Origin of the sequence: Vibrio sp. Vb1127, assembly GCF_033338735.1 — a bacterium.
In the GTDB taxonomy this organism is placed as follows: Bacteria; Pseudomonadota; Gammaproteobacteria; order Enterobacterales; family Vibrionaceae; genus Vibrio; species Vibrio alginolyticus.
In genome coordinates this window covers 1-45,295 of record NZ_JAWOTF010000025.1, presented here as the reverse complement: position 1 = coordinate 45,295, position 45,295 = coordinate 1, and the positions used below count along the sequence as shown (strand labels likewise).

Here is a 45,295-nt window from a genome sequence, read left to right as displayed (position 1 = left end):
GGTTTAAAAAGTTTTCAACTTTAATGTCTTAGTTTCAAACTTTATTGTTTAGTTTCAATCTTTATTGTCTTACGACAGATATTTAGCCGCATAAACCGCCAATAAGCTTGCTGTAAAAGCAATCATTGCTGCATTCAGAGTTTGCCAATGAGACCAAACTTCTTGGACATATGACCAATTTCCACCACCATCAAACCATGGCTTTAATATCATCATCACGAAATACACCCCAATCAAAATACAACCAAAGGTAGAAAAGTATACTCTTACAAAAGTATCCAAGAGAGTTTTGGGAGACCCCATTCTTTTCTGTATTGAGCTAAGAAATTCAGTACTGATACCGATAACTTTGCGAAGATAATTGGCCCCATCACGAAGCTTCTCTACCCCAGATAGTTCTTTATCCATGTTGTACCACTCCTAGTAAACAATTTTTTAAAGCTTAAGGTTACCAAATTGTACTCGTTTCTATGCATAATGAGCGCGATACTCAACCACAGTCAACTAAGAGGTTCATAGTTTCGTGTCTATGCTCTAGATAGCCGATTAGGTTGAGGAGCTCTCGGAAGGAATTAGACCAAGCGTAAGTAGTAAGCTTACGCTTGTTAGAAGAGTTCTTAGTGAGGATTAGAGACGTTCTTGGTCAATGAGTTGCTCTAACGTATTTCAAATGTATTCCCGTAGGAGTGATATTGGTTAAATCTCGGCTATATACATACCCATACTTTTGTAAGAGATCAATTGAGTGATACGTCCAGCCAGCGGCAAAGGCTACACCAGCCAAGGCAAAATAAACACAGATTTTATTAGCTAGCTGCATTGCACTTTGAGAGTAAATTTCATTGATTTTTTTCCCGCACAACATAGCTTTTGGGGCCATAAAAAAAATACAACCTAACGCCCCTAATAATCCAATCGGCACCCACAGAGTTAGAACGGATAGCTGAACAGTGTCTGCTTTATTCAGTAGTTCAAGATAGTCTCTATAGACTACATAAGATGGATAGCCCCAACAAATTATCCCAAACAAAAGAACAAAGATACCAGCCAAACGTAATCTTGTTTTATGTGACATTCTCAAGCATCCTTACGACTTGATTAGAAACTTTGTATTCACCCCAAACAACCTCAATTAAGACATATGTTGCTGTAACAAATAGCGCACCAACCATTACGGGAGCTCCCAGAGCTGCCGTAGCAAATAACAGAACTTCACCAGCTGCTGTTTGCAACATGAATTTGAACATATCGGCACCTACATTGCCAAACCAATCCACTAAGTGATAGTCGTCTTTAAAAACTAAGTCGCTGGTGGCTAGACTAGCGGACACCACAAAGGTTAAGGCACCCGCACCTTTGAAGTTTGCAGTTCTAGATTGAGGACTAAAGCCTGCTTGCACCGACTTAAATGAATTTAGAGGGTACTTCTTACCATTCATATTAAGCCGAGTACCATTGACAAACGCATGCCGTAGCACTTTGCCATTCTCGTTTGTCCCTGAAAATGCGACAAATAATTTACCTCGGCTTTCTACCAAATCAGCTTTAACGCCTAGATCGCCAAACTGTTTAGCAATTGATATCGCATTAAACATAGGCTCTGTGTGATTGAACCAAGACTTAACGGTGTTAATGCTCAAGGCGATAGCAGCGACATCCTTACCAGACTCCAGCCAAACGTTATGTAATATTTTATGTGCATCCTCTAAATCTGTAATTAACACATGCTGGTGGTTTTTAGCCATTTCATCCCCAAGTGAACACTGTAATCCTATTGAGTCACTGAGAAGCTGAGGAGCATTCAATCCTAGAGAAGTAGGTCCTAACCCTGCTTTTTCTCTATCTCTAAGAACCCTCTCACGATTTTCCATCGCTTGCTGAAGGAGTTAATTCAGCTCTACGCTCTCGTTGCTGACGAGCGAAGAGCTCTTTTGTGGTTTCCGGCTTTCTTCTGGGGTAACAGGGGCAGATTCATATCTCATAGGATCATACTTACACTATAAAAATATGATTATATCAATATTTTCAATACGTTATCATTATCAACAATGCCGATCTACGCTTTAACTGCCAGAAAAGCCATTATGGCTAGTTAAATGTTCACATTGAAACCTAAATCACATCAACTTGAACTCAAGTAGAAAGCTTTTAAAGAATAGTTCCCAAATTGGTATGTAATTTATGATATCGATACTATTCATCTCAGACCACTGAGTTGCTTTAATGTGAACTGGAAACAGCATCAAAACTTTACTATTAAAACTAAGAGTCTATTGTAAGGCTTCCAGACCTTTTATTAACTTATAACTAGGTACTTATAAATAATGAAGATTCTCAGCTTTATAACCAAAATCTTTATAAGAGAAAATCAATTAAGTTCCCAAAAGTTTTCAGCTTCACGTGACTTGAATGAACTTGCATTCCGTGCCCAGCAAAACTATCGAGCTAATCCGGATAAGCTCGCAAATAGAAGAAATATAACAGCAATTGTGAACGCATTTCATGCACTCCATTCAAACTTAGCAGCTCAGCCTCACGACAATTATTTCTTTGGTAATTTAATCAAAGACCATAAAAATGGTTATACCAGCATGGATACAGCAGTCAGTTTAACTCTTGACCTTATCAATGAACCTAAAGCACTTTTCTCATCACAATGTGAATATTTTTCAAGGAACTTAGAAGTCATCCTAAGAGATTACTCATTCACAAGTCCACCTGAGAAAATTATATCCCCTTACCTAAACGAAATAAGTGATGTGGCATACGGAGGCATTTAACATCTCCCTAGGCTAACTATAAGCTAAATTGCTTGCATGTAGATGGTGTAGTCGGAACTATTCCCTCATCTCTAATTTCCCGACATAGTTCCTCTACACCTTTAACAAACGCCATGTACCACCCTGAGCCATTATTAAACAGTTTGCTAAGTGTAGTAATCGCTGTAAAACACAGATTCTGCGCCTTGGTGGGCTAAATGCCAGTTTTTCCAATGCTCCCTTTCGGCTTCAACTTGTTCTCTATCTACAACCCTAGGGAGCAACAACTCGATGCCTCCCCTTTCTTCATGGGATATTACGCAGTTATGGCAATTCTCGACTATCATTCGGTTAATTTTATGTGTTTGGTCTCGCGTAAGTTTTGTACCTCTTGGAATTGGAGGAGAAACTCCAACTTGTGTATACAGCAAATGCCTTGGTCCCAGTGGTAAAATGACCTCACTGTTTGGATTTGCCCAGCCACCATTAAAATCATAATTTTTGCTATCTTCATAATTTAACCGTACCACTGGATTGTCTGACGTATACCAACTCATCCCCTCAGCAGGAAGGAGTATGGTCCACTTGTTTCTATGTAGTTGATCAGCAACAGTGGTAAGGACATGTTTTATAGACCACAACCAAGAAGCTCTTCCAACCAAAGATGTAACTTTTACTACAAACTCACCCTTAGCATTGTCTATGATCTCCACTCTTAAGGGTAAGCTATCATGGTAACGAGCCTTCCCATCAGGCTTATAACCCGGAGGTATTTTTGATTTAACCTCTTTAAGGACATCTTTGACCACTTCATTAAGTGCCACTTCATTGAAACGCTCTAAATGCTCTAGGTAACGCTTTGGAGTCCGTAAGTCCTGAAGTGCAACGAAGTTAGCTAATTTCTTATAATCATTCCTTGTAAGCTTCTCATTGCGAGCTACTTTCTCAATCGACTTACTGGCAGGAAATTCATACTTAGAATCGAACCAATTTTCTAATATATCATCTGGGCTACCGTTTTGAGTGTTTACATACAAATATTTATGGTAACCGATCGCTGATGGATAGTAGTCCTTCCATAATGGCACATTCTCGTGTTGAACAACTTTCCTATAGTGGAATACCTTACCCTGCTCGTTGCACCAATTTTTTAGATACATCTCAGGTAAAAAGTGATTGTCTTTTTTTACACTCAATGAAGCCTCCATTTTCTCTTTTAACGCTGCATTATGGTGCTACAAAACCTTACCGTACCACCGGGCTTATACCTTACTACTCGAATCTATAGTGCAATTACAGTGTCTCTCCATGCTCATGAATCGTATACTCAAAAACCTATGGTTCACAGATGTGCACCAGGCCATCTAACCATCCCAATAGCTCATGCTCTTCCTTACATTGCACCAGTACATAGCTGGATATATAATTACTGTATATACATACAGCAGTCAGACGTGTTTTTAAAATGGGTGTTTTACAAATATTTGATCAGTCAATAAATTGCGGCATAACAGGCTTTGAAGACCCAACAAGCGGGAGTGTCCGTAAATCCCTGTCATTGTCAAAACAGCTAGTTCATCATCCTAGCGCAACCAAATTAACTGTTGCTCATCAAGATGTACCTTACTTCGGTATTTCAGATGGCGATTACCTGCTTGTTGACTCAAGCCTTCAACCTGAAGCAAACGACTGTATTTTGGTTGAATACCTTGGCGAAAACGCTCTTGTGTCATTTCAAGAGATACAAAAGCAAGAAGATATTGTAGTTCAAGGCGTTGTATCTGCTCGTTTTCATTGGTACAGAAAAGGCTATTCGATACCTATTCATAACTCATTGAAAGAGTTCGACCTTCATGAGTTATTAATACCTCCTGAGCAACAACATACATGTGTATTGATGCGTGCAAACGGTAAGTCTATGTTACCAATCATTGATAACGGAGATTTGCTACTCCTTAACCGCAGCCTCTCATTTAAAGAAGATCATCCCGTTATCATGGCTTTAAATGGTGAATTGGTATGTAAGAGGTTGAACAAAAGACTGAAAAAAGCATACAGCGACAACCCAAAGTTCAGATCTGTTTATCTATCATCAAGTGACGAAATTCGCATTTACGGCTGTGTCTCTATGGCTATCCGAATTTACCGGAGAGAACTTCGTGGCCGATAAATCATTCGCACTAATAGACGGAACAGGATTTTATGCGCACAGTAGTGCTCAATTTCATCCTGGTTTAAAAGGGAAACCAGTACTCGTGTCAGCAGGCCAAGGTATTAGTATTGCCGGAGCAAATATAAAGGAATTTGGGATACCCAAGTTCTCTCCTATTTGGGAAATCGACTCTAAAGTTGCCATGCATCATGGCGCAATATTTAAGTGTAATTTTAATACCTTAGGGCAGATATCTAGGAACTTTAAGCAATCACTTATAGATGTTTCCGAGGGGCTACCCATTTTTCATTACAGCGTCGATGAATCTTGGGTGGAGACTACGGAGCTACTGAAGAATGGCATTGACCTGGAACGCGAAGCTTGGCGTTGGCGTGAACACATTTGGAAAACAACGGGTGTTCCTACAGGAGTCGGGATTGGTCCTAGTTTAACTCTTTCAAAACTGGCTTCGTTTGCAGCCAAAAAACTTCAGGGTAGTAACGGTGTATTTGTCATTAGTAAAGACAATTTGATTCAGACATTAGAAAAGGTACCTGTTTCAGAGGTTTGGAACGTAGGCAGGAAGCTATCTAAACACTTTTCTCATATGGGCATTTATAGCGCGTTAGATTTAGCTCGCCAAGATCCTAAAAAAATGCAAAAAGCCTTTTCGATTTCCGTCGCCAACACGATCCATGAGTTAAATGCCACACCTGTCTACAATTGGAACGACACACGACCTAAGAAGCAACGAATTTGGTCCACCAGCTCATACCGGGACCGTTTACAATCAAGGGAGTCCATAATGTCGGAATTATCTCTTCACCTTGCAGAGGCATTTTTTAAATTACGAGCGCAAAAATCAGAAGCCCTGGCTATAACAGCATTTGTGTCCACATCCATACATGACGATCCTCAGGAGCAGTTTAAGGCTAGCCGGAGCATACACTTCAGTTACGGTGTATGCGATACCTCTGTAGGTCTAAAGACTTTGAGAGCTATTCAGGGTGACCTTATTCCTACTCAACCGACAAAAACGCGCATTTATAAGGTTGGAGTTGGCCTTACTAGTTTAATCGACGCAGAACACAAGCAAGCAGATCTATTTGAACCAGAGGTTAATAACCATAAATTAAGCAAAGCAATCGACTGCATTAATACGCGCTTTGGGAAAGGGACAATAGAATTTGGAGCACGTACAAAGCGGTACTCAGAGCGACCAGGGAATGTAAAGTTGCTAGAGCTGGAGAATTATTTCAGCGATTTTAATGAGCTACTTGAGGTTAAGTGTATTTGAATGTATTGGGTTGTGTGAATTAGTGAGAATGCAATCTGTCAGTTTGGTCTCCTGAGGGAGATAAAATCTGAAAAATCTGAAAAATCTGAAAAATCTGAAAAATCTGACAGATTGTTTATATTGCTATAGGAGAGGAATAAAGTTTCATACTAATTCCTACTACAAAGTCTGAGTCACGCTACAACTTAGTAATAAAGTATCATAATGGTTGTCTTGAGCATCCACAGATTGAGCGGTCCCATTTAAACACGTTTCTGGACAATTCCGAGTTACGAACAATAAAGCACTCTGACTTTTCGGATTGCTTTTGGTATTGCTACCATGTGGCCAGCCTAAATGTCGCTGGCCACATTCTCTTATCCACTACAGGTTGTAGTGAAAATCTTATGCTTTCCTTCAATGTGATCTTCATTAATGTAAAAAGCACCGCTAAACTCTATACGTCCATAATTATGGTTCGAAGAAAAAGAGCCACCAATCACACCTTTTTCACCTAACAAAGTCCAAACAACCTCCAAATCATTATCCTTTAGCATCTTCAAAAATGGTTCTTTTTTTACCAATAAATGTGCTTTTGTATCGTGTAGAGCTTCAGCAGCAAAACAAACAACATTGTTAGCCTCATCGATATAGCTACCTTCTTGAGAACCATGTTTTAAGTTCATATTGTCAAAAATTAGAGAGCTTGGTTTAAGAAAACTTAAAGTTTCAGCCTTTGATTGATCGAACTCTTCTTCCCAACGATAACCGATAGTAGTAACACCAACATCAGCAATCTTAGTCCCTGTCTTTTTGTCTGTAACTGTCACCCAGTCCGCGCCGCTATAGTAATCAGATTTAAAGAACTTAAAAGCCTCTGACCAGTAATACTCCCTATTAAACAACTGATATCTATCTGTACTTTCAGGCATCCATCGCCCTATATAATGTTGGCTTGCAGCCCAGTTTTTAAAATGTTCATATTCAGATGACTTAACTAAGTAACTTCTAAGATGACACCAAACCTCTTTCCGTGGGTGTCCCCAGTCTTCCTTACCTACTTCTTTAGGCTCTTTCCAAGACGGATAACTTTCCAGAACAAGCCAGTCAGCACCATTATTGTCTTTTACTTCAATCAACGCCTGCGGGTTATCCAACGTAGAAGTATCCTTTACCCAATTTTCAAAAGTACAATCCCACTGAAAAGATTCTTTACTAACCCACCACTTATCTTCAAGAGGTATGCATTTATCTCCTGTATTTTTAAGCAGAATTGTTGGATCTATATCCCTTTCATAGGGTTCCCAAGGGCCTAGGTAAGGAGACTCTTTTCGCTCATCGCCGTATCCCTCATAGCGGATGTAATTATCTGAAAGTCTTGCTATAAATTCATGAAATGAAATCCATTGGTATTTTTTACCTATTCGTTCTTGATGGGATTCATGCCGTCCCCTGCCTGTGCCAATGCTTTTATCAAAATCACCATGCTTATCAGGAGACCAACCTAGATCTATTACGCGATTAAAAATAAAACATTCAGCTAGCCTAAGATCAAAATGAGCATCTGTATCTAATAAATTGTTGTTATGATCAAGGTATGGTTCAATATCTCTTTCATAAATAGTTAAAGTGTTTTCTGGTAAAGCATTTTTAAAAACTAATTTATTCGAAAGTAGCTCTTCTTCTGTTTTTCTGCCTAAAGCGACTCCCATTCGGATTATAGTTTCACCTATAACCAAATCATCAGAGTCTTCAGCATAAATAATAGGGTCTAATGAACTAAATAACTCAAGCTGTTCTTCCGATAAGTCGCTCTTAAATTTTTTAAATATTTCTTTCCTATTTACAGGGGATTGGCCAAATCTACACCCAGACCAATCTGAATGATTAGAGTTAGTGCCTATGGTGTACCTAGAGAAGTCACCCCCCCCCATAACTGAGCTCCACAATTCCCGGTAGTCTTTCTGATCATAAAGACTTTTCAGCTCATCTTTAGTTGGTATGTCATCAGGCCATTCACTTTTGTATGGGGGCTTAGTTTTAGACAATTCAATCTTTTCTGTTATCAATCCAAGGTGTGAAACATACTCTATAATCTCTCTTGCGTAGTCTCTTAAGAGGATATGTGGATATACATCCTCTGTATCAAAGACCTTTGTATAAACTATTTCAGCTACAGCGCCTAGCTCATGATGATCCTTTGTTCGCAGTACACAACCTAAGGCAACAGCTAACACTCTCTCCCAAACATAAGGATCATCTACGGCATCAAATTTATCGATTATCCTAACCAATACTGGAATTCTATTTTCTAACAAGTTAACTAAAGCTTTAGTTGAACAATCCCTCAATTCTCGATTGGTTGAAGTGAAAAACCAACAAAGCGCAGTAGCAACTAACTCAATTGAATCATCAGATATGTAACTCTTATCAAAGTCATCCCAAGCCCAATCTATTAAATGCCTGAACGTAGAGTCTTCACTATACTTATATTTTAATTGAGTAGTCCAAAATGCATCTCTGTTTGGCAAGGAATGCTTAGATAACCAATAATGTAAGAAATTAGCATTAAATGGGTGTCCTTCAATACCTGAAATTGAAATCAGCATTTCTAAAAAGTCGCTAAATGTACGCCTAAACTGAAGCACGTTGTTATTTATAAACGGTTTTAGTTTTTCGAAATCTATCGCAGAAATTTCTCTCCAAACTAAACTATCAATAAAAGAATTTATTAAGTAATCATGCTCACTGAACTCTGGCAGTAACTCATAGAGTTCTTTTCCGTATTTTTCAGGCAATTGAATCGAAAGAGCCTCAACAATTCCTTGGTTGTAGTAAAAGTCATACTCTTCTTTAAAGTAACTTCTTAGACGGCCTCCCGCCTTAAACTCATCTTCAATATTTTCAACGCCGTCAAGTAAGTAGTTTACTGTTAAATGGTCATCAAACCTTTCAAAAGATATATATACTACCTCTTCAACAACGTTTTCGTCATTTCGAGTAATTCCTTTTGTTAACAACCCTTCATCTATTAATGCGTTAAGAAAAGTTTTATCGTTAACATAGTCTCGAACAACAGATTGGACGGCAACATGCGCATTTTTAAGAGGTATACTCTTAGCCCCTGAGCCCACCTTAAGCTTGATTAATTCATTTAATGCGTCATTAACCAATGGAAAGCTGGAATCGAAACTGTACTTTTTAGGTGATGCAAGCGACTTGTTGACACCAGTAATGAAAAAACTGAGAATTTTAGATATCCCATGAAAACCTACTGGAACTTTACTTAATCCACTTTTCTTAACTCCTTCGCATAGTAATTTCAAAAATAATGGGTTTTTGAACTCTGGGTTTAAGTTAGGAGAAGAGGGTCTCTCTATATTGTAATTGTCATAGAATAAATTAACAGCTTCCAGTTCAATGTTTTTAAATCCAATATGTTCATGAGTTTCAAAGTTATTTCGTGATACATTCTCATCAGAAATGGTAATATTTTTATACGTTGACCTAACTGACATTATTAAACCAAGCCAATCAAATTGTTTAATCTCATCAACAAAACTATTTATATTATCATCCCAAAACTTATTGCCATTCCCTTCATTGATCGCATCGATAAATATCAAAACTCTCTTATTATTTTTTTGAGCATATAAATTAAGCTTTTCTAGAAAATCATTGGATGTGGTATCGACCTGTAACCTTTTAAAAATTTGTACCCAAGGAGATTCATCAGAAGTGAGCTGTTGCCCTAATAAGAAAAGAGATGGAGAACCAGTTTTAATTCTTGTTTCAACAACATCTGCAAGTAAGTGAGACTTACCAATGCCAGCTTCCCCTTCAAGAAGTAAAAACGGATTGTTCGACAAGTTTACTGTTATGGAGTTTAAGAAAGTACTTAACTTGTTACACTCATAATCAAAATCCCTAAGTTCCCTTAAAATTGATGAGTATTTATCACTGTAATAATTAGACTCTCCGGCTGCTTTTGCTTCTTCACGCAGTTTCCACAGTACCGATTCAGATTCTGCTACTGCATTGTTGCAGGAAGTAATACTGTTACAAAGTTCATCTGTTGGTATTTTAGTTAATATAGAAAAATCAATTGCTTGGTATAAGGTTGTAATTTCAGTTAGAGATTTAGATATTACAGATTGCTGTGAGGATATTTCATCACACCTACAGAGCTTGTTTCCTTTAATCAGAAAGCTATCTATATGTGAAAAAAAGAGTTCTGAAAAATCTTGAGTTCTCCCAAGACCCTCAAAGATCTTTGCTATTTCTAACTTTAAGTTTAATTCAGGTGTGTATCGTCCACCTAAATCAGCTATTGCCTGTCTGTTTTTCTCATTTAACCAATCATCACTTAGGTGAAACGTGAGCTTCTCGTCTATAGAGCGTAATAGAAGTTTCATTTGAATCAGCTCTTCATTGATATCGAATATCTTTTCCTTATAACTTTCTTCGATATGGAGCTTTTTTAACGTTGTACACTTGTTTATTTTAAGCGCTAGAATCGCATAAAAACATTCAAGTTGTTTTTGAGTTGGAGGAAGCACACTAGGACAATCACTAAACTTATTCACTACCTCAGCTTTATCAGGAAACTCTTTAAACAAAGTATATTCGTTTAGCACGTCAAATAATTGCTTAGATTGATAGAACGGAACCTTGTCTGAATCTGTTGGATATTCAACTTCAAACTCTAAAGCGGTTTCCTCGATAAGCTGATAGAGCCTGTCTACATACCTTTCCTTAGGAAAAAGCTGCTTTCGAAACCAGCCATATCCCTCCTGAGATATAAATTGGTCTACAAACTTGACAGCAACGTAGTATGACGCCCCACCAATTGCCAATGTAATTGGTTCCATTTTTATCTACCCTTAAATGCTAACAAATTATACCGTCATCATAAAAAACGGACTATTTCAAAACGTACCTGTTCTGACTTTACAAAAGTAGAAATCTCAGTAGGCTACTGTTTTTAAGGTGAATAGACTAGCAATATGCTGATGTTTGCACAACTAGAGTAACTGTGAAACCATAGAATTTGGAACTTTAACTTCATCGACCCTAATCCAGATATCTCATAAATTATGTTATGCAAAATTGTGAAAAAGTGACATCAATGGACCAATTGCTCTAACTCATTTTGGGGCAAAACCGTCTTAGAACTATTACATACACAACGTGCCCACTACGAATGTGTTCACGGGTAAAAACACCATATGTATCGCTTCAACTAAACAGGTACCGTACACAAAGACCACAGCCAACACCGACCAACTTCTTGGATTTATATCCAACTTTTTGGCTCGATAAACAAAAAATTGTATCGGCGTATACTACTATCATCCTACCTGGCTGATTTTGCAGAAGAAAGTTCATGGCATGCTTACTGCTTATTGCCGTGATAACTAGTATTCACTTTAGGTATTTGTGTGTCCTATAAAGTTCTTCCACTGTCGGAAGTAATGTCTCATGAATTTGGATTGATAGAGGGCAACTTCCATAATATTTCGGAAGCGGATATCGCCTCTGCTATTCCTTCACATCTTACTTTTGAACAGCTAAAGCAGCATCTCTACGAAGGCAATCTCGTACTCGTGAGTGATACGCCTCAAACTCCCGCTCTACTTAGTTACAACGACCCAATAGGTCCTAAAACTTGGAGGCTGAACTCTGAGGTTATCCCAGCATTCTCTGATGATGCCGCTAATAATTTATTAGCAAAAACGAAAATCACCAGAACAACGGGAGGATACAGCTCTTGTCTAGGGGAAACCTCGACGCTCGAACGAGTTTACACGCCGCAGCCAATCGCAACCGAAAGTGAAGAGGAAATCACCAAGGAATTTGAGTACAGCTTCGAAGTTGGCTGCTCGGATGCCACCATAAAGAAAATGGTGCACAGTGACTTTGCTTTAGCGAAAACTGAAAAAGAGAACGCGTTAACTCGCTGGGAACAAACCAATACCGAGCAAGGCACCCGCTACACAGCGTTATGTGTATTTGATGAGCCAAAGCGTTTAAATATCCACATCGCTGATGACAATCTCGGGCTGACGCCACAGGAAGCCGTCACACTAAAAAAAGTCGGCAGCCATAAAGCTGAGGAAGGTTTTATACCTGTTGTCCCTGCAGTGCGATTGGGCGAACGTTTAGGTTTGCCTACTGAAGGCTATTACTACCACTTTAATGATGGTGAACTTGTCCAAGAATACAAAATTCTTGGGGAAGAAAAATGGGCGTTTTACGCTACGCAATCGACACAAGACAAGCTCAATGACGAGGGTGGTTTTACTAAAGACCAAAGCGCTATTTTGGTGTATTGGAAATTAGCCGATCAAATCATCGAAAATCAATACATCATTTATCTTGAGCGACAAATCACGCGTGAAGAGCTCGATAATCTCAGTGAAGATTGGCTGTGTGAAAACGGGATAAAGTTGGATATCCCCGCATTGTTTAATGCGGTCAAACAGCCGGAAGAAGCGCGCTCAGAAGGTAACAACGATGAGACGCAAGCGGAACAAACCGCAGCGACGCACACCGTAACGGTAGGGGAAGACTGGCAAAGCATCGCTGAACTATATGGTATGGGAGCTAAAGCCTTGCTCTTGCTTAACCCAGTGTTTGAGGCCGACCCTCTGTCACTTGCGGTAGGTGATGAAATTATTGTTGCTGAGAAACAGCAACAACAAGCACCGGACAAAAAGAATACCTTTCCGCCGCTGCGCCCACAAACTTACAACAACATCCGCAACAGTCATTATCAGCACAGTGATCCATTGCTCGGGTTGACCAAATATAGAGCCATTAACACTGCCGATTGCATAGAAGGCGATGTGGTAATCCTCAATTTAAAAGACGCCACAAGCTCGCTCGTGTTCGCTAAATCCTGCACCAGACCAGAGGGATGTATTGAAATTGGCGACCAACAAGAGTCAATAAGTAACTTTGGTCCTTGGTCATTCTTCTTTGCACAAGCCAATGCAAACCCAGCTGCTGTCATACCCGCCATTCAAGCGACACAAGCACAAATGGCTATGGGCAGTTCCGCAGCTGTCGCCGGTTCCCCAGAGCAAATGCAGCAAACCCAAACCGCAGCGATGCAGTTAGATAAACTGGCCGGCACATTGAAAGACAAAATCGTCGAGGGCTACCGCTGGCAGGTCGAAGGTATTGGCGCTTTGTTTGCCATGCAGCAAAGCTTATTTGGCGATAACACCCAATACACAGACCAAGATTTACGCCAAGTAACCACGGCGCAAAGCCGCGTTCGTGTCCACATTACCGAGCCCCAAGATGGCGAGTTTTATCCGCACGTACAGGGCTATCATGTAGATGACACACGAATCCCCATCAAATATGTGAAACAAGGGAACAATGGTCAGTTGTCCGTTGCGATTGAAGAGAACGGACCAACCATATATTGGACTCCAGAAGAAAACGGTGAAGCAAGTTGGCAAACTACCCCCGATCATAGTGATGGGTTTGAAAAAGACGATATACTGGTCACGCCAATCCACTCGGATAGCGATGCGAACGTCACCGTTACGCCTGCGCCTGAAGAGAAAGACTGGCGTGATGCGATCTTGGTATTCCCTGAAAGCTCAGGCATTGCTCCGCTCTATGTAGTTTACAAAGAAAGACTGAGGGATAAGCCCGGAGTCGTTACTGGTAAGGGCGAAGATATCTTGGGTATCTGGTTAGCTGATGCGGGTAAAGATTTAGGAGCTCCAATACCGTCTCAAATTGCTGATAAGCTAAGAGGAAGTGAGTTCAGTAGCTTTGACGATTTTAGAAGAGTCTTCTGGGGCGAGATTGCCAATGATCCTACTCTATCAAGTCAATTTATACCTGCGAACCTTAAACGGATGATGGATGGCAAAGCTCCTCGAGCAAGGTTTAAGGATACCGTTGGAGGAAGACGTTCTTTCGAACTACACCATGTTGAAGAAATACAACATGGCGGTTCTGTATACGATGTTGACAACTTAAGAGTAAACACCCCCCGTAACCATATTGATATACACAAGAGTTAACGATGGAATTAAAAGACACACTGAGTGCTTATACTGAAGCTGATTTCATAAACTTAATAGATGAGATAATTGAATCAAAGGGCAGCGATGATTATCAAGATAAGTTGCTTGAACACTTCATATTAATTACGGAGCATCCGGCGGGTTCAGACTTAATTTACTACCCAGAGAACCCGGGTGAGGATACGCCTGAAGGGATAGTCAAAATAGTGAAAGATTGGCGTGCTAGTCAGGGACTTCCTTGCTTCAAAGAGTAAAAGCTAAAAGGCGTCACGATGACGCCTTTTCTCATTCCCATTCCTCAACCTGCTCTAAAAACCGCTCAAAATCCTCTTGTGTCAGAACCTTATGGCAGCTCTCGGTGAACTCAATATTTTGTCCATTGCGATTGAAGATAACGTACCAACCATCAATTGGACGCCAGAAAAAACGGTGAAGCAAGTTGGCAAACTCCCGATTCAAGTCAATTTATACCTGCTAACCTTAAACGGACGATGGGTGGCAAAGCTCCTCGAACAAGGTTTAAGGATACCGCTGGGGGAAGACGTTCTTTCTAAATGCACCATGTTGAATAAATACAACATTGTGGTTCTGTGTACGATGTTGACAACTTAAGAGCCCCCGTAATACAACATGAGGATTAACAACGAATAGCATTAGAAGAATGGATTACTTTTAGTAAGGCAAAACCCAATTAACAGGATATGAATGAGTATTTACTCTGTCTTATAATGGGGCAAAGGTGTGTTTGCCGTGATTCAGCGATATCACATCTCTGGACAGAAATGAGCGGGAGTATTAGCTCGCAAGCATCTTCTTCGGATAACTTAAATTTGGGGTAACTATCAACTAGCTTAGTAAGCTCATCACCCACATATCTAAACCTATGTGGCTGATGCGATAGAGGAGGTAACCAACTTAGGCTTTTTCAGCATTGTGCCCTACAACTGGGAGTGTAGCCCAAAACAGGGGTAGGCATTGGAAGGGTTAGCTAATAAGCTGCTCTGAAATACCTTTGAATGAGGCAAAACAGGTATCAAAGTCATGCGGCTCTGTGTTGTACACCATTGGAGCAACAAACGCGTCAAAACGTTTACGAAACTCCTCGTTGGATTCTAGCTCTTCTAATCCTAGTTTTAACTCATTGCGCGGATCATCGACAAACTCATGATGTTGATTGCCATATCGCGCCCTGTCTTCTTCCAAAACGGTATCAAACATCGGCTTTAATACGCCCATATCAATCGTATGCTCGGCGCTAATACAGTGAACATCGTAGATATGACGAACCAATGTTTCGTCATCCTTACGCTGTGGATCTCGCTTGACTGACATGGTGCGACGCAACATGGAAAGCACTTTTTCAACCAACGTCGAGTCAATAGATATACACGACATTGTGCTTACTTCGGCAGGTTGATTGTAGCTCTGCGCGACCAGCGATGAAATAGAGCGAGGCTCAACGCCCTGAAGTTCGATTGTCTCGATAAATTCCAGTTTGATATAAGGTCTTAGACACGGTGCTTGATGGTATTGTTGTGGGTACTCTATTTCGATTTCAACATAGCGATAGCTATCACGTACCGTTTTATCGCTATAATTCAGATAAGTGTGGTCAGCTAACCTCGCTATGAGGTGCTCGACTAACGCTTTGCGAGCTCTTCTCTTCGCACCAGGGCCCTTATCGAGAAACTCCTTAGTTGGAATTAATTTTATGTCGACGTCTTCAGACATTCGCAGAATCTTAATATTGGACTTGGCCAAAGCAGTTCCACCTGAAAAAACAAGCTGGTGGTGCTCACTTTCCACACCTTCCAACATGGCAAGCAGAGACACCACCCAATAGTCCTTTTCCGCGATCGACGGGTTGCCTAACTCAAGGGCATCAGATACTTCAAGAAATTGATTTTTTAGTTTTGATATACTCATTGTCGCTTGTTCAATACTCTGTTACCAACCTTAAGGCTGCGATTGAAATGCTTAGAGTCCCACTTGTACCTGATGGACGCTGGTATTTGAGTGGACTGTCCATTGATACTCTTCAATGACATAGCATCCAGCTCAAAGTCTACACCGCGCATTTTTAGGATCTCACGCATGATTGCGTCAGTACCACCGGGATTCGTAGGCATAGGTTTATTAGTTAAGCTGTTGATTGTTGACTTGGTGTATAAGCCATACCCGATTTTCATCAGCACACCTTTATCCACAAGTTTCTTCAATACACGACCAACCTGGTCATAGCTAGCATAGTTGTCGAAGTCTTTACGTTCGAACACATAGCGTCGAGAGCGCTTTATCTTTTGATAAATAAGATCAGTTGCTGTCATGACTCACCCTCCTACATAGTGCTTGACCCTAGTATACTCGAAGCCCATCGTTATTTGAAACACATACGGCATTCATTTAAGAAAAAATACGACGTGCATATTTTTAATAACAACCTATGAGTATGTTTTTACTTGATTTTTTTTCACTTACAAATTAACGACCTCATTTAAAAAAAATAAGCGACCCAATTCAAAAATAAACCTTTACATTGGTGTAAATGGCTATATAGCGCGTGACTACCGAATGAAGCTCATGTGTGCTCACTGACAGGGAGGAGTTATTGGGAGGAACTGATTGTAGTTGATATGACCGAAGCTATTCATTTGTCTGGTATACTAATTTCAACGTTTAATGCTCATGTTTATGTCGGGCGGCATGATAATGAAACTAATGAATAACTATTGGCTGCTCCTTTCAAAGAGAATGAAACCAATGGAAGTATTGATTTAGCTTAAAAGTCTTAAAGGTGAAAAGATGCAGGACTTTGATTAAGCGGCTCAGTCCGCTTTAGAAATGCTTGAGGCCAAGATTCTGGAATTGTTAGTGAAAGCAGATAAAGATGGATTATCCGAGGCCGAAAGTTTCTACTTTGAAGATTTGCTTCAAGAACGTCACGAGTTAGCAAATGAATTAGAAACCAAATAAGCGGGGAAAAGATGGCTTTGAAAACAAGCAACTAGTGATTCTGATATTTACGCAGCATTACAACATCTAATGTCATTACCTCATACTGTGACTGCAACAATGCCGCAACCTTGGGCTAAACAAACATTTTTGGAATGGTTGAAAGAATCACTCCCCAAAAAGATTCAGTACGGGGATCATTTTGATGTTGCTACTGGTGTTTACGCGCATGTAGTTCCAGTTGGTCACGGTTACTCAAAATGCCCAAATGATGATCGATACTTGATTGTTTTGTCTATTCGGTCAGGTAATACAGATTTAGACCATTTGAACGAAATTAACTGATAAAGGGAAAAAACGTGGATATACATGATTTTACAGGTTTCAAGCTTGAACTTGTTCCTAACTGCTCAGAGTCTCCAATGATCTTGAAGATTGATGGAACAGCGTCCCTTAGCATTGAATTACCATCGACAGGAGAATTTCATATTTTCCCTGCTGATGATGATTCCGATTATCACGTTGTAATGTTCAAAATGAATGGAGCGAAAAATAACCCGCCTGAAGTTAGTTTTCACGTGCTCGCGTCAGAGCTGGAAACATTCAAGAATACTACCGTTCTGCCAGTAATCAGTTAGAGAGGAAAATTCATGGCTATGAATCTAAAAAGTAAAGCAGATGATGGTTGATGTCGAGAACGCAAAGCAAGGGATGCGAGGCTACAAAACTGCCTAGAAGCTTGGGTGGCATGGCTTCGATGATTCAGGTTTGTTTCATTGTTCAGGAAACAATTGTCTATGGATTTACGCTGGTTGCATTGTGACCGTTCTTGGCTCGCTACTCAAATAGTAAAAAGTGGCAGTGAAACTAGGTAACGCTGCCAATTTAGTATGAAACTTTAATGCTCAGTATGAAGCTTTATTCTACTCACACTATTACATAAGAAAAAACCAACTAAGAATTCAACACTTACTGCCTACCAGTACTCTCTTTATAGTCAGGGAACCTTTCCTGATATCGTTTAGCAATAGAATGATTGCTATTGTTTTCTGAGACAGCCCTGCCCCCTTCTAAAAACAAAATGTGCCTCACTGGTATACGTTCTCTGAGTAATTCTTCTAGTTCACTAAAATCGAAACGTTTCCCTAATTTACATTTGCAAACCGTACGTACTAAGCTCCCCATTTTGGAAACCCTTTGCTTCTCTAGAGCAAGGGTATCAATATCATTATCACTCCAAACGTTCGGATTAGGAGGAATATCATTATGGTAGTATGCAAGATAATGGAGAATACAGGTAGAACCATTAGGATTTCGGTCACCTATAGGTGTACCATTTGGTTTGCTTGAATAAAACTGCTCCCATACAACAAATCCCTGTTTGTTAGGTACTACCTGACGGGCTATTTGAGATGAAAAGTGAGAGGTAGGTGGTTGATAATTAGGTTTCAGATAGTCCCAATTTGGCCGATCACTTTTTGCTTCAAACAAACATAGTTTCCCGACTCCCTTGTCATAATCAATCAATAAAACACAAGCATCAACGCCCCATGCTTGCTCTTCATTTGATTTCAACTTCTGTGAAAATGCAGCTGATTTTAACGGTAGCCTAGCATTAATCCTATTACGAATTTCTGCAGTTAGGACAGATGTATATTCATTTTCACTAGAAATGATACCTATACTAAAATCGGTTCGAAGATCAACATCAACTTGATTGATCAACTTTTCTATCAACTCTCTCGTTTCTCTGTCAAAAAGTGCCATTTACTTACTTCTCCTAATTTACTCATCTCGATAGAATTATGATTAGCGTCTCTTTTTAAAACGGCCTGAGCTACTTCTTTTGTTCTTTTGAAACTCTCTTGCCAGTTCAAAAATGTTTTGTGAGCAACGTCGTACAGAATGAAATGGATGGGATTCTACGAATCGTAACTTGGCTCTTGTGATGGCGACATACATTAGATTCAACTCATCTCGAATTTCGTCTTCTGTACGCTCGATTAATTTCAATTGGTCACAAAAATCATCCCCTAGCACCACCTGGTCAAACTCTAAGCCTTTCGTTCTGTGGCAAGTTCCTACGACAACTTCAGCAGCCTCAATTTTATCCACTTTAGAAAGCTTCAAGTTCTCATAAATATCAAACAAACCAGTATCATATTTAGAGACAAGTCTGAGGATTCTAGCCATATCGATGTTTTTCGTTTTTTTCGCAACTTCTACGAAATCTTCGAATGTAGTAAAATCACGCTTAAAGTCGCGTGAGCGTATTTTATCGTACTGCTCTAGCTTCAAGTAGAGTAAATCAAAGAGCTCGTTAAATGGATAGTTATTAAAACCTCCAGTCCAGTAAATGCTCTTGCCACGTTCGTCAGCTTCTATCGCGACTTCAATCGTTAATACGATCGTACGGTTGATATAGGCTATCTGGAGATTTTCATCTAAATCGTTTTCTGAAGTTAAAACAGACTCGATAATGCCATTATCGGTCCCCTTAAGCCGTTCATGAACACCAAGTTGGTTCAGAAAGGCATTGGCATATGTAGCAACCTGTTCATTGAAGCGAAATGACTGGGTTAATGAGAAAACTTCGGCTCCACTATTTTCTTGAACTTTCAGTGCATCTTCGGCACCGCGATAACGATAAATTTGTTGCGACTCATCACCACATACATAGACTCTCATATTAGTTTGAGCTTTCATAAAAGCTCTCACTGCAGGGTTAAGGTCTTGCCCCTCATCTACAAGTAGCACATCAAAATGCTCGCTCAAATCTACTTGGGCAATAGAGAAACCTTTTAGGTAACCATCGTGCGTCATGGGAACCGGACTTTCCAATAACTGCATTTCATTCCAGATTTGCTTGGCACTAGAAACTAGCTGTTCTTGAATATCCAATGATTTTTTATTTTTGGGGTTGTATGGAGCGTGTTTTTTTTCTATTTCTTGATCTTCACTACAAAAATAGTTTTCTAAAGTAACCATAGTCCCGTTTGCGATGGACCAGTCGCACCTGAGGTGCTTTCTAATCAGCCCCATGCTGAGGTTTTCTGCAAACTTGTGGCGGTAGTATTTTCCTACGAATTGATATGCTAACTGATGGCCAGTGAGTGATAGACAATTGGGAGGTAAATTAGCGGCATCTGCGATCGGACGATTATAAGTAATATAGAGCATTCTTAGCTCTGGATATGCATTCGCGAACAATCTAAATAATGTAGTTTTACCAGTTCCTGCAAGCGCTTTGATCACAGCAAGCCTAACAGGTTTGTATATGACGTTTTGTTGTTCTAACGTTGGTTTCATTTTGCCCCCAAAGCTGTTTTAATATGGTATATTGTGACAGCAAAACAAAAAGCAGTCAACTATCATATATAATAAACCCCGGAAAATATCCAGGGTTTATCAATTAGTTAGATTTCAGTTTCTATAGATTACATTGGTGAGGTTTTTCGAGATTAGAAACCGTTAGTGGCGTTAATTCATCGCTAAAGCAATGGTACTCATCAACGAAGTTCTTTTCACACATACGGTAGGCAAAGAGCTCATTACCCACATTTGGAAGCATAAGTTTTCCATTTGTAGTGTCTGTAACTAATTCAGCACCTGCCACATCTAATGAATCAAGGCTTGAAACTTTATAAACTTCTATTTTGGTGTTATCGCTAGTGACATGATCATTTAACTTAAACTCCCCCATTGAACAAACATCAATAGAACCACCGAGAGTATCTAAGTAAAACTCTACATCACACTCACCAGCTAGTGGACTTTTTAACGCTACCCCTTCCTCTGACAACTTTCTCATTTGAAGCATTGCCTCATATGCATTCAAAACACCATAGCCGCAATATCCATTGTCACAAGAATAATTAAGAAAACCACTTCCCGCTTCACCGACCACTGGTTTGCCTGTCGATTGTTTAAGAATGGTAATGATTTCTGTAGGAGTTAAATCGGGATTTTCGTTGAGCATTAGTGCAATTGTGCCCGTTACTAGAGGTGTCGAAAGACTCGTTCCAGCCGTTTCGGTGTAGTCCAAAGCTCCATCATTATTCGAATCAACGATTGTCGGCAATGAGAGGCGGTCACCATAAGCAACAATGTCTACGTTAACATCAAAGTTAGAAAACCCAGACTTATATCCATCTAATTGGTTTGAGCCTACTCCGATCACACCGGGACAATCTTTTGGTAACCCTGTTTCATAATTAACGCCTCGATTCCCTTGCGCTGCCACAAAAGTAATCCCCTTATCTTGCGCTACTCGAATCGCGTCTTGAACGTCACCACCACACATTGTGTTCCGCAACGTTAACGACATATTTATAACATCAACTGGCTCTGAAATTAGCGGTACACCAGGAACCTCTTGTCCACTCAGCCACTTGATTGCAGCAGTTAAGTCTTCAACTTTTGCTTCACTACATTTCAGTGCTCGAGCTGCAACCAATTCAACATCAGCTACACCTTTTACGCCATCCCCTTGAGGGTTGGCACCAATTAGTGATGCAACCATATTGCCATGACCTATATCGCAGTGTTCACCACGGTCAGATATCGGTGTGTCAAAATTTGCTGTGTAACCTTCAGTTCCGATAAAACTATATCCATCAACAAAAGGAAGCTCTGGAGTATTTAAAAAGCCTCCATCTATAACACCCACACGTGTCACGTTATTGGTTTTTGCAGTATCTCTGGCCTTAGAAATACTATTCGCCCCTTTAAGTAAGTCTTGGTCTGCCCAATAGGTATTTAACTGTGACTGGTGGTAACCAGTTGAGTCTGACATCGCTAAAGGATCGACTCCTTTAAATAAGATAGGTTCTGCAATGTTCGCATGAGCATAACCTTTAAAAACTGCAGCGCTAATTAGTAGAGATAGGGTGATTTTGTTCATTCTATTTGTCCTTAAATGCTGCAATTGCCGTAAGTAGGGTCAGTTAAATTTTCAACAAACTGAAATTCAGGGTTGAACTTGAAAACTGACAGTTCAGTAAACTGACCGTAGTTCACATTACCTTTAAAGAATGAATAGCCTGTCGAAGAGGCATTGAAATCCACTGCTGGGAGTACACTCAGGCTATTCTCTTTTGCGGCAATCTTGTTCAGATGATCTATGTATTGTTTAGCGCTTGCGTTTAGTTCAGATTCAAAACTTGATAATGGATTAACAAGTAGAGTCTCTATACCACCATTATGCACCTTGCTTACTGCCAACTTGATGTCGTTTAGTTTGTCCAGGTATACCTGCTCATCAAATTCGGGTGTAAATGGGAGCTGACCATGACCCATCAATAAAAAAACCTTTTCATAAGCATGTTGGAGTGATTTTAGCTCCGAAAACTGCTTAATCTCTTCACTGTTATCGATGTACGTTGAAGCGACTTCAAGACGCTCATTAAGACTTGTGTTAACAATATCAAGGCTAAAGTTCGTAGATATTTGCTCGCTGCCATCTTCAAGTGTCAGTGTGAGGCTCAAATCACCTGAAGACTTAAGTAATTCATCTGCTGAAAGAATTAAATTCGATTTATTTACAGACCAATGAATATTTTTTTCATATTCACTTAGAGGAATTTGATTGAGAACCGACTGTGGATCTCTTACAGTAAGAGTGTAGTTATCTGATTTTGAGTTTGTTTCTAATTGGACGGTTATTGACGCCCCATTCTCCACTAGTGATTGAGTTGGATCTGTTACAGTAAGTACAAGTGACTTATCGCCACTACTGCTATTGGTGCCACCACCTTCTCCGCCACCACCACAGCCAGATAGGACTACTAAAATCGAGAGTGCTAAGTAGTTTTTCACTTCAAATCCTTTTTTTTATACGTAAATGACATAGATTAGTTTTCTAAATAAACCAGCGATTTCGCTAGTTTATTGATTGCTCTCAGATTATCCTTATCCAGATTCACGTTTTGAGCTTGCAGTTCAACTTTTGTCGTTAAGTTGAGGACTTAGAATGCTTTTTCATAAGCTTTTCTTTCAAAGCGGGCAATTTTCGCTCAGATGTCTCGTATTCGACAGCTAGTTCCAAGAGCTCATCATTACTAAATCGACTCGTTAACCCAACGATCGCTGCCAAGCCTTTTGACATGGCGCCTTTTTTTCGTGCGTTATCCACAACGCTATTACGAGTACCCAATAATGAATACACCCCTAACTTCGACATACCCAGCTTCAGGAGACGACTCTCCAGAGCATCATAATGCTTCACTTTACAGCGCTGTGACTCTGTAACGCTTAAGATAGGATTGTTTACACTCTGAGATAGAATGTGGATCTGTTGCTCTTTTGGCATTTTCAAAAGAAAATCAACGCATCGAATATGCGATTCCTTTACAGGTTCGTCGGGATTATTTTTGTACTTTTGAATCGCGACTTCATTTGAGCCAAGAAAATAAGCTAATGAGCGTACAGACTGCCCCTTTCTCCGTGATTGCAATTCATCAAAAGGTAATTTGTCTAGATTTTTCTGAAAGTCACTAAATAACATTATGCCTTTATGTTGCGGTTTTCCCGCAACATACCTTAATCTAATTAATCCGAGATAATATCTCTTCAAGAAGGACTTTGTCGTTTTCTAAGGCCTCTGTCGCTGACAATCTGCCCTGCCCAAGCTTAAGGTTTTTGTAAAGGTACCAAGTACCACGTTTGTCTATAATTCGAGCATCTAAGCCTAAATCAAGAACTTCACCGTAGTAATCGAAACCCTTACCAAACAATATTTTGGTTTCAGCTTGTTTAAATGGAGGGGCAAGTTTGTTTTTGACAACCTTAATCCTGGTTTCATTACCCATTGTACAATCGGTGACTTTATAGCTCCCCGTTCTGCGAATATCAATTCGCGTTGTAGCGTAGAACTTTAAAGCATTTCCACCTGTTGTTGTCTCAGGGTTTCCAAAACCACCAATTTTAAAACGAATTTGGTTTATGAAAATAGCCATGGTATTCGTTTTCTTTAGAATACCTGTTAGCTTCCGGCATGCTTGCGACATTAACCTCGAATGAAGGCCCATACTAGCTGCCCCCATCTCTCCTTCTAACTCCATTTTAGGACACATTGCTGCGACACTATCGATAACAATAATGTCTACTGCTCCCGATAGAGCAAGAGTTTCTGCAATAGACAGAGCTTCCTCCGCACTATTTGGCTGCGAAACATACAATTCTTCGCTATTAACGCCAATTAATTTGGCATATCCAGGATCAAGCGCATGCTCAACATCAATGAAGGCACAAATACTTTCTTTCTTTTGTGCTTCAGCAATGACTTCCAATGCCAATGTCGACTTTCCGGAGCTCTCCGGGCCAAAAACTTCATGAATACGACCTCGCGCTAACCCGCCCACTCCTAAAGCTTTATCAAGCTTAGGTGAGCCTGTAGATACGATGTCAAGATTGTTAGTTGTTGCTTCGCCCCCAAGGCTTTGCACAGCACCCTTGCCAAATTGTTTTTCAATTTGCCCTAAAGCAGCAGCAAGAGCCACGCTTTTAGGTGAAGGATTGCTGTTATTGCTAGCTATTGTAACCATAACTACCTCGCTCTGTTTTGTTATATATTATAGTTGAGCAAAGTGTTTGTCAATGGTATTTAATACCATATTAAATCATTTTATAGCTACTGTTTATTTCTGGAATGAGGTACTTCGGTAGGCATATAGGTAAGAATTGTATCCAGATTGATCAGGCTGTCATCTGGCTCCAGATTTCCGGCTTTTGACTCTATCTGACTTGCACTTGCATTATCAATTGGGCTAGGTAATAGCTGAATCCCAAGTACAATGCTAGAACACAGAAACCAAACAATGAGTATCGTCTTTTGCAAATTATCTCTACGCTTGTGCATCTCTAACCCTCCAATTTAATATCATATATTATAGATTGGTTTGTAAATTTTTCTATCTATATTCGGGCTTATATCGATATAGACGCAAAGTTGAGATATAGGGTTGCTCTTCAAACTTACTACGAGCTTTACTAGACCCCAGTCTTTTAGACTTTGGGGTAGACTCAATCGAAACCATAGAACCAATGAGTACCGTTCTCGCTGAATCCATATCGGTAGTTACAACAAATATTGGTAACGAAGCAACTCTTGAATGACTTTTCTCTCCCACTCCTGGTACATATTTAGTGATGTTCGCTTTAATACTTGTTGGACTTGGCGTCCGGTGCACAAGAAACTCCGAATCAGAAATCTCTGCAATTTTCTTAGAAACGATGTCAAAGCTATCAGAACCGTTATCAATGATTTCTTTAGCTAACTCAAGCGCTTCTTCTTTTGAGTATTTCTTTTGGTTACCCCACCCTTTTGATTCGTTATAAAAAACTATTTTTTTAGGTAGCGCCTCTTCTACCACCAGCAAGCGTTCACATTGTTTAAAGTGAACCCTTTGCATGCCTATCTCTGTTAATAATTTTCTTACATAATTCAATGCGGCAGTATTGCTTTTGCATTTACTCGAGGCCTTAGCTTCTTTTACAGCGTCTGAAAATGCCTTTTTGGCATGATTTACTTCTAGTAATTTGGGAACTACATCTTCAGGAATGAAGACCACTCCAGGTAACTGGTTTAACTCTCGTCCTGATTGGTATTCATCGTAAGTGATCGCCGTTATAGCTCTAATGACCGCTTTAATTGGTTTGATGTCAGAGGGATTGTTTAACTGAACGTTAAAGTACGTTTGCTCTAAGGAGTGAGCAAACGCATGAAGTGAGGATTCTAATGACTGAAGTTTTCGTATGACTGGCACACTGTGTAGTGACTTGGACACTCTTCTTCTCTCTCTATCATTTTGGATTGATTTGTTTCAACCCGCTTAGAGCCCCTTTGAGAATAGGTTGCCACCTTATCAAGGAAACCTCTATCGTTAAAAACAAAGTCAACATACTCTTCATACATCGGCAACCCAATTTTATTTTCCCAATATCTATAAGTAACTACTCTACCCCATGGGAAACTTTGGGTTAGTTGGGGCTCACCGAATATCTTAAATAGTTCAGTTTCAGTAGTTAACCCAGGATCAACTAAGTATGCTGGATTATTAGGGATTCTTGTACCACCAGCACCATATTCACCAGTAAAACCAAATACTGGATCAAGACTATCATTTTGAGCACAACCGAAAAGGGAGGCGCTCAACATTACAGCTAACATTAATTTCTTATTCATCATCTTTTCGTTTCGTCATGATATTGAGGGTTTGTTTTACAAAACTAAAATCAGGTACAACTGGCATAAATGCCGCTCTCATATACTGTCGAACTGTTCGATGTATTGAGAACAAGAACCGCCCAATAAAACTATCTATTTCCGATTCATTTAGTTCTTTGTATGTCACCTTAATTTGGAATATTGAGGCGACTACCACGACGCACACTACTGGAATTAACCAGTTAGGAACGAGTGTGTAGTACATATTCAACCCCCAAAAAATAGCCGCTATAACACCAAGTAATGGAAGAAGAGCAATTGCAGCAACCATAGGAAGCCTCCTGTTGTTTTATAATAGGTTACAGCATATACAACTTAAAATCCAATTCCTAAATTCATATCAGTGTCAACCTCTTGTTTAACTTTTTCGTCTACTTGTTTGCACTTGTCTTTTACTGGTCCAGAAAGCTTATTGAGAATTTCATTATTCACAGATGTATCTATAGTGAACTCATTAACTATATTACCAAGCTTGGCTTTAACAACTGCTGGTGGAGTTGGTTCAGCCCTGTCAACAGCTTCTATTTCAGTACTTATGTTAGAATGCAAAGATGGTTTACCTGTCCACGAACTTACCTCAACCTGCCTTAATATCTCAAGAAGGTCCTTGGGGTTTGCAGAGTACGGTAGGCTTAACTGACTACCTTCAAGTTTGGGTTCATTATTATTATCGAAAGTGATATTTAAGAGTTTAATGTGCCCATTGTTCGAGTACTTATGGATAAAGTCTTGTTTAGCTGCAATCTGCACCTCTGTAGATAAATTTCTACCAGCGTCTAAATTCGCTTTATAACCACGATACAGGTCAAACGACTGATGCTCATGTTCAACATAACCTGTTTTTCTAACGACCAAACCTTGATCAATTACTTTACCATCAATGAACTGGTTGAACTCTCCAGCCTTTTTAATCGCGTTTACCAGGAGCTCATCCACATTTAAAGAGGTCTCGGTAACCTTGCCTAATTTCTTGAGAACAGAGTCCCTAAACCCTTGGAGCTTGTTAACCAATGAAACCTTAATAACTGGCTGTATACGATCAATATCTCTTAGATCAATACTTTCAGCCTTCATTGCTAACCATTCTTCCGCAAGGCTACGTCTATCTAGAGGCTTGTTTTCATCAAGGTGCCCATAGTTTTGTTTTATTGTAGCCTTGTCTTCAGTGGAAATGTTTTGCCAAACAGTCTCCATAAGGTCCACATACTCGGAGTTTGTGAACATCTTCTTAAATCCCAAGTGTACCGCTTCATGTGCAATAGTCTTTCGAAGTCCTGACTCATATGCGTTATGTTCACTTTGTAGATTCACATGCATTTCACCATTGTGGGCAACCCCAGCGAGTGTAGAGCTGTAACTTTTCAGATCATTACTAAGAAAGTTCATTGAATCTATCGTTTCATGTACACGAATCTTTAAGTAAGGGTGATTAGCCTGAATCTCTTCAAGAATCTTTATTGATTTGGGGATATCCAGCTCAGGATCTACTTGGGAAGTGGGAGCAGCACCTATTGTTCTTAACGTGTCAGGATTATGTTTTATAAAAGAATGTACAGCTTGAGCTTTACCATCACGCTCGAGCTCACTGTAAAGAATAGTTTTACCTTTAAAGCCTTCCTCCCTCAGCTTCTCTATTGCCAACATTTGATCGATAATTTCAGGCTCAGTTACTGCTTCAGGTAAAATGATTGCTCGAACATCTTTTATGGTCAGTTTTTGAATGGGGTCAGCTTTCTCAGAACCTATTGGCGAAAACCTTGTAGCCTCAGCTAGCTGGTATAATTCATTCGATAAACTATCGCTCAAAGCTTCTTGCGAAACAGGTTTGTTTAGCGATAAAGATTCCACTATTCTACTGAATACATCTTCCTTTGCTTTTGATACATCAATACCTTGGTCCACCGATAACTGGGATACTATCCCTTCAAATTTTTTAATAAGGTCCGCATAATACTCAGATGTATGGTTAGTTGACCCAACAAGCTCACCATCCAGGGTCGCTTGTATTTTACTAAGGTCTTGGTTAGATAAATGTACTAATGCTGCCATCATCTGCGGAATAGTGACATTATTGGAGTTTTCAAGGAAGGCCATAGCTTCATGTTTACTTTTTAGTTCTACACTCGGCTCTAACTTGCATTCTAAGATGTTGTTTAATAACCAAGTATTGAAAGCATCCCTCTCACTGTACTCATCCAACTGCAAATTTAATTGTAATGATAGAGCTTCATGGTCTACTTCTGATTCTTTTGTATATACGTCTAGTAGTTGTTCAAGGTGGTACCTTAAGCCCATTAATTCGTTTCGCGGATCTAATTGTTTGTATAGTGTTGTTGCAGTTTCGTCTAGTAACTCAATACTTTCTTTGGAGTCATCGAGCTGCATCTCATTCATAAACGATAAAACTTGTGATTTAACGGCGCTATCAATTTTGTCATTTAATGATTCCCCTTGCTCTAACAAAAACTGTTTAAAGTCTGGTTCAACGCCCTCAAGCTTTTGAGCAGTAGTGAACTTCAAGTACTCTTCAGCAATTTCTACTAAATCTAAATTCTGAATAAATCTTGCACCGGGTAGATTCTTCTTTGGCAAGTCTGCAAATCTTCCCTGGCTATATTGATAAGCTAAAAGTACTTCTGGTCTTTTACAAAGCTCCAGAGCAGACTCTAAACCATTTTCACTAATAGCGTTTTCTAAATTTGTTGAATCAATACCTAGATTATTTAGTGCTTCGAGCATGCCGGGCCACTCTGAAAGACGCTCCATATCCACAGTGAAGTTCGATATTAATGGGTTGTTTAATTTTCCTTGGGGTGTCCAACAATCAGACTGAGTGATCGTATTTTGAAAATCTACGATTAAATCGATACCTTGATTCGATTCAATGAACTCCTGGAAGGTATTCGTTTCTACCTTAAACCCCTCTCCACTTTTGACTTTATCTAAAAGTGAACTTAGGTTTCCATTTAAACTAAAGCTCGCAATGAGAGAGTTCTCATAACCATTTTCATGAGTCACATCCCAATCTTGCTGTTTCAAATGGTGAAGGGTGTAATAGGTATTGGCCATGCCTTGAGGCACTAGTTTTAAGGTATCTACCATCTCATTTGCTAATGGATGATCAAGGCTTAACTCTTTCCCTTTAATTGAACCATTAGAAAACTCACCGTGTTCCATTAGGTTGTCTACAATACGCTCTCTATCTCGGGTAATGATATAGCTATAAACCATAATTTTAGACCTTGTTATTTATCCGCAAATGACATATTTACTATATTCCATAATCTTTATAAATTCGATTTATTTCAACTCGCGCGTGTGTTAATGTGGTATTTATACTGTGTAATTATCCTTCAGGTACAGCTCATGAAAATCTCAAATTGGCCATCACTCATTAAATGGATTATCTCTGTTGGACCAAAATCAGCCTCTACAAGTCAGCAATATATTACTTCACTGCAAAGTCGTGACCGAGACGCTTGGCGAAAACGAGTATCAAAGTTTAGCCCCAAATGTACTTTTGCTGGTGTTATTAGTGATGCAATGCACGAAAAAAGAGGCGGACTTGTAATTGGTATCGAGACTAAATGTGAAGGCAAGATAAATTTGTTGATCCCTAAAAACAAATGCAACGAAATGGATTTAGCGAAGTCGATACTATCTAATGCATCTATAGTTTCTATCACTTTCACTCCATACATTCATTTTGAGTACGGTCTAATTGGGCTAGTAGAAAGCATAAGTTCTTTATGCCACAACACAGAGAACCAAATATCAATTAAACCTAAACAATTGCCGAAAAATGCAACCTCGACCAACACTACTATCACTCAAAGTGTTCCTCGTTCCACCAATAGCTGGAACAGTTCGAGTGACGAGCAATTGATGAATTACTTGAGTCAAGATATTGGTTTGAGGCAGATAGCTTTACAGATGAACGTAACACCAAAATTCATTACAAATAGAATGCTGCAACTAAGCATAATTGACATTGACCAGTTCGCTGAAATAAAAAGGCAACTGTTAGATTTAGGGTGCTTTCAATAAATGGCTAATGCCACTTGATACCGAAGAGGATTAAACAAGTGGTAGTTTTGTAGAAATATCTATCGTAGAAGCAGCGATCAACAAGTGCTTTGCTTGGTCAAAAACCTCAGGCAAAAACACTATCAAATGAACCAAACAAAGAGGAGCACCAACTTAGTAAATGGTCTCCGAACGGAGCACGGCTTTGAATGTCATATCACGTTTGACCTTGTTTTGACTCACAGCGTTCCGGCGACGGAACGCGATTCAATTCTTGTATAGCGCCAAATGAAAAATTTATATTAGTATCCCCGATGATGATCGTTCAGGCCTTGATATATAGCACTAGCGATTAAATAACCTGTCAATCCAAATACAGACAGAGCATTAGTATGTAGTGCACCATTGAAGTAAGTAGTGATTAGAGATGAAATAAACACCACTACAAAAATTAAAAGCGCTATCTTGAAGCCCCAGTCAACAAAGAAGTCTATTGCAGGACCAAAGCTCAAAGCTAGGTTGTTATTCTCCATTACATTCTCAAGCCTTTTCACAAGCTTCTCCTAGTTTTCTTTATAGGGTTTTCGAATAGATTTTGGCGCTTTGGGTAGCCCGTTAAGCATATCTATATGAGCTTGTTTCTTACTATGCCCTAGCTCAACTTCCTCTGCAATTTGGTAGACTCTTACCTTGCTAAACCCCCACCGATTGGCTAGGTGTGCTGTAGTCCAACCTTTTCGTTTATAGCACTCAATGTATTCGTCTTTAGTCACGGTAACAAGAAACCTATCTTTGTAAAGTATGCTTAACTATATACGTTAAGCATACTTTACTCAACAACTCAAGATTTTTAGTCTTCGCGTTTCACTAATAACATACTAGAATCTGAGTATTCGTTTAGTTTGCACATAGGCCAGCTCTTAATAATTTCGTAATTTTTTCTGTTGATTTCTAAAGGTACTTCTATCATCACATCAATGAAATGTTTACTGTTATATGGAGTAGACTGCCGATGTAATACAATTTCTAACTTATCTTCGCGTGGGATTGCAGTACTTTTTACATAAACACTCGGAGACACAACAGCCTCTACCGCGGTCCGTTCTCTCAAAAATACTAGCAATTGCTCTTTAATGTCGCTCATTATTTTTTCTCTATTTATTAATAACTTAGGGTATACATTGTGTTTCTGTACACTCAGATATCTGACCATATACAGCGACAAAATCAACCTATAGATTCTGTTCGCACTGTATTTGACTTTTTTCATTAGGATTCTGTGATGAAAGCCTCAAATAAAAATGATAGCCTCAACATATCATTGATACCCATTAATTATCATTGACAGTCATCACCTGTTAATTGACAATGTGACTGTCAATTTTATGGAGAGTCACAATGTCATCAGTCACTGAATCCGTTTTGCAGAATTTGGAAAAAGCAAACGAGAGCGTAAGTCGTACCGAGTCAGAACGTCGAGCAAACATCCTTCAGCAATCGAAGGTTGTACTCGATGAACAGTTTGAAGTCAGCAAGGTCATTCTTAATCACTCAGTTCCACAAACCAAAATGAGCAAAATGTGTGGCTGGGACTCTGTCAACACGTTTAAGAAAAAGGAAGAAGATTGGGTGGAGCAAGGCTATCAACCACCTGAAATGATCCGTGGTAAGTATGCGTATTCGCCAGACTATATTCATGAAATTCTCGATTTAGCTGGTAAGCCAAAATGGTCTGATTTTAATCGTGGTACTCATATTATCAATGTACAGAACCAGAAAGGTGGTACAGGTAAGTCCATGACGACTATTAACCTGGCTCAGGCATTAGGTTTACAGCACCTTGAACGTATCCGCATTCTAATCATTGATTTAGATCCACAGGGTTCACTTAAATTGTTCGCTCAATCTAAGGAATACAAACAAAATGATCTGGACCAACTCACTGCCGTTGACATTATGACAGCGGATCTTGAGGGTAAAGATTCTCTATATCAAAATTTCGTGAATTATGGTTTAAGTCATGAGGATATTATTGATGAAGCAATCCTTAATACCTTCTTACCTAATGTTCGAATCATGCCAGCGTTTCCTGAGGATGAGCGATTTTCGTCTTTACATTGGCTCGGAGAAGAAAACCTAATTCCAAGATTAAAAGAACGAGTTATCGACCCTATTCGTAACCAATACGACTTAATCTTTATTGATACAGGACCTCAAATCAACCCGCTTACTTGGAGTGCACTGTACGCTTGTAATGGTTTGTTGGTACCAGTATCTCCAAAGGCTCTCGACTGGAGCTCCACAACTCAATTCTTGGATAATTTACCTAACCAGGTTCGAGCTTTGCCAGAAGGTTCAGAAGGTATTCGTTGGATTAAAATTGCCCGTACCAACGTCGAAGAAGAGAAAGACCGAGATACTGAGCTATCAAATCGTATCAAAGATGAGTACCGTTCCATGGTATTCAATAACTACATCATTCGCTCAAATGCTTTTGATACCGCAGCCAAAAATTATCGAACAGTACTAGATGTCGCTTCTAGCGAAGGTATTTGTATCCCTCGACAGCTACGTGACTCTAAGGACTCAGTAATTGATTTAGCAAATGAGCTTAAAGATCACTTAAAAGATATCGATTTATAAAGAGGGCACCATGTCAAGTCATAGAAGAAATGTCCAAGCTTATACACCAGGTGGTAATCGTACCTCGAAGTTATCATCAGATAGTGTTGCAATCACAACGAAAGAGGAGCAACTCCTTAACGAGGCAGCTCAAGCAGGAGTATCCGAACTAGAAATTGCGGTTGATGGCCAAGAAGTCTTGTTTCAACTGGTCGAAATTCCTTTTGATAAAATTGAAGCCGAAACATTCGTATCAGAGGATAATGTTCGAGATCAATCAATTATGTCTCGGCTGTCAGTTATAGATATTACCAACAAGATCTCTGATAAGGGTCAACTCTATCCCGGTCTTGCTATAAAACACACTGATTCACAAGGGGGTGTCACTTATGAAGTTATTGATGGCTCTCAACGCAGAAGCGGTTGTTTCTACAGTAAGCGCGGTTTTAAGATCTATGCTACAAGTCAAAATATTACACGCGAAAGTAAGCAGTCTTTATCTGAAGTAAGTAATACACATAGACCCATGTCTCTCTATGAGTTAGGTAAGCAATGGCTGAACCTCAAGAAAGAACAAGGTTTGAACAATATTCAGATTGCCACCGAGAAAGGCTATGACAAAAACTTAGTCTCAGCTGGTATAAAAGCGGCAGAGCTACCAAAATGGCTAATAGATGTCATTCCTAGTGTTCCTGATCTAGGAAGACCTTCAATAATTGAATTAGACAAGAAAATAACTAGCCTTTCTGATAAAGAAAAATCAGGCTTTGAAAATTTTTGCTCATCTTTATTAGAAGAGACAGAAAACCTAAGGCTTACAGCATTAAGCGCTAAACACGCCAACGCTCAAATCGTAAAAAAGATTCTGTCATACAGCTATGCCGAGCATGATGAGGATCAAGGGCAAGATGCATTGACAAAGCCAAAGAAACTTAAGAAGAAACTTGATAACGGCTCTGAAGTTCACGTAAAACATGACTCCTTGAAAGGTGAGTTCAGTTTCACAGTTAAAAATATAAGCGATGAGCAAAAGCAGCAGCTTGATCAGCTTTTAGGAGATTGGGGATTATCCATATAGTGTGGCGTTTATCTATCATGCTGAAAAATTGGGCATTTAACTGTTTATAGTGTCATTTTCTTTGAACTAAGCTGTAAACCTGTATATAATTCGCTTCGGAGTTAAATTGCCCCCAAGCGTTTATCTCTGTCCCCCTCTTACGCTTTTGCGTAGGAGGGGGTTCTTTTTTTCAAACCAGAAAATATACAACTCCCCCTCCCCTTATATCTTTACTTGATCAACTCCAAACTTGCGAAAATAAGCTTGTAGCCACAGAATTCTTTAGGCCAGTGTATCCTTTTACTGATATAAGTTACTCTTTTATCAACCTCAATGGCTTGTACTATTTTAAGAGAGTGATGAGAGCAAACCAATGGACTTGTATACTAATCGAACTTCAAAAAATGATTTCATTAAACATGGCATCACAGATCATATAGAAGATGGAATGGACTTATTCATTGCTTCAGCTTTTTTCACAGAGTTTGATGTTATAGATGAGGTCCTTGGAAAAGGATGTAATTTAAAAATCATTGTGCGACTTGGTTTTCCAACCTCACCATCTGCACTAGATAGATTACTAAACAATAATAAGGTTGAAGCTAGGTTCTTCACGACCAACTCATTCCATCCTAAGCTTTACATTTTTGGTGATAAGTCCATCTTGTTGGGTTCAGCGAATCTAACTCGATCCGCCATATATTCTAATCAAGAAGTTATGATTGGCATCCACCCGGAAGATCATAGATTTATAGAACTGCAAGAGTTATTCAGTGAATACTGGCGTGACGCAAAAGTGCTCAATAGAGATGCAGTCAAATGCTATCGGAGTATCTATAACAAGTACTATCATGCAAATAAACTATTAAATGACATGGAACACGATGTCATCGACACCATGGGGGATGTGAACTTCTCGAACATCAATCGCGGTAAAAAGAAAGCATCACAGAAGTCTATTTTCCAAGATACATACCAGCGTTCATATCAAGAATCAGTTAGTGCTTTTAATCGAATAGTAGAAATCTACAAAACCTTCGATAGAAAAGTTAACGGTGACTTAATACCATTAAGATTAGAAATTGACTCATTCTTCAGCTTTGTTCGCGACTTCTATGCCACTCAAGACACTTGGAAGCACCAACCTCTTGGATGGGATGAACAACAACGGTCTAAAACGGCAAAACTTATTAATGAATGGATGAATACAAAATGGGAACATTTTGAGGATCGCATTGTTCCGCATAATTATCCCCTTATAAAAAAAGTCCTCGGTTCAAAGGAAGCAATCATATCAGCTTCAATGATTGATATAGTTGAGGCACTTTGCATTCTGCACTCTTTCCATGACCGGTTTCGCTTCTACAAAGGTGGCCTCAATACATTAAAGGAGAGCTTTATGGGAAGTAATGAAGAACAGAGGGTAAAAAAGACTCTGATATACCTACTATACGGCACTGGAGACCCTGTAACACGTATGGCAAACTGCATATACGATAGTGAGTATAAGTTGAACCAATTCGGAAAATCTAATGTTCAGGAGCTAATTGGATGGATTAACAAAGAAGATTTGCCAGTCATCAACGGTAGGACAACTAAAGTACTAAGATACTTCGGCAACAAAGTTGTTCAAGTAAGTGAGTAACGAAAGTTATAGTTATTGACGCCTCACTTCTGTTGAAATGAGGCAATATGATATCCTAAAAACTACGCTACTTCTTCTACCTCTGCATCGGTCTCAATAAGTCTAATCATTTGCTCATATAAATTAGTCCGCTCAAAGTTCTCCTTTGTATATTTGCTTCGAAGATACTTCTCTACCCCTTTGACAGTTACATTTCTATCTGATGATAATGGTTGCTTAAACACTTGAGCCAGCAACTGGCAAAAGTCATGCCCATTCGCGGTCTGATATATACAATAACCAGCTTGATTTAACTCTACGTATTTATTGTATATGTCGATACAATGAGTTTGTTCTACTCTCGGACTTCTTCTGATTGCAGCTTCGATTAAGATTTGAATGTTTATTGACACATTAAAATCGTTAACCGTCACAGCTTCGCTAGTAAAGTAGTTCATACCTTTGAATCTCACATTCAAATTCAGCAACCTACAAGCGAGTTTTACAAGACCGATTTCATTACAGACGCTCATCAGATTACTCATTAATCTCTGACCAACTTCATCGATCTGCATCGGACCCAGAATATGATTTTGTGTATGTTCAGTTATAAAATCTGTGATAAATTCATCATGAAGCATCATAATTTCTGTATCATGCACGTCCGTCATAAATGTATCGTTGTAAGTCTTTTCTAGTACGTGGTCGAAGTCTGCATCGACTATACCGTAAACTTGATTAGAAATACGAGTCCTCAGCCTATCAACAGCTTCTATGACATCCGCCTTTCCACTTGCTGGAGTGCAGTAAAAGAACTCTGTATTTCTCAACACCATGTTAAACAGAGTAATATCGGAGTCGCCTTCAACAACAAATATAATCCTATTGCCTACGTGGTCAGTTTGGACCTGTAAAAGCAGAGCGCTAAATTTAGTTTCATCGCTACGTTCTCTGGTAGCATCTCTTAAACTCGACATAACTAGTTACTCTTTGCAATCACATGCTTGTCAAAGAGGTCAATTGAACTTTCCCACTCATCACCAATCACATCCGGTGAATGCGTTGTTACTATAAGCTGTGAGTAGTGATTAAACTTTGATATTTGAGAGAACTCATTAAGGAGGTCTTTCTGCCATGAAATGTGTAGAGATACCTCAGGTTCGTCTATCAAAATGATTGCACCATTTTCTGCTTTGAAAATTAGATCAAAGAAAATAGATACTTGGTTCTTCTCGCCTGAAGACAACTTTTCTAAAGGTATATTAGCACCAACATGATTGAAGAATGCGAAGCCGTATTCCGGGTTAACTGCTATAGTTTTAAATGAAAACTTTTTCTTCTCAATTAGCTTCGAGAACTCGCTCAAACGTCCTACAAAGTCTTCATGCAAAGATTCTTCATAGAATATTTCATCCAATTTATCACTCAAGTTAATGGTGTAGTCTGATACAAGGTTTAAGTCATTCAATTCGAGATACTTACTCGACTTTGGTAGCAATCCGAAACGAGTGTAAGGTGCTAACAGGTCTTGTAGGCCAACTATCCTCTCTTTCTGCATGTACGGTAATGCGTTATTTTGAACTTCGTGTGATTCTATTGAAATGCATGAAAATAAGTCATAAACCAACTGGTCAAGCTTGTGCAATTTACTTAGCGCAAACTTCATTTTATCTTCTAGAAACGCTCTTTGCTTTGTAATGATGCTATATGCTTCAGTTTCGTCATTCAGATGTACAGAATGGATAAGAATAGAAAAAGCTTTTCTGTAATCAAATACCTTTTCTTCAGACAAGTTTTGGGTTGAAGGAATGATGATCTTTTTTGTGTCATTAAGAAATGACTCGATCTGCATACCAGATTCTGAGTTGAAGTAACGGACAAGACCAAGATTGGTTTTCAGTTCGAATGTATCAAAACTTATTTTAGATAATTCTTTGTAGTTATTTGAGATAGCATTATGAATCAATTTGAGAAGCATAGTCTTACCATAGCCATTGGGGCCTGTAATAACCACATGATCGGACTCTGGAAGTTCAATGTCATAGTTTAAAAAACCAAACAGATTCTTAACTGTAATTTTTTCTATTCTTAGGAACATTTTGTAGTATTTTTATTGAAAATTATGTCGCATTGTACCATTAGAGGTAATGTCGTAAAGTGCATATTGATTCTGGGTATTTCTGTTTCTGTGGGTTATTCAGTGATTTATGGGTAATGACCAAAGACCAACGTAGCTTGAATAGTAAAGATTTATTAGTCTGAACTCGTTACTTTATCTAGACGATTTATATCCACATTCTTAACCAAAGCATCTGCATCAAATATCAATTGATTTTTTTCATTAACTTTTGGTCTGAATAAAACTAGTACTTTACCAAACTCCCCTTCTGCCTCAGCTGTTAAGGTCGTATTTCCTGAACTATCAACCAAGTAGTTTGTTGAGTCTGAATCCAACCTTCCAATTCGGCCATTCACGTGAATAATTCCAACGTCATAGTCTCTTGATGACAAACTCTCGGAAAAATACTTTTTTAACTCTTCAGGGTTATCCAATATAGATTCAGGGTCATCAACGTACGCACTTGCAACCTTAAGTTCTATATTCTGTTTATTATGAATTGATGTATAATCCGGCCCATTTGGAGTATTTGAAATGCCAGGGCTAACATATAAGCCCACAATTGCCCAAATTGCTGAACATGATGTAACTATTGCTCCTCCACCTTTTGATGAAACCTTGAGATTGTTCCATTCGATTAGTTGCTCCTCTTCCTTTAACGAGGCGCCTCTTTTGAAAATTTTATAACCAAAGTACGCAACGAAAGAACCAATAGAGAAACACAGAAGCATCCCTATACCGTTAAAGACAATAATACCCAATCCTTCCATGGATCTCCCTTATCTTAATTTTACTATTATTTTGTTAATTCATCTAAACAAGCTTAGATCATTCTTGTATCAACAGAGCTCAAACTTAGATTCTTTTTTCTTAGGCTCACCTTACATTCTGTTTACTTATGAACTATTAGTTATTCCGAAAGTATTTATCTGTATTCATTAATTCGTATCGGCAAGTGAGCTTTTTCTAAGGAGTATTTTGTGGCTACCATTCATTCAAACGCATTTGAATTTAATCTCGATGGCTTAACTAATATCAATTTCATAGAACAATCCCACTGTATCACCCATGGTCAACCTTATGATGGAGTCCGTTGCTACAACGCTTGTCACAAGGAGCCAGCAAAATTGGTTGTACTTGCTGGCAGGAAGGGGTCACATGAAGTTTCTAACTGGCTAGTGTCAAATGTAAATTGGCCCAAAGAAAACGGCCTAGGAGGTGCAATAGCAGATACCTATATGGATGACATTCCACGTAAACTCAATTTTGCCATTCGTGGTTGTATCATACTCACCATCTTCGGTATTGAGTACACAATCGAAGACATTGTCCTCGCACAAGGTAAGTCTGGTGCTTACAACAACTGGTGGCTTGGTTCGAGCTCAATGATAAAGATAAAGGCAGAAAACATGACAGATTCATATGCTCAGGAGCTGTCCGAAATGGCCAACAAGTTGATTATGGCAGGACTATCTAAGAGTTTCGCTAGAGCAATCAATGCTATCGGCATTGGAATATACAAATTAACAAAACCACATAAAGTGGGTCGTTGTCTAATTGGGTGCACGAATGACCAATTCGATAAAAGTAAGTCCGTGGTTTTCATAAGTATGAAAAACAGTTCGGCTGATGCAACTATGATGGGTACTTACGCGCTTGATTCTGAAAAATTGTAGTATTTAAAACACTTTAGATTAAGAATATACATTGTATATTCTAATACTTTTTTTTTGAACAACCATGTTGATTAATAGTTAATCAAGAGTTCTGGAACACTATGCCAGATGGATATCTGAGTAATATACACTGTATACTATTTTAACAAATAGCTCCCTTTAAAATATACAGTGTATATTTACAATGTGACATCAATACTGGTCCCATTAGAATATACACTGTATATCACCCCAAAAATTCACATCACTTAAGCGTATTGATTAACTTAATTAAACTATCTGGGTCAGAGGTGTAGAGCGATACCAGCTCCTTTTTACTTAGGTTAGTTAGTATCTTGGCTATCAAATCCTGGTTAGTATTGGTTACTAGGTTCTGAACCTTAAACTCTGAATACCCCATAACCATCGCAACATACAAGTGCCTGTTTTCCTTAAACCACTTCCAATAGGCAGACTTAGAGAAGCCTTCATCTACAAGTCGATCTGGAGCACTAGGCAATCCTAGTTCGGCGTTAACCTCTTTTATGGTTTCCAATTCCACCAGCCTGTTGACAAATAGCTTTAGTTCATCGTAATCATTACAGTAGTTGAATGCATTATCCAACATGAAAGCCTGTTTCGGCTTTGATTTCTGCCACAGTTTTATTGTGCTTTCACTCTGTTTAAACGCTTCAGCTAAGAGAGATAAATCGTTTTTATAGTCATAAGTAAACATAATTGTTTTATAGATTTAATAGTGATTCGAGTAAGGGTTTTGGCGTTACATTTCTTGTAGAACGTTTAGTTACTTTTGTCGTATGCATATTACTATCGACTCGATCAGGAGAAATTGTAACATTCGTATTTACTGGCATTGTACATAAATCCGTTGATAGAGATAGACGCTGTTCGAGTGAAAACTTTGATATTGTTTCACGAAGAGAAAATCTCTTTATATCTTCAATTTGAGCTTTAAACCACTCGAGGGTGATAAGAGCCTCAGATAGGTTTGACTCATATTCTCCCAACCGAGTTAAGTAGTTTTCTACGCTTGGGTTAAATGAAGCTAGAAAATCTTGTTTGTCTAAGTTAATCACATTTGAGGCTGGTGTTTCGATATTACTTAGTCGCGTGTATAGAGCTGCATTCAGATTTCTCAATTCAGTTTTTAGACAAAGATATTCCTCTGAACTTTTATACTTAAAAACATCGTCAAATTTCAAGTTAGATAGGTCTTTAGATACCTTAGCGATTTTTGAAACTGTTTCACTATCAATACTATTAATGGCATTTGAATACACTCCTTTAAGTGCCCAGTTCATCGCAATAGATTGCTCTAGTACTGAAACAACTGAGTTTAGCTGTTCGATTGTAAAGTGTGTAATTTCCTTCTTAATAGATGGCTTAGCATTCAGTTCTGTTAGTTGGTTAGTAGAGAGAGAACTTTTGTAGAACTCTTCAATCGATTTGAACGAGTCTGAGCTTAATAAAGACCAGCACTTTAATGTTCGATGAATCTGAGGCTGATTATCGGTCAAGAATAGTGTGGGATTGTTTAGCTTGACAGTTGATTCACCAAATCGAGCCAGGTATTTCTTCAATCTATCACAGTGATTCCTTAATCTACTCTCACAGCCTTCCAACGGCCTAGACAGTTGCAGCTTTATTTTGTGTCTTATTGCGTTTCTACGCTCCCGAACATGAAGTAATAGCTTAGCTTTATCGATCCTATGCTTTTGCATAGAAACCATAAAAGGCAATTGTTTTAGTTCTGATGCATTCATGTCTTGGTAGTCGAAACAACCAAGTTCTGACAGTAACTCTGTTCTCTTGGCTATGTCGAGGAATGTCGGGTAGTACTTTAACGATATCCTAACGGCCCCTGTCTCTACCATAGAACGTGCCACAGCTCCTAATTGCGTGGACCGTACTGATTGTTTTCTATTAGAGAGAGACAATCTACGTCTTCTTATGTTCTGAATGAGTGCAAGATCATGTTCAGCTTTAATTCTTTCGTAAGGTTGGGTTAAGTGCCACTGACTGAGAGTTCTTTCATTAACTACAATATTTAACTTGTCGCCTAGAGCGGCATTAGGGTCAATATAATGTGCTGGTGTAAAAACATCTTTAACTTCTTCGCCCAAGAGATCGATGTCAGGGTGAAGCACTCTATGATTATCTGCATGCGCATAGTGAAGTCTTGGATTTGTTTCAAGATTATAGAAAGAGAGTCTTGTTGTTCCCTTAGTAAGTTTACCTGATCTAATTTTTGCTACACGTTTTGTGAAATCTAATGAAGGTTTAACTTTTCGAGCCTTTTCCTGGTATTGGATATCAGTAACATGCGATAGATAGGGTATAGAAAGCTTGGTGTTTATCTTTCCACCGCCAAACATAGAACTAAAGGATGCATAAATCACTTTCGTAGCTTCTTGGATAGAACTAAATTCAATGCTACTAATTTGCTCATCAATTTCGTTATACCAATTTAGTGCTTTTTTGTTTGCATAACCCTTAAGTAGACTAGTTTTAAAGTACTCTGAAAATGCACTAGAAGCTTTACGTCCATTACACTCCAACTTGATTACCTTATCAGAGTTACTTGAAATCAAATCAAAGAGTTCAACTCTCTCAGCATTGACCATCACTGAAATCCTTCCTAAGAGATCACAATGTTTAGATCGAGAAGTGTCCTGGCTGATTGGTTCCAGCTTTAAATTATGAGCAATACTCACTTTTACAGGTAACTGTGTTTTAGGGAGGATCTTCGTGGTGCAGTTAAAATCGCTTTCATTCAAATCGCTCGCATCTATTGGACGCTCCCAGTAGCTAAGAAAGGACTTATGATTATCAATAAACCGCACTGGGTCATTGTCAACATTAAGAGTTTTCATTAATACGGCTTCAGGTAATTTCGATGAGTTAATGCTGATTTTTCCATGAATAGATTCGTACTCTGCATTACTTTTAGGATAAGGAATCCAGCCATTACCTCTCAAAAGTTCATTCCAGATAACCAAAGGTCTATAGGGAAGGGCATTTACTCCATCTAGACTCCATCTAAACGAAAGATAAGCAGCATGCTTTTCAGAAAAAATGTTTATTAAGGGTTTCTGGGCCTCTTGAATGTACATATCAAGAAATGCTCTTCTGGCTTTAGCGTTCAAGCTTCTATCATTTTTGATGTCTATAACGCCTTCATGTTGGTCGACGTACCCACTTTTATATAGTCGTTTGAACTCTTCAGCTTTTTTAGATGACTCAATTGAAATTTGAGCAAAATACCTAACCAACTTTTCTAAATACTTTACTTTTAGAACGTTCGGCTGAAATGCTACTCGTTGATATGCTGCAAAATCGATAGCTTTGGCATGCATCATTCTCGCATCCATATTGCAACTCAGCTGAAACATGAAATCTCTAATGCGCAGAACCTCTTCCTGTAAAAACACTTTCCATCGAGTATGTTTAGCTAGTGAGTTTTGGGTTTTATCGTGTTGAACCATTGTGCATAGTGTGCATCCAAATCGACTAGATCCATTGCAACCATTTGAATTCTTTTGTCCTACTGCAATCTCACAGACATCAGAAGAAGCATTCCCATAAATGGCCAAAAGCAGGGCGAAATCAGAAAGGAAGCCGGGAAGGGGAGGGAGCCCAGCTAAACTACGAGTAAGAGGCTTAGCTCCAGAAAGTTCTAAGGAAGTGAAAACCTCTTGGGTAGACCAGTCACGTATTGGAGCGTATAGAAACAGTGGGTAGCCTGTATTTAAGTCAGACTCTTTCATCTCTTTCAATAAATCACTTATAGACTTATCACTGGTTCCCTGAATAACCATATTACCTTTTCGCTTTGTACTCTCGTTGTTTCTTTGCCCTGTAGCGCAAATCACATCAAAACGGGTGTATTGCTGTAGTTCTTCGTCTGATTTAAAGCGGTCCAATAGGTTTTTTAAATATCTTTCGCTAGGAACAATTTTGAGAATAGAGCTGCAGTCACTATTACGTTGTGCATTTGGTATTAGCTTATTACTAGTCAGGTATTTGTTCGCGTACTCTTCATGAAATGACGGAGTGACAATATCGTAGTAAACGTTAATATCGTTATCTTTTGCATAGTCAATAAACTTAGATTTAACCCACCTGGTGTACATAACCATTGGAAGTGATTCCGAAAGAGTGTCAACCGTTGAAACAATTAAGGGGCGAGTTTTTTCGATCCAACCATTTTGAATACAAACTCGATAAGCTTCAGAAGCAGCATTCAAAACTGTGCTGGAGTCTTTACCCATACTGCAAGGAACAAACACTAGCGAATCACTAGATCGCAAAATCGTTATAAACTCTTCTACAACCGCATTGAACTTGAAGCTAACACTCTCGTGCAAAGCCACCAATTCGTTTTCTATTAGGTTTGTTGTTTCAAAAATATTAACCATTGGCTGAACCATTACTAAAGACCGACAACTATATAATACCATATTTAAACACACTTTATAGACTTAAATATACTTAGTGCACTTTTTTGTGCACATATATTGAAGGAGGTGTATTTATATGGTATTTTACTTCTATTCTTTTAGTCATCGGGTCAAGACATGTACACACCAATTTATTCTGAACAAGACCTTCAATTAGTACTCTTCAGAGCTAACGAGGGTATTTGCACGAATGGCATTTCTGTATTTGAGGGGGTAATAACAGGCAAAGAATTTGCTGAGAACTTCACTGAAGAAGAGAGCTCAGATAGTTTAAATGAGTATCAAAAAAGACAGAGAGACCTTGAGAAAGGTCGTGCACAAGGTTTGATTAAGTATTTCGACAATAGGGAGGATACAGTACTCCCTAGCATTACTGTCTTTGTTTCTTCATTAAAACTCCATGAGGAAATATCTATTGGTAACAAAGAAGTCGTCACAGCCACATTAGAAAGTTCATCTGACCGTCTTGTATGTGATGGTCAGAACCGTTTGAATTTGTTTAAGGACAGAGTTACGAATGCTAGTCCTACTCAGTACCATACGCTGGGAGTTAAATTCATTGTTACAAACACGGACACCTTAGAGCCAGTCACTCAAAAGATTAGACAGGTATTTTCTGACTACCACTTACACCTTCGTAAACCAACATCAGCACAAAACTTATTCTTTGACAGCTCGCAAAGCTTTTCCAGATTAATTAGGGACCAGATACTCGATAATGTATTAGTTGATGGTCATTCACTAAAGCGGTTTATAAGTACCACAGGAAAACCCAAGAAATCCCAGTTAATGGACTTGAAGCAGTTAGGCGATTTCATTTGTACCGCATTAGGTACAACTCCTGTAAAAATGAACAAATTGCTTGAAGGTTCAAGCGATACCGAAGCTGAAATAATTCGCTTAACAACTCCATTCCTCACCAAGTTTTTTTCTCTTATACCTATGAGGTTTCTTTCAGACTCAGGGCCAAATGTTATGTACACGAAAAGTATATTTTGGAAAGGGACTGCGATAGTAATTCGATCTATCTTTGAAGAGCATTTGTCTCGAATGCATAAAGCCCCCATTGATTGGTCAGTACTAGATGGGATAGTTCGATTGCCTGTGAAAGATATTACACATGACTTTTGGCTAGAGAATAATGTAGTACAGAAATCTATTTCAAGAAATGGAAGTATTAAATACAGAATGATCCGCAGCTCAGAGAGAAGCAGTGCTCTGATGAATCCCCTAATGATTTTTATCAAAATCATTAAGTTAAGGTAGATACACATCTTGTCATATGATCAAATGGT

36 protein-coding genes and 1 pseudogene are annotated in these 45,295 nt (G+C 39.0%); 13 read left to right on the top strand and 24 right to left on the bottom strand.

Annotated elements, in window-relative coordinates; all coding sequences use genetic code 11:
• Positions 1-69 precede the first annotated feature (69 nt).
• The 3 genes and pseudogenes from R7H07_RS21080 to R7H07_RS21070 form a co-directional block, all read right to left on the bottom strand.
• Positions 70-408 carry a hypothetical protein gene (locus R7H07_RS21080; RefSeq protein ID WP_318128774.1) on the bottom strand — a complete coding sequence of 113 codons (339 nt, stop codon included), beginning with the start codon at positions 406-408 and terminating at the stop codon, positions 70-72.
• Positions 409-643: 235 nt separating this feature from the next.
• Complete coding sequence (locus R7H07_RS21075) at positions 644-1,075, bottom strand: hypothetical protein (RefSeq protein WP_077284305.1); 432 nt, start codon at positions 1,073-1,075, stop codon at positions 644-646.
• A pseudogene (locus R7H07_RS21070) lies at positions 1,065-1,982 on the bottom strand (hypothetical protein). The gene R7H07_RS21075 and the pseudogene R7H07_RS21070 overlap by 11 nt, the downstream one beginning before the upstream one ends.
• A 342-nt stretch (positions 1,983-2,324) precedes the next feature.
• Between R7H07_RS21070 and R7H07_RS21065 the strand changes: the two are divergent.
• Positions 2,325-2,780 carry a hypothetical protein gene (locus tag R7H07_RS21065; protein ID WP_025767120.1) on the top strand — a complete coding sequence of 152 codons (456 nt, stop codon included), beginning with the start codon at positions 2,325-2,327 and terminating at the stop codon, positions 2,778-2,780.
• Between the two features lie 146 nt (positions 2,781-2,926).
• Here R7H07_RS21065 and R7H07_RS21060 read toward each other — a convergent pair whose 3' ends face one another.
• Positions 2,927-3,955, bottom strand: coding sequence for a DUF4238 domain-containing protein (locus R7H07_RS21060; protein ID WP_176043453.1), 1,029 nt, complete (start codon positions 3,953-3,955; stop codon positions 2,927-2,929).
• A gap of 269 nt (positions 3,956-4,224) precedes the next feature.
• On the opposite strand from R7H07_RS21060, the gene R7H07_RS21055 reads away from it, so the two are divergent.
• Together R7H07_RS21055 and R7H07_RS21050 are read left to right on the top strand one after the other, a co-directional pair.
• Positions 4,225-4,929 carry a S24 family peptidase gene (locus R7H07_RS21055; protein ID WP_025767122.1) on the top strand — a complete coding sequence of 235 codons (705 nt, stop codon included), beginning with the start codon at positions 4,225-4,227 and terminating at the stop codon, positions 4,927-4,929.
• Entirely contained in the window at positions 4,919-6,208 is a 1,290-nt protein-coding gene (locus tag R7H07_RS21050) for a nucleotidyltransferase (protein WP_176043454.1), read from the top strand. Before R7H07_RS21055 ends, R7H07_RS21050 begins: the two co-directional genes overlap by 11 nt.
• A gap of 356 nt (positions 6,209-6,564) precedes the next feature.
• Here the strand turns inward: R7H07_RS21050 and avs2 are convergent, their stop codons facing one another.
• Positions 6,565-11,058, bottom strand: coding sequence for an AVAST type 2 anti-phage system protein Avs2 (gene avs2 / locus R7H07_RS21045; RefSeq protein WP_077284313.1), 4,494 nt, complete (start codon positions 11,056-11,058; stop codon positions 6,565-6,567).
• A 570-nt stretch (positions 11,059-11,628) separates the two neighbouring features.
• On the opposite strand from avs2, the gene R7H07_RS21040 reads away from it, so the two are divergent.
• The 3 genes from R7H07_RS21040 (at position 11,629) to R7H07_RS21030 (ending at position 14,850) form a co-directional block, all read left to right on the top strand.
• Complete coding sequence (locus tag R7H07_RS21040; RefSeq protein ID WP_276459043.1) at positions 11,629-14,235, top strand: S-type pyocin domain-containing protein; 2,607 nt, start codon at positions 11,629-11,631, stop codon at positions 14,233-14,235.
• A 2-nt stretch (positions 14,236-14,237) separates the two neighbouring features.
• The gene (locus R7H07_RS21035) at positions 14,238-14,492 is read left to right on the top strand and encodes a bacteriocin immunity protein (protein WP_025767126.1); all 255 of its coding nucleotides are present in this window, start codon (positions 14,238-14,240) and stop codon (positions 14,490-14,492) included.
• Positions 14,493-14,583: 91 nt separating this feature from the next.
• The gene (locus R7H07_RS21030) at positions 14,584-14,850 is read left to right on the top strand and encodes a hypothetical protein (protein WP_025767127.1); all 267 of its coding nucleotides are present in this window, start codon (positions 14,584-14,586) and stop codon (positions 14,848-14,850) included.
• A gap of 372 nt (positions 14,851-15,222) precedes the next feature.
• Here the strand turns inward: R7H07_RS21030 and R7H07_RS21025 are convergent, their stop codons facing one another.
• Both R7H07_RS21025 and R7H07_RS21020 read right to left on the bottom strand, forming a co-directional pair.
• Positions 15,223-16,158, bottom strand: coding sequence for a nucleotidyl transferase AbiEii/AbiGii toxin family protein (locus tag R7H07_RS21025; RefSeq protein ID WP_025767128.1), 936 nt, complete (start codon positions 16,156-16,158; stop codon positions 15,223-15,225).
• 2 nt (positions 16,159-16,160) lie between these two features.
• Entirely contained in the window at positions 16,161-16,565 is a 405-nt protein-coding gene (locus R7H07_RS21020; protein ID WP_025767129.1) for a DUF6088 family protein, read from the bottom strand.
• Positions 16,566-17,549: 984 nt separating this feature from the next.
• Between R7H07_RS21020 and R7H07_RS21015 the strand changes: the two genes are divergently transcribed.
• A complete protein-coding gene (locus R7H07_RS21015) occupies positions 17,550-17,828 on the top strand; it encodes a hypothetical protein (RefSeq protein ID WP_077284317.1) in 279 nt (92 codons plus the stop codon).
• Positions 17,829-18,159: 331 nt separating this feature from the next.
• On the opposite strand, the gene R7H07_RS21010 is transcribed toward R7H07_RS21015, so the two are convergent.
• From R7H07_RS21010 to R7H07_RS20965, 10 genes are all read right to left on the bottom strand, one after another.
• Positions 18,160-18,957: a hypothetical protein gene (locus R7H07_RS21010; protein ID WP_025767132.1), complete on the bottom strand. Its 798-nt coding sequence runs from the start codon at positions 18,955-18,957 to the stop codon at positions 18,160-18,162.
• 42 nt (positions 18,958-18,999) lie between these two features.
• Positions 19,000-20,499 (bottom strand): UvrD-helicase domain-containing protein, encoded by a 1,500-nt coding sequence (locus R7H07_RS21005; protein ID WP_025767133.1) that lies wholly within the window; start codon positions 20,497-20,499, stop codon positions 19,000-19,002.
• A 121-nt stretch (positions 20,500-20,620) separates the two neighbouring features.
• Positions 20,621-22,093, bottom strand: coding sequence for a S8 family peptidase (locus tag R7H07_RS21000; protein WP_077284319.1), 1,473 nt, complete (start codon positions 22,091-22,093; stop codon positions 20,621-20,623).
• 11 nt (positions 22,094-22,104) lie between these two features.
• A complete protein-coding gene (locus R7H07_RS20995) occupies positions 22,105-23,007 on the bottom strand; it encodes a hypothetical protein (RefSeq protein WP_025767135.1) in 903 nt (300 codons plus the stop codon).
• Positions 23,008-23,143: 136 nt separating this feature from the next.
• Positions 23,144-23,695, bottom strand: coding sequence for a hypothetical protein (locus R7H07_RS20990; RefSeq protein ID WP_025633965.1), 552 nt, complete (start codon positions 23,693-23,695; stop codon positions 23,144-23,146).
• Positions 23,696-23,735: 40 nt separating this feature from the next.
• On the bottom strand, positions 23,736-24,734 hold the full coding sequence (recA, locus tag R7H07_RS20985) for a recombinase RecA (protein WP_077284321.1): 999 nt from the start codon (positions 24,732-24,734) through the stop codon (positions 23,736-23,738).
• 366 nt (positions 24,735-25,100) lie between these two features.
• Complete coding sequence (locus tag R7H07_RS20980; RefSeq protein WP_139351515.1) at positions 25,101-25,976, bottom strand: hypothetical protein; 876 nt, start codon at positions 25,974-25,976, stop codon at positions 25,101-25,103.
• A complete protein-coding gene (locus R7H07_RS20975; protein ID WP_138058892.1) occupies positions 25,925-26,377 on the bottom strand; it encodes a hypothetical protein in 453 nt (150 codons plus the stop codon). The genes R7H07_RS20980 and R7H07_RS20975 overlap by 52 nt, the downstream gene beginning before the upstream one ends.
• A complete protein-coding gene (locus tag R7H07_RS20970) occupies positions 26,367-26,687 on the bottom strand; it encodes a hypothetical protein (protein ID WP_025633960.1) in 321 nt (106 codons plus the stop codon). The genes R7H07_RS20975 and R7H07_RS20970 overlap by 11 nt, the downstream gene beginning before the upstream one ends.
• A gap of 44 nt (positions 26,688-26,731) precedes the next feature.
• Complete coding sequence (locus R7H07_RS20965) at positions 26,732-29,647, bottom strand: hypothetical protein (protein WP_077284323.1); 2,916 nt, start codon at positions 29,645-29,647, stop codon at positions 26,732-26,734.
• Between the two features lie 135 nt (positions 29,648-29,782).
• Here R7H07_RS20965 and R7H07_RS20960 point away from each other — a divergent pair, with 135 nt between their 5' ends.
• Positions 29,783-30,463 carry a hypothetical protein gene (locus R7H07_RS20960; RefSeq protein WP_025633958.1) on the top strand — a complete coding sequence of 227 codons (681 nt, stop codon included), beginning with the start codon at positions 29,783-29,785 and terminating at the stop codon, positions 30,461-30,463.
• Positions 30,464-30,744: 281 nt separating this feature from the next.
• Here the strand turns inward: R7H07_RS20960 and R7H07_RS20955 are convergent, their stop codons facing one another.
• Both R7H07_RS20955 and R7H07_RS20950 read right to left on the bottom strand, forming a co-directional pair.
• Positions 30,745-30,996 (bottom strand): hypothetical protein, encoded by a 252-nt coding sequence (locus tag R7H07_RS20955; protein ID WP_025633956.1) that lies wholly within the window; start codon positions 30,994-30,996, stop codon positions 30,745-30,747.
• Positions 30,997-31,292: 296 nt separating this feature from the next.
• Positions 31,293-31,586 carry a hypothetical protein gene (locus R7H07_RS20950; protein WP_025633953.1) on the bottom strand — a complete coding sequence of 98 codons (294 nt, stop codon included), beginning with the start codon at positions 31,584-31,586 and terminating at the stop codon, positions 31,293-31,295.
• Positions 31,587-31,840: 254 nt separating this feature from the next.
• On the opposite strand from R7H07_RS20950, the gene R7H07_RS20945 reads away from it, so the two are divergent.
• The 3 genes from R7H07_RS20945 (at position 31,841) to R7H07_RS20935 (ending at position 35,766) form a co-directional block, all read left to right on the top strand.
• Complete coding sequence (locus R7H07_RS20945; RefSeq protein WP_025633952.1) at positions 31,841-33,085, top strand: ParA family protein; 1,245 nt, start codon at positions 31,841-31,843, stop codon at positions 33,083-33,085.
• A gap of 10 nt (positions 33,086-33,095) precedes the next feature.
• A complete protein-coding gene (locus tag R7H07_RS20940; RefSeq protein ID WP_025633951.1) occupies positions 33,096-34,142 on the top strand; it encodes a ParB N-terminal domain-containing protein in 1,047 nt (348 codons plus the stop codon).
• Positions 34,143-34,494: 352 nt separating this feature from the next.
• Complete coding sequence (locus R7H07_RS20935; RefSeq protein WP_077284325.1) at positions 34,495-35,766, top strand: phospholipase D family protein; 1,272 nt, start codon at positions 34,495-34,497, stop codon at positions 35,764-35,766.
• Between the two features lie 62 nt (positions 35,767-35,828).
• Here the strand turns inward: R7H07_RS20935 and R7H07_RS20930 are convergent, their stop codons facing one another.
• The 3 genes from R7H07_RS20930 to R7H07_RS20920 all read right to left on the bottom strand — a co-directional run bounded on the left by R7H07_RS20930 (position 35,829) and on the right by R7H07_RS20920 (position 38,634).
• Positions 35,829-36,722 carry a DUF4435 domain-containing protein gene (locus R7H07_RS20930; RefSeq protein WP_077284327.1) on the bottom strand — a complete coding sequence of 298 codons (894 nt, stop codon included), beginning with the start codon at positions 36,720-36,722 and terminating at the stop codon, positions 35,829-35,831.
• Between the two features lie 2 nt (positions 36,723-36,724).
• The gene (locus tag R7H07_RS20925) at positions 36,725-37,843 is read right to left on the bottom strand and encodes an AAA family ATPase (RefSeq protein ID WP_042776222.1); all 1,119 of its coding nucleotides are present in this window, start codon (positions 37,841-37,843) and stop codon (positions 36,725-36,727) included.
• Between the two features lie 155 nt (positions 37,844-37,998).
• A complete protein-coding gene (locus R7H07_RS20920; RefSeq protein ID WP_077284329.1) occupies positions 37,999-38,634 on the bottom strand; it encodes a hypothetical protein in 636 nt (211 codons plus the stop codon).
• A 210-nt stretch (positions 38,635-38,844) separates the two neighbouring features.
• Here R7H07_RS20920 and R7H07_RS20915 point away from each other — a divergent pair, with 210 nt between their 5' ends.
• Positions 38,845-39,540 (top strand): hypothetical protein, encoded by a 696-nt coding sequence (locus tag R7H07_RS20915; RefSeq protein WP_025633943.1) that lies wholly within the window; start codon positions 38,845-38,847, stop codon positions 39,538-39,540.
• A gap of 244 nt (positions 39,541-39,784) precedes the next feature.
• Here the strand turns inward: R7H07_RS20915 and R7H07_RS20910 are convergent, their stop codons facing one another.
• Positions 39,785-40,255: a hypothetical protein gene (locus tag R7H07_RS20910; protein WP_025633942.1), complete on the bottom strand. Its 471-nt coding sequence runs from the start codon at positions 40,253-40,255 to the stop codon at positions 39,785-39,787.
• Positions 40,256-40,262: 7 nt separating this feature from the next.
• A complete protein-coding gene (locus R7H07_RS20905) occupies positions 40,263-43,970 on the bottom strand; it encodes a hypothetical protein (RefSeq protein ID WP_139351517.1) in 3,708 nt (1,235 codons plus the stop codon).
• A 147-nt stretch (positions 43,971-44,117) separates the two neighbouring features.
• Between R7H07_RS20905 and R7H07_RS20900 the strand changes: the two genes are divergently transcribed.
• Positions 44,118-45,266, top strand: coding sequence for a DGQHR domain-containing protein (locus tag R7H07_RS20900; protein ID WP_206959950.1), 1,149 nt, complete (start codon positions 44,118-44,120; stop codon positions 45,264-45,266).
• The last annotated feature ends 29 nt before the right edge of the window (positions 45,267-45,295 follow it).

Excerpts from the sequence above, each read along its gene's own strand:
- R7H07_RS20945 (WP_025633952.1), top strand. The coding sequence starts at position 31,841 with ATGTCATCAGTCACTGAATCCGTTTTGCAGAATTTGGAAAAAGCAAAC.
- R7H07_RS20910 (WP_025633942.1), bottom strand. The coding sequence starts at position 40,255 with ATGTTTACTTATGACTATAAAAACGATTTATCTCTCTTAGCTGAAGCG.
- R7H07_RS20970 (WP_025633960.1), bottom strand. The coding sequence starts at position 26,687 with ATGGTTGCTGCAATTGCTCTTCTTCCATTACTTGGTGTTATAGCGGCT.
- avs2 (WP_077284313.1), bottom strand. The coding sequence starts at position 11,058 with ATGGAACCAATTACATTGGCAATTGGTGGGGCGTCATACTACGTTGCT.
- R7H07_RS20965 (WP_077284323.1), bottom strand. The coding sequence starts at position 29,647 with ATGGTTTATAGCTATATCATTACCCGAGATAGAGAGCGTATTGTAGAC.
- R7H07_RS21080 (WP_318128774.1), bottom strand. The coding sequence starts at position 408 with ATGGATAAAGAACTATCTGGGGTAGAGAAGCTTCGTGATGGGGCCAAT.
- R7H07_RS21065 (WP_025767120.1), top strand. The coding sequence starts at position 2,325 with ATGAAGATTCTCAGCTTTATAACCAAAATCTTTATAAGAGAAAATCAA.
- R7H07_RS20950 (WP_025633953.1), bottom strand. The coding sequence starts at position 31,586 with ATGAGCGACATTAAAGAGCAATTGCTAGTATTTTTGAGAGAACGGACC.
- R7H07_RS21000 (WP_077284319.1), bottom strand. The coding sequence starts at position 22,093 with ATGAACAAAATCACCCTATCTCTACTAATTAGCGCTGCAGTTTTTAAA.
- R7H07_RS20960 (WP_025633958.1), top strand. The coding sequence starts at position 29,783 with ATGAAAATCTCAAATTGGCCATCACTCATTAAATGGATTATCTCTGTT.
- R7H07_RS21055 (WP_025767122.1), top strand. The coding sequence starts at position 4,225 with ATGGGTGTTTTACAAATATTTGATCAGTCAATAAATTGCGGCATAACA.
- R7H07_RS21020 (WP_025767129.1), bottom strand. The coding sequence starts at position 16,565 with ATGACAGCAACTGATCTTATTTATCAAAAGATAAAGCGCTCTCGACGC.
- R7H07_RS20900 (WP_206959950.1), top strand. The coding sequence starts at position 44,118 with ATGTACACACCAATTTATTCTGAACAAGACCTTCAATTAGTACTCTTC.
- R7H07_RS20935 (WP_077284325.1), top strand. The coding sequence starts at position 34,495 with ATGGACTTGTATACTAATCGAACTTCAAAAAATGATTTCATTAAACAT.
- R7H07_RS20905 (WP_139351517.1), bottom strand. The coding sequence starts at position 43,970 with ATGGTTCAGCCAATGGTTAATATTTTTGAAACAACAAACCTAATAGAA.
- R7H07_RS21005 (WP_025767133.1), bottom strand. The coding sequence starts at position 20,499 with ATGAAACCAACGTTAGAACAACAAAACGTCATATACAAACCTGTTAGG.
- recA (WP_077284321.1), bottom strand. The coding sequence starts at position 24,734 with ATGGTTACAATAGCTAGCAATAACAGCAATCCTTCACCTAAAAGCGTG.
- R7H07_RS20990 (WP_025633965.1), bottom strand. The coding sequence starts at position 23,695 with ATGTTATTTAGTGACTTTCAGAAAAATCTAGACAAATTACCTTTTGAT.
- R7H07_RS21030 (WP_025767127.1), top strand. The coding sequence starts at position 14,584 with ATGGCAGCTCTCGGTGAACTCAATATTTTGTCCATTGCGATTGAAGAT.
- R7H07_RS20975 (WP_138058892.1), bottom strand. The coding sequence starts at position 26,377 with ATGATGAATAAGAAATTAATGTTAGCTGTAATGTTGAGCGCCTCCCTT.
- R7H07_RS20925 (WP_042776222.1), bottom strand. The coding sequence starts at position 37,843 with ATGTTCCTAAGAATAGAAAAAATTACAGTTAAGAATCTGTTTGGTTTT.
- R7H07_RS20930 (WP_077284327.1), bottom strand. The coding sequence starts at position 36,722 with ATGTCGAGTTTAAGAGATGCTACCAGAGAACGTAGCGATGAAACTAAA.
- R7H07_RS20920 (WP_077284329.1), bottom strand. The coding sequence starts at position 38,634 with ATGGAAGGATTGGGTATTATTGTCTTTAACGGTATAGGGATGCTTCTG.
- R7H07_RS21010 (WP_025767132.1), bottom strand. The coding sequence starts at position 18,957 with ATGGCACTTTTTGACAGAGAAACGAGAGAGTTGATAGAAAAGTTGATC.
- R7H07_RS21075 (WP_077284305.1), bottom strand. The coding sequence starts at position 1,075 with ATGTCACATAAAACAAGATTACGTTTGGCTGGTATCTTTGTTCTTTTG.
- R7H07_RS21035 (WP_025767126.1), top strand. The coding sequence starts at position 14,238 with ATGGAATTAAAAGACACACTGAGTGCTTATACTGAAGCTGATTTCATA.
- R7H07_RS20940 (WP_025633951.1), top strand. The coding sequence starts at position 33,096 with ATGTCAAGTCATAGAAGAAATGTCCAAGCTTATACACCAGGTGGTAAT.